This window comes from Corynebacterium sp. UBA2622 (assembly GCF_002339505.1).
Lineage (GTDB): Bacteria > Actinomycetota > Actinomycetes > Mycobacteriales > Mycobacteriaceae > Corynebacterium.
In genome coordinates, this window is sequence record NZ_DDJO01000014.1 from 1 (window position 1) to 57,186 (window position 57,186).

At 68.9% G+C, this 57,186-nt stretch carries 49 protein-coding genes, 2 tRNA genes and 2 pseudogenes; 36 read left to right on the plus strand and 17 right to left on the minus strand.

Annotated features, from left to right (window positions below):
* From B3611_RS06475 to B3611_RS06495, 5 genes are all read right to left on the minus strand, one after another.
* A partial coding sequence (locus B3611_RS06475; protein WP_291314270.1) for an electron transfer flavoprotein subunit alpha/FixB family protein occupies positions 1 to 825 on the minus strand: 825 nt, incomplete at its 3' end.
* Positions 822 to 1,610, minus strand: a complete 789-nt coding sequence (locus tag B3611_RS06480) for an electron transfer flavoprotein subunit beta/FixA family protein (RefSeq protein ID WP_291314271.1) — start codon at positions 1,608 to 1,610, stop codon at positions 822 to 824. The genes B3611_RS06475 and B3611_RS06480, both read right to left, overlap by 4 nt.
* A gap of 99 nt (positions 1,611 to 1,709) precedes the next feature.
* On the minus strand, positions 1,710 to 2,498 hold the full coding sequence (locus B3611_RS06485; protein WP_291314272.1) for an enoyl-CoA hydratase-related protein: 789 nt from the start codon (positions 2,496 to 2,498) through the stop codon (positions 1,710 to 1,712).
* 9 nt (positions 2,499 to 2,507) lie between these two features.
* Entirely contained in the window at positions 2,508 to 3,587 is a 1,080-nt protein-coding gene (locus B3611_RS06490; RefSeq protein WP_291314273.1) for an NAD(P)H-dependent flavin oxidoreductase, read from the minus strand.
* A gap of 403 nt (positions 3,588 to 3,990) precedes the next feature.
* Entirely contained in the window at positions 3,991 to 4,803 is an 813-nt protein-coding gene (locus B3611_RS06495; RefSeq protein ID WP_291314274.1) for a DUF1542 domain-containing protein, read from the minus strand.
* Between the two features lie 174 nt (positions 4,804 to 4,977).
* On the opposite strand from B3611_RS06495, the gene B3611_RS06500 reads away from it, so the two are divergent.
* The 7 genes from B3611_RS06500 to B3611_RS06530 all read left to right on the plus strand — a co-directional run bounded on the left by B3611_RS06500 (position 4,978) and on the right by B3611_RS06530 (position 10,848).
* Positions 4,978 to 5,052: transfer RNA gene (locus tag B3611_RS06500), tRNA-Gly, on the plus strand.
* A 155-nt stretch (positions 5,053 to 5,207) separates the two neighbouring features.
* Positions 5,208 to 5,281, plus strand: a tRNA-Pro gene (locus B3611_RS06505).
* 81 nt (positions 5,282 to 5,362) lie between these two features.
* On the plus strand, positions 5,363 to 6,730 hold the full coding sequence (gene tig / locus B3611_RS06510; RefSeq protein WP_291314275.1) for a trigger factor: 1,368 nt from the start codon (positions 5,363 to 5,365) through the stop codon (positions 6,728 to 6,730).
* Positions 6,731 to 6,910: 180 nt separating this feature from the next.
* The gene (locus B3611_RS06515) at positions 6,911 to 7,492 is read left to right on the plus strand and encodes an ATP-dependent Clp protease proteolytic subunit (protein ID WP_291314276.1); all 582 of its coding nucleotides are present in this window, start codon (positions 6,911 to 6,913) and stop codon (positions 7,490 to 7,492) included.
* 27 nt (positions 7,493 to 7,519) lie between these two features.
* The gene (locus tag B3611_RS06520; protein WP_291314317.1) at positions 7,520 to 8,146 is read left to right on the plus strand and encodes an ATP-dependent Clp protease proteolytic subunit; all 627 of its coding nucleotides are present in this window, start codon (positions 7,520 to 7,522) and stop codon (positions 8,144 to 8,146) included.
* Positions 8,147 to 8,489: 343 nt separating this feature from the next.
* A complete protein-coding gene (locus B3611_RS06525) occupies positions 8,490 to 9,533 on the plus strand; it encodes a YibE/F family protein (protein ID WP_291314277.1) in 1,044 nt (347 codons plus the stop codon).
* Positions 9,517 to 10,848 carry a hypothetical protein gene (locus tag B3611_RS06530; RefSeq protein WP_291314278.1) on the plus strand — a complete coding sequence of 444 codons (1,332 nt, stop codon included), beginning with the start codon at positions 9,517 to 9,519 and terminating at the stop codon, positions 10,846 to 10,848. The genes B3611_RS06525 and B3611_RS06530 overlap by 17 nt, the downstream gene beginning before the upstream one ends.
* On the opposite strand, the gene B3611_RS06535 is transcribed toward B3611_RS06530, so the two are convergent.
* Positions 10,845 to 11,627, minus strand: coding sequence for an alpha/beta fold hydrolase (locus B3611_RS06535; protein WP_291314279.1), 783 nt, complete (start codon positions 11,625 to 11,627; stop codon positions 10,845 to 10,847). The two genes, B3611_RS06530 and B3611_RS06535, sit on opposite strands and share 4 nt — an antisense overlap.
* A gap of 301 nt (positions 11,628 to 11,928) precedes the next feature.
* On the opposite strand from B3611_RS06535, the gene clpX reads away from it, so the two are divergent.
* The gene (gene clpX, locus B3611_RS06540; protein ID WP_291314280.1) at positions 11,929 to 13,206 is read left to right on the plus strand and encodes an ATP-dependent Clp protease ATP-binding subunit ClpX; all 1,278 of its coding nucleotides are present in this window, start codon (positions 11,929 to 11,931) and stop codon (positions 13,204 to 13,206) included.
* 30 nt (positions 13,207 to 13,236) lie between these two features.
* Here clpX and B3611_RS06545 read toward each other — a convergent pair whose 3' ends face one another.
* Positions 13,237 to 14,034 carry a TetR/AcrR family transcriptional regulator gene (locus B3611_RS06545; RefSeq protein ID WP_291314281.1) on the minus strand — a complete coding sequence of 266 codons (798 nt, stop codon included), beginning with the start codon at positions 14,032 to 14,034 and terminating at the stop codon, positions 13,237 to 13,239.
* Positions 14,035 to 14,404: 370 nt separating this feature from the next.
* Between B3611_RS06545 and B3611_RS06550 the strand changes: the two genes are divergently transcribed.
* From B3611_RS06550 to B3611_RS06575, 6 genes are all read left to right on the plus strand, one after another.
* On the plus strand, positions 14,405 to 15,403 hold the full coding sequence (locus B3611_RS06550) for a malate dehydrogenase (RefSeq protein WP_291314282.1): 999 nt from the start codon (positions 14,405 to 14,407) through the stop codon (positions 15,401 to 15,403).
* Positions 15,404 to 15,486: 83 nt separating this feature from the next.
* On the plus strand, positions 15,487 to 18,231 hold the full coding sequence (locus B3611_RS06555; RefSeq protein WP_414646309.1) for a valine--tRNA ligase: 2,745 nt from the start codon (positions 15,487 to 15,489) through the stop codon (positions 18,229 to 18,231).
* Positions 18,232 to 19,782, plus strand: coding sequence for a bifunctional tetrahydrofolate synthase/dihydrofolate synthase (folC, locus tag B3611_RS06560; protein ID WP_291314284.1), 1,551 nt, complete (start codon positions 18,232 to 18,234; stop codon positions 19,780 to 19,782). It begins immediately after the preceding gene.
* Positions 19,779 to 20,240 carry a DUF4233 domain-containing protein gene (locus tag B3611_RS06565; RefSeq protein ID WP_291314285.1) on the plus strand — a complete coding sequence of 154 codons (462 nt, stop codon included), beginning with the start codon at positions 19,779 to 19,781 and terminating at the stop codon, positions 20,238 to 20,240. Before folC ends, B3611_RS06565 begins: the two co-directional genes overlap by 4 nt.
* A 128-nt stretch (positions 20,241 to 20,368) precedes the next feature.
* The gene (locus B3611_RS06570; protein WP_291314286.1) at positions 20,369 to 21,520 is read left to right on the plus strand and encodes an acetyl-CoA C-acyltransferase; all 1,152 of its coding nucleotides are present in this window, start codon (positions 20,369 to 20,371) and stop codon (positions 21,518 to 21,520) included.
* A 7-nt stretch (positions 21,521 to 21,527) separates the two neighbouring features.
* Positions 21,528 to 23,708, plus strand: a complete 2,181-nt coding sequence (locus B3611_RS06575; protein WP_291314287.1) for a 3-hydroxyacyl-CoA dehydrogenase/enoyl-CoA hydratase family protein — start codon at positions 21,528 to 21,530, stop codon at positions 23,706 to 23,708.
* An 84-nt stretch (positions 23,709 to 23,792) separates the two neighbouring features.
* Here B3611_RS06575 and B3611_RS06580 read toward each other — a convergent pair whose 3' ends face one another.
* The 3 genes from B3611_RS06580 to B3611_RS06590 all read right to left on the minus strand — a co-directional run bounded on the left by B3611_RS06580 (position 23,793) and on the right by B3611_RS06590 (position 27,847).
* Positions 23,793 to 24,974, minus strand: coding sequence for an acyl-CoA dehydrogenase family protein (locus B3611_RS06580; RefSeq protein ID WP_291314288.1), 1,182 nt, complete (start codon positions 24,972 to 24,974; stop codon positions 23,793 to 23,795).
* Between the two features lie 58 nt (positions 24,975 to 25,032).
* Positions 25,033 to 26,238, minus strand: a complete 1,206-nt coding sequence (locus B3611_RS06585; RefSeq protein WP_291314289.1) for an acyl-CoA dehydrogenase family protein — start codon at positions 26,236 to 26,238, stop codon at positions 25,033 to 25,035.
* Between the two features lie 103 nt (positions 26,239 to 26,341).
* On the minus strand, positions 26,342 to 27,847 hold the full coding sequence (locus B3611_RS06590) for an AMP-binding protein (RefSeq protein ID WP_291314290.1): 1,506 nt from the start codon (positions 27,845 to 27,847) through the stop codon (positions 26,342 to 26,344).
* Positions 27,848 to 28,028: 181 nt separating this feature from the next.
* On the opposite strand from B3611_RS06590, the gene ndk reads away from it, so the two are divergent.
* The 7 genes and pseudogenes from ndk (at position 28,029) to obgE (ending at position 36,700) form a co-directional block, all read left to right on the plus strand.
* Positions 28,029 to 28,439: a nucleoside-diphosphate kinase gene (gene ndk, locus B3611_RS06595; protein WP_291314291.1), complete on the plus strand. Its 411-nt coding sequence runs from the start codon at positions 28,029 to 28,031 to the stop codon at positions 28,437 to 28,439.
* Between the two features lie 150 nt (positions 28,440 to 28,589).
* A complete protein-coding gene (locus B3611_RS06600; RefSeq protein WP_291314292.1) occupies positions 28,590 to 30,290 on the plus strand; it encodes an alkaline phosphatase D family protein in 1,701 nt (566 codons plus the stop codon).
* Positions 30,291 to 30,395: 105 nt separating this feature from the next.
* Positions 30,396 to 30,971 (plus strand): TetR/AcrR family transcriptional regulator, encoded by a 576-nt coding sequence (locus B3611_RS06605; RefSeq protein ID WP_291314293.1) that lies wholly within the window; start codon positions 30,396 to 30,398, stop codon positions 30,969 to 30,971.
* A 234-nt stretch (positions 30,972 to 31,205) separates the two neighbouring features.
* A pseudogene (locus B3611_RS06610) lies at positions 31,206 to 34,173 on the plus strand (translation initiation factor IF-2 N-terminal domain-containing protein).
* A 213-nt stretch (positions 34,174 to 34,386) separates the two neighbouring features.
* Positions 34,387 to 34,692, plus strand: a complete 306-nt coding sequence (gene rplU / locus B3611_RS06615; RefSeq protein ID WP_291314294.1) for a 50S ribosomal protein L21 — start codon at positions 34,387 to 34,389, stop codon at positions 34,690 to 34,692.
* A 20-nt stretch (positions 34,693 to 34,712) separates the two neighbouring features.
* The gene (gene rpmA, locus B3611_RS06620) at positions 34,713 to 35,051 is read left to right on the plus strand and encodes a 50S ribosomal protein L27 (RefSeq protein ID WP_291314295.1); all 339 of its coding nucleotides are present in this window, start codon (positions 34,713 to 34,715) and stop codon (positions 35,049 to 35,051) included.
* Positions 35,052 to 35,197: 146 nt separating this feature from the next.
* A complete protein-coding gene (obgE, locus tag B3611_RS06625; protein WP_291314296.1) occupies positions 35,198 to 36,700 on the plus strand; it encodes a GTPase ObgE in 1,503 nt (500 codons plus the stop codon).
* A gap of 123 nt (positions 36,701 to 36,823) precedes the next feature.
* Here obgE and B3611_RS06630 read toward each other — a convergent pair whose 3' ends face one another.
* A complete protein-coding gene (locus B3611_RS06630) occupies positions 36,824 to 37,897 on the minus strand; it encodes a hypothetical protein (RefSeq protein WP_291314297.1) in 1,074 nt (357 codons plus the stop codon).
* Positions 37,898 to 37,961: 64 nt separating this feature from the next.
* Between B3611_RS06630 and B3611_RS06635 the strand changes: the two genes are divergently transcribed.
* From B3611_RS06635 to B3611_RS06695, 13 genes are all read left to right on the plus strand, one after another.
* Complete coding sequence (locus B3611_RS06635) at positions 37,962 to 38,381, plus strand: MarR family winged helix-turn-helix transcriptional regulator (protein WP_291314298.1); 420 nt, start codon at positions 37,962 to 37,964, stop codon at positions 38,379 to 38,381.
* Between the two features lie 54 nt (positions 38,382 to 38,435).
* Positions 38,436 to 39,569 (plus strand): glutamate 5-kinase, encoded by a 1,134-nt coding sequence (gene proB / locus B3611_RS06640; protein ID WP_291314299.1) that lies wholly within the window; start codon positions 38,436 to 38,438, stop codon positions 39,567 to 39,569.
* 28 nt (positions 39,570 to 39,597) lie between these two features.
* A complete protein-coding gene (locus B3611_RS06645; RefSeq protein ID WP_291314300.1) occupies positions 39,598 to 40,515 on the plus strand; it encodes a D-isomer specific 2-hydroxyacid dehydrogenase family protein in 918 nt (305 codons plus the stop codon).
* A 21-nt stretch (positions 40,516 to 40,536) separates the two neighbouring features.
* Positions 40,537 to 41,835, plus strand: coding sequence for a glutamate-5-semialdehyde dehydrogenase (locus B3611_RS06650; protein WP_291314301.1), 1,299 nt, complete (start codon positions 40,537 to 40,539; stop codon positions 41,833 to 41,835).
* Between the two features lie 23 nt (positions 41,836 to 41,858).
* Positions 41,859 to 42,485: a nicotinate-nucleotide adenylyltransferase gene (gene nadD / locus B3611_RS06655; RefSeq protein ID WP_291314302.1), complete on the plus strand. Its 627-nt coding sequence runs from the start codon at positions 41,859 to 41,861 to the stop codon at positions 42,483 to 42,485.
* Between the two features lie 84 nt (positions 42,486 to 42,569).
* Entirely contained in the window at positions 42,570 to 43,052 is a 483-nt protein-coding gene (gene rsfS, locus B3611_RS06660; protein WP_291314303.1) for a ribosome silencing factor, read from the plus strand.
* A gap of 55 nt (positions 43,053 to 43,107) precedes the next feature.
* Positions 43,108 to 43,773, plus strand: a complete 666-nt coding sequence (locus B3611_RS06665) for a histidine phosphatase family protein (RefSeq protein ID WP_291314304.1) — start codon at positions 43,108 to 43,110, stop codon at positions 43,771 to 43,773.
* Complete coding sequence (locus B3611_RS06670; protein WP_291314305.1) at positions 43,773 to 44,585, plus strand: DegV family protein; 813 nt, start codon at positions 43,773 to 43,775, stop codon at positions 44,583 to 44,585. Before B3611_RS06665 ends, B3611_RS06670 begins: the two co-directional genes overlap by 1 nt.
* A 79-nt stretch (positions 44,586 to 44,664) precedes the next feature.
* Positions 44,665 to 45,318 (plus strand): ComEA family DNA-binding protein, encoded by a 654-nt coding sequence (locus tag B3611_RS06675; protein ID WP_291314306.1) that lies wholly within the window; start codon positions 44,665 to 44,667, stop codon positions 45,316 to 45,318.
* 2 nt (positions 45,319 to 45,320) lie between these two features.
* Positions 45,321 to 46,931: a ComEC/Rec2 family competence protein gene (locus B3611_RS06680; protein ID WP_291314307.1), complete on the plus strand. Its 1,611-nt coding sequence runs from the start codon at positions 45,321 to 45,323 to the stop codon at positions 46,929 to 46,931.
* 1 nt (position 46,932) lies between these two features.
* A complete protein-coding gene (holA, locus tag B3611_RS06685; RefSeq protein WP_291314308.1) occupies positions 46,933 to 47,871 on the plus strand; it encodes a DNA polymerase III subunit delta in 939 nt (312 codons plus the stop codon).
* Between the two features lie 101 nt (positions 47,872 to 47,972).
* On the plus strand, positions 47,973 to 48,356 hold the full coding sequence (locus B3611_RS06690; RefSeq protein WP_414646310.1) for an ankyrin repeat domain-containing protein: 384 nt from the start codon (positions 47,973 to 47,975) through the stop codon (positions 48,354 to 48,356).
* Positions 48,356 to 49,003, plus strand: a complete 648-nt coding sequence (locus B3611_RS06695; RefSeq protein ID WP_291314318.1) for a LysE family translocator — start codon at positions 48,356 to 48,358, stop codon at positions 49,001 to 49,003. The genes B3611_RS06690 and B3611_RS06695 overlap by 1 nt, the downstream gene beginning before the upstream one ends.
* A 71-nt stretch (positions 49,004 to 49,074) precedes the next feature.
* On the opposite strand, the gene rpsT is transcribed toward B3611_RS06695, so the two are convergent.
* Entirely contained in the window at positions 49,075 to 49,338 is a 264-nt protein-coding gene (rpsT, locus tag B3611_RS06700; protein WP_291314310.1) for a 30S ribosomal protein S20, read from the minus strand.
* Between the two features lie 200 nt (positions 49,339 to 49,538).
* Positions 49,539 to 50,036, minus strand: a complete 498-nt coding sequence (locus B3611_RS06705; RefSeq protein ID WP_291314311.1) for a type II toxin-antitoxin system PemK/MazF family toxin — start codon at positions 50,034 to 50,036, stop codon at positions 49,539 to 49,541.
* Between the two features lie 177 nt (positions 50,037 to 50,213).
* Between B3611_RS06705 and lepA the strand changes: the two genes are divergently transcribed.
* Positions 50,214 to 52,070, plus strand: coding sequence for a translation elongation factor 4 (gene lepA, locus B3611_RS06710; protein WP_291314312.1), 1,857 nt, complete (start codon positions 50,214 to 50,216; stop codon positions 52,068 to 52,070).
* Between the two features lie 12 nt (positions 52,071 to 52,082).
* Here lepA and B3611_RS06715 read toward each other — a convergent pair whose 3' ends face one another.
* The 4 genes from B3611_RS06715 to B3611_RS06730 all read right to left on the minus strand — a co-directional run bounded on the left by B3611_RS06715 (position 52,083) and on the right by B3611_RS06730 (position 56,377).
* Positions 52,083 to 52,676, minus strand: a complete 594-nt coding sequence (locus B3611_RS06715; protein WP_291314313.1) for an HNH endonuclease signature motif containing protein — start codon at positions 52,674 to 52,676, stop codon at positions 52,083 to 52,085.
* A gap of 63 nt (positions 52,677 to 52,739) precedes the next feature.
* The gene (locus tag B3611_RS06720) at positions 52,740 to 53,447 is read right to left on the minus strand and encodes a hypothetical protein (protein ID WP_291314314.1); all 708 of its coding nucleotides are present in this window, start codon (positions 53,445 to 53,447) and stop codon (positions 52,740 to 52,742) included.
* A 61-nt stretch (positions 53,448 to 53,508) separates the two neighbouring features.
* A complete protein-coding gene (locus B3611_RS06725) occupies positions 53,509 to 55,419 on the minus strand; it encodes a BCCT family transporter (RefSeq protein ID WP_414646311.1) in 1,911 nt (636 codons plus the stop codon).
* Between the two features lie 28 nt (positions 55,420 to 55,447).
* Entirely contained in the window at positions 55,448 to 56,377 is a 930-nt protein-coding gene (locus tag B3611_RS06730) for a CPBP family intramembrane glutamic endopeptidase (protein WP_291314315.1), read from the minus strand.
* 183 nt (positions 56,378 to 56,560) lie between these two features.
* Between B3611_RS06730 and B3611_RS06735 the strand changes: the two are divergent.
* Positions 56,561 to 57,186: pseudogene (locus tag B3611_RS06735) on the plus strand (histidine kinase dimerization/phosphoacceptor domain-containing protein); the annotation flags it as partial.

Here is a 57,186-nt window from a genome sequence, read left to right on the forward strand (position 1 = left end):
GTGCTGGATCGCGCCCGAGATGCCCACGCCGATGTAAAGCTTCGGGCTGACGACGACACCTGTCTGGCCAATCTGCGCCTCGTGGGGGACCTGCCCCTCGTCCACGGCGGAGCGGGTGGCGCCGACGGCGGCACCGAGGGCGTCGGCAAGCCCGCCCACGAGCTCCTCAAAGTTGTCGGCGTCACCGAGGGAGACGCCGCCGGCGACGACCGCCTCGGCGGTGGCGAGGTCGGGGCGTGGGGAGGTGTGCTCCATCGGGGTGGCGGACAAGACACGCGCGGCGCGGCGGGCGGTGGGCTCAACGACGATGGTCTCCACGCGGGGCTCGGCCGCCTCAGCGCGGGCGTCGATGGAACCCGGCCGCACGGTCACCACCGGCGCGGAGTGCGTGGCGGCGGCGACGGAGGAGAACGCGCCGCCGTAGTTGGAGTGGTCGGTGACCACGCCCTCCTCGTCGCGGCGCAACCCCACCACGTCGGTGAGCAATGCCTTGCGGTGGCGCACGGAGAAACGGGCGGCGGTGTCGCGCCCGCGGACGGTGTGGGAGAAAACCACCGCGGCGGGGTAGAGGTGGTCGAAGGCGGCCTCGGTGGCGTCGACAAGCGATGCCCCCGTGTTGTCAGCGACGAGCACCCGCGCCGCGCCCATGCGCCCGAGCTCGGCGGCGTTATCTGCGGAGGTGGTGAGCACGACGGGCTCACCGATGGCGCTGGCGGCACCGATCAGTTCTGCCGCGGCGAGGTCGATGCCCGCGCCGTCGTAGGGGGTGTCCGGAACGACGAGGACGGGGCTGGTGGGGCTGGTGGGGCTGGTGGGGGAGGTCATGCGCGGCTCCTTGTCAGAAGGCCCCTGCTCTCGAGGAAGTCGACGAGCTTTCCGGCCGCTTGCGAGTTGCCGTCGATGATCTCCCCGCGCTCCCGGGCGGGGCGGCGGTCGATGGAGACCATGATGGAGCGGGCGCGCGACCAGTCCTCGGCATCGACCCCGAGGTCGGCGAGGGTGAGCGTGTGCAGCTCCTTCTTCTTCGCGGCCATCAGGCCCTTGAAGTTGGGGAAGCGGGCGTTGGGGAACTCGTCCGAAACCGCGACAACTGCCGGAAGCTCCGCCTCGAGCGCGACGGTGGCACCGTCACCCGCCTGGGTGGCGCGCACGGTGGAGCCGTCGACCTCGAGCTCGGTGAGGTTGGACAGGGCGGGGTAATCGAGCAGTTCGCCGAGCAGCGGGGCCATGACGCCACCGCCGCCGTCGGAGGATGCGGTGCCGGCGACCACGAGGTCGTAGTCATGCGCCCGGATCGCCGCAGCCAGCGCCTCCGCGGTGAGGGTGACATCGGCGCCGACGAGGGCGTCGTCGGAAATGATGTACGCCTCGGTGGCACCCATCGCGATGCCCTTGCGGATGCTGCCGGCAGCTGACTCGGGCCCGACGGTAATGAGCTCCACCACCGAGCCCTCGTTCTTCTCCGCGATGCGCAGCGCCGCCTCAACGGCGCGTTCACCCACCTCGTCCGCGACGACATCGCCGGTGCGGTCGGTGAGCCCGGTCTCGAGGTTCATCTCGCGGTCGCTGTACGTGTCCGGGACTTCCTTCAGCAACACGGCTATGCGCATCGCGGCTCCTTTACTCGACGCTTGCTAGGCGTATTCGCCTTACGACGCCCAGATTCTACCGCCCGGGGACGCCACCGCGTCCGGCGGGTGACCCGCCGCTCAGCGGAAACGTGGCGGCCGGTGCTCGATGAACGCGGCGACGCCCTCGGCGTGCTCGGGGGTGCCCAGCAACCGGGTCTGCACGGCCGCCTCCGTCTCCAGGGCCTGCGGGAGCTGCGCCAGGCTGGCGCGGTTGACCGCCGCCTTGGTCCGGGCGAGTGCCTCGCGGGGCGAGGCGGCGAAACCTCGGGTGATCTCCACGGCCCGTTCACGGGCACCCGCTGCGACCTCCGCGACCAGCCCGTACTGCCGGGCCTGCTCGGCGGGGATGCGCGAGTGCAGGAGGGCCATCTGCATCGCCCGGTGGCGGCCCACGGAAGCGCTGAGCGTGGCCACCGCGCCGCCGTCCGGCATGAGGCCGATGGCGGTGAAGGGGATGGTGAAGAACGCGCTCTCGCCGGCGACGATGAGGTCGCAGAGGAAACACAGCGATGCGCCGATGCCGGCGCACGCCCCCTCGACGGCGGCTATGACGGGTACAGGCGCCCGGGTGATCGCGGTGGCCATGTACTCGATATCCACCATCGTTTCTACGACGCCGGGCTCACCGGGCACGTCCACCCCGGAGAAGGCGGCGAGGTCCATGCCGGAACTGAATGCGGCGCTGTCGCCGGTGATGACGACACCGCGAATGCCGGGGTCGTTGCCGGCGGAGCGCACGAGGTCACCGATTACCCGGTAGGACTCCGGCTCCAACGCGTTGCGTTTCGCGGGGTTGGCGATCGTGATGGCCGCGACCGGCCCGTCGACGGTGGCCGAGATGATGCCGCGGGCGAGGGAGGTGTCCACGTGGGCCGCCTACTGCGCCACGAAACCGGCGAGGCGGGACTGGATGATCTCCACGGCCTCGTCCACGATGCGCGGCAGCAGCTCGGCGCAGGTGGGGATGTCCTTGATCAGGCCCTGGCACTGGCCGACCGTCCAGATGCCCGCCTCGACATCTCCGGTCTCGTAGACTTGGCGCCCGCGCGCGCCCGCGACGAGGTCGCGGATCTCGGGGAACTGCGCACCCTGGTTGAGCTTTTCCACCACCTCGCGGGACACGCCGTTGGTGGCCACGCGGGAGGTGTTGTTCAGGGTGCGCAAAATGAGCTCCGTGTCGCGCTCGGTGCGGTTGACGATCTCCTCCTTGACCTTGCGGTGCACGGGGGCCTCCTCGGTGCAGAGGAAGCGGGTGCCCATGTTGACGCCCTCCGCCCCGAGGGCGAGCGCGGCGGCGAGCCCGCGGCCGTCCGCGATGCCACCGGACGCGACGAAGGGGACGTTCAGGTGGTCAGCGGCGGCCGGCATGAGGATCAGGCCCGGGACGTCGTCCTCGCCCGGGTGTCCCGCGCACTCGAAACCGTCGATGGAGAGGATGTCCACGCCCTTGCTCTGGGCGCTGATCGCGTGGCGCACGGAGGTGCACTTGTGGATCACCGTGACCCCCGCCTCCTTGAGCGTGGGCACGAAGTCCGCCGGGTTGGCCCCGGCCGTCTCGACGATCTTCACGCCCTTCTCCACCGCCACGCGCAGGTACTCGGCGTAGGGCGGCGGGGTGATCGTCGGCAGGATGGTCAGGTTGACTCCGAAGGGCTTGTCCGTCATCTCCCTGCAGCGGTCGATCTCCTTGCCCAGGTCCTCCGGCGTCGGTTGCGTCAGCGACGTGAGAATGCCCAGCCCGCCCGCGTTCGACACTGCGGAGGCGAGCTCCGCCTTGCCCACCCATTGCATGCCGCCCTGGATGATCGGGTGCTCGATGCCGAGCATGTCGGTGATTCGTGTGTTCAGGTGAGCCATGGCGGGGCCTTTCCGTGGGTCGGGTCGCGTTTTACTGCGCCGTGGATTGAGCGATACTTCAGGGTATCCAGGCGATGTGAGCCACGCAACTATTCGCATGTCCAAGCGCGCAGTGTTACATTTTCGCTTATCGACGCACAAAAAGACGCAGGCGGGGAGCCTGCGTCTTTGCGTGGAGTGGGGGCGGGCTCACCCGCGTCACCACGGACGCGACTCAGCCCCCGAGTGCCAGCTGAACCTCACGCGGCTGCCAAGCGGGTCGCCCCCCTCGGTCCCGTCCGGCGGGAGGGTGGCGGCCAACTCCGGGAACATGTTGTTGTAGAGCAGCTTGTCATCGAGGGGCCAGACCCCGTTTCCTCGGCGCGTTTCCTCGGCGCGCTCCCGGGACCGGGAGGAGTACCAGCCGGCCGGAGGGGCGGCCCCTAGAGCTAAATCGGAGCGACGAAAGCAATACCGTAGCAATACCGTCACGCTTACACGGAAAAAGCCTGCGGAGGTGGTGTTAGAAGTCGAATCCCCCGAAGTCGAAGCCCCCGTCGCCCCCGAAGTCGAACCCGCCGCCGTCGCCGAAGAAACCGTCGTCGCCGCCGCCCATGTCGCCGCCGAAGTCCCCGCCGTCCGCATCGCCGAAGTCTCCGCCGCCCATGTCACCGGCGTCGCCGCCGAAGTCACCCGCCGCGAACTCCTGGCCGCTGGGTACGCCCGCCATTCCCGCGAACATGGAGGAATAGAGCATCATCGAGCTGGCGGCCCACATGCCCGTCATCATGGCCGGGGCCCACCACGCGGCCGAGTACCAGCCGGCCGGGACCGGCCGTCCCGCCACGGCACCGCCGGGGTAGTAGTGCGGGGTGCGGTCGGTGGCGTAGGGGGATGCGGTGATGGTGCTGCCGTCGTCCTCGCGGATCGTGCGCTCCTCGGTCACCCGGCCCGCCTTGCGCTGGCCCTCCAGCTCGGGGAGCTGGGGGCCGGCCGGCATGCCCATGATCTCGCGGGCCGCGTTGACGTAGTGCAGGCCCTCCAGCGCTGCCTCGCGGGCGAGCTGGGCCTGGCGCACCGTGCGGGCCTCGCTCAGGGCCGCGGAGGCGGCGTTGAAGCGCTCGCTCGCGTCGGCCATCGCCTGGGAGGAGGCGGTGTCGTTGCCGGAGATGTTGAGGACCTGCGATCCGAGACGGTCGGTCCAGTGCCGGGCGTCCGCGAGGGCGTCATCAAGGCTCTGCTGGTCGAGCTGCTTGCGTGAGCCCGTGGCGCGGCGGTTGTTGATCATGTAGCTCGCGCCGAAGCCGAGTCCGATGAGGAGGAGAAGTGTGAGCACGGTGGGAAATACCTTCCTGGTTGGGGCGAATGTTCTGCCCGGGTTTCTCACAGGATCAACGGGGAAGGCGGGTGCTTTGTTCCGTGGGGGTCCGGTGGGGAGGCGAAAATTGTTTTGGCGGCGGGGAGGCGATGGGATAAAGTGGTGGAAGCGCTGACGCAGTCAGGGCGCTGTGGGAATGTCGTATAGTGGCTAATACCTCAGCCTTCCAAGCTGAAGACGCGGGTTCGATTCCCGTCATTCCCTCCAGATGTGGCCGGCCCCCCAGGGGCCGGTTTTTTCGTGGGCGGCCTGGGTGCGAGGGGTGGCGGGACAGCAGCATCCGGCCCCCATCCGAAGTCGTGTTCCACGCCCACGCTACAATCGGTTGCCGGTGAGCCAGCCACGGCTTGCTGCCCGGAAAACGGGGCGTGGCGCAGCTTGGTAGCGCACCTGCTTTGGGAGCAGGGGGTCGCAGGTTCAAATCCTGTCGCCCCGACAAAGGAAAGGCCCGCTAGCGATAGCGGGCCTTGCCGCCGACACAGACTTAACATCTACCCGATCATTACAGGAGTTACCCGTGAAGACTTCCGTCGATAAGCTCAGCGACACCCGCGTGAAGCTGACCGTCAACGTTCCGTTCGACGAGCTCGGCAAGGAAATCGACCAGGCCTACGCCGCGATCTCGCAGCAGGTGAACATCCCCGGATTCCGCCGTGGCAAGGCCCCGCGCCAGCTTATCGACGCCCGGATCGGCCGCGGCCCCATCCTCGAGCAGGTCGTCAACGACATGCTGCCGACCCGCTACGAGCAGGCCGTCGTCGAGAACGACCTGAACCCGCTGGGCCAGCCGGAGATCGAGATCACGAAGATCGAGGACAACGACGTCGTCGAGTTCACCGCCGAGGTCGACGTCCGCCCCGAGATTGAGGTGCCGGACTTCTCCGACATTTCCGTGACCGTCCCGGCCGTGTCCGTCGACGACGCCGCCGTGGACGAGGAGCTGGAGAACCTGCGGGGTCGCTTCGGCGAGCTGCAGGAGACCAAGCGCAAGCTCAAGACCGGTGACTACGCGGTGATTGATCTCGACGCCGAGGTTGACGGCGAGAAGGTCGAGGACGCCTCCACCGAGGGCCTGTCCTACGAGGTCGGCTCCGACGACCTGATCAAGGGCCTCGACAAGGCCCTGCGCGGCATGAAGGCCGGCGAGGAGAACGAGTTCACCGCCAAGCTCATGCACGGCGAGCACAAGGACAAGGAAGCCACCGTGAAGGTGCGCGTCCAGCAGACCAAGGAGCGCAAGCTCCCGGAGCTCGACGACGACTTCGCCCAGATGGCCTCCGAGTTCGACACCGTCGAGGAGCTGCGCGAGTCCACCCGCGGCCAGTTGGAGGAGTCGAAGAAGGCTCAGCAGGCCGCCGACATCCGCGACGAGGTGCTGAAGGCGGCCCTCGCCAAGTCCGAGTTCGCCCTGCCGGAGTCCATCGTCGAGGAGCAGGTCCACAACAGCCTCCACCAGATCCTGGGCCAGCTCGCCCACGACGAGAACGCGCTTGCGCAGCTGCTCGAGGCGCAGGGCACCACCCGCGAGGAGTTTGACAAGCAGTCCCGCGAGCAGGCTGAGGAGTCCGTGCGCACCCAGCTCTTCCTGGATGCCGTGGCCGACAAGGAGCAGCCGGAGGTCTCCCAGCAGGAGCTCACCGACCACATCCTGTTCACCGCGCAGTCCTACGGGATGGACCCGAACCAGTTCGTCGCGCAGCTGCAGCAGTCCGGCCAGATCGCGAACCTCTTCGCCGACGTTCGCCGCGGCAAGGCGCTGGCCGCCGCCATCTCCCGCACCTCCGTCAAGGACGAGAACGGCGCCGAGATCGACCCGAACGAGTTCTTCGGTGACATCGAGGACGAAGACACCACTTCCGGGGACACCACCGCCGAGGACAAGTAGCGCCTCGCCCGACCGGCCCGCCCAGGAAGAACCCGGGCGGGCCTTTTTGGCGTCGTCAAGCGCGCTGCGTGGCGCAACTTTTGCGCTCGTACGCCGGTAGCGAACACGGTCCATCCCGCAGCGGAGCCCGAGTAGTGTGGTGGCATTGTCCGAAGAACTGATTAGTAAAAGGAGCTCACAATGACCACTCCGCAACCCGGTCTCAACCTCGGCGACTCCGTCTACGAGCGCCTGCTGCGCGAGCGCATTATCTTCCTCGGCCAGCAGGTCGACGACGACATCGCCAACAAGCTCTGCGCCCAGATCCTGCTGCTCTCCGCGGAAGATCCGACGCGCGACATCTCGCTCTACATCAACTCGCCGGGCGGCTCCGTCACCGCCGGCATGGCGATTTACGACACGATGAAGTACTCGCCGTGCGACATCGCCACCTACGGCATGGGCCTGGCGGCATCGATGGGCCAGTTCCTGCTCTCCGGCGGCACCAAGGGCAAGCGCTACGCCCTGCCGCACGCGCGCATCATGATGCACCAGCCCTCCGCGGGCGTCGGCGGCACCGCGGCCGACATCGCCATCCAGGCCGAGCAGTTCGCCCAGACCAAGCGCGAGATGGCGGAGCTGATCGCGGAGCACACGGGCCAGACCTTCGAGCAGGTGACCAAGGACTCCGACCGCGACCGCTGGTTCACCGCCCGCGAGGCCCAGGAGTACGGCATCGTCGACCACGTGATCATGCACGCCCAGGGCGAGATCTCCAACTAACCAGAACTGAGCAGAAGAGGAGCACACCTGCACATGTCTTTCCAAATGCCTAACTCCCGTTACGTCCTGCCGCAGTTCCTGGAGGAGACCTCCTTCGGCACCAAGCAGATCGACCCCTACGGCAAGCTTTTCGAGGAGCGCATCGTCTTCCTCGGCACCCAGGTCGACGACACCTCGGCCAACGACGTCATGGCCCAGCTGCTGGTCCTCGAGTCCCAGGACCCGGACCGCGACATCACCATGTACATCAACTCCCCGGGCGGGTCCTTCACCGCGCTGATGGCGATCTACGACACCATGCAGTACGTCCGACCCGACGTGCAGACCGTCTGCCTGGGCCAGGCCGCCTCCGCCGCCGCGGTGATCCTCGCCGCCGGCGCCCCGGGCAAGCGCGCCGCGCTGCCGAACTCGCGCGTGCTGATCCACCAGCCGGCAACGCAGGGCACGCAGGGCCAGGTGTCCGACCTGGAGATCCAGGCCGCCGAGATCGAGCGCATGCGCCGCCTGATGGAGGACACCCTGTCCGAGCACACGGGCCGCACCGCGGAGCAGATCCGCATCGACACCGACCGCGACAAGATCCTTACGGCGCAGGAGGCTGTCGAGTACGGCATCATCGACCAGGTCTTCGACTACCGCAAGCTGAACCGCTAGCCACGGTCGCAACCGCACCCGCCTCCCCGCCACGGGGATGGCGGGTTTTTGCTGTGCGCTTATCGACGCCCCGCCGCCCGCTCCGGGGCGTATGCCGTTATTATTGACAACGATTGTCATTAGAAAGGCCCTGTAGCTGAGGGAGAGTGGTGAAATGGGTCGTCATGCCGCGACCGAAGGGGGTGGTAACCTCGCGTAGAGGATCCTCGCTGCCGCGCTGGCCGCGGCTTTCGCGCTCACCGTTGTGGGGCTCGCGGTCCTGTGGCCGCGCGGGGAGGCGCCCCGCCCGGCACCCGGTTTCGCTGCGTCGCAGGCGGTGGCGGTGGAGGCCGTGAGGGGCCAGGTGACGGACGCATTTCCTTCCGGGTGCTCCTCGCCCGTGGTGGGGCGGGTGTTCGACGCTGACTCCCTGCCGCACATCCCCCGGGACGGGGAGTGCTCCACCGCCCTCGTGCGGATCGGGGAGGGCCCGGACACCGGGCGCACCGCCGTGCTGCAGACATCCGGGCAGGCGGGTGAGCCCGCGCTTGTGCGCGGCGACCGCGTCCTCCTCGGCGGCGGCTCGTCCGCGGACGGGGTTGCAACGTACGGGTTTCTGGACATGGATCGCGCCGTGCCCCTGTGGGCGTGGCTCGCCGCGACGGCGGCGGTCATTGCGGGCGCGGCCGCCTGGCACGGGGTGCGCGCCCTCGTCGGGCTTGCCCTCTCCCTCGGCCTGGTCGGGGTGTTCCTCGTTCCCGCGCTCCTGCGGGGCGGGCCTCCCGTGCCGCTGGCCGTGGTCACGGGAGCCGCGATCCTCTTCCCGGTGATGTTCCTGGTTCACGGGGTGAACTGGAAGGCCGCGGCGGCGCTCGGGGGAACCCTGGTTTCCCTGGCGGCGTCGGCCGGCCTCGCGCGCGCCGCGATAGGCACGGCGCATCTTCGGGGACTGGGTGATGACTCCAACCTGCTCATTCAGCTCTACCTGCCCTCTGTGAGCGTGACCGGGCTCATGCTCGCGGGTTTCATCATCGGTACGCTTGGCGCGCTCAACGACGCCACCGTCGCGCAGGCCTCCACGGTCGCGGAGCTTGCCGGCGCCCACCCCCGCGCCCGCCCCACAACCCTCTTCGCCTCGGCTATGCGGGTGGGGCGCGACCACATCGCCTCCATGGTCTACACGCTCGTGCTGGCCTACATCGGCGCGGCCCTGCCGATGACGCTGCTGCTGGCGGCCGTGAACCGCCCGCTCACGCAGGTCCTCGCCTCCGACGTCGTCGCCACCGAACTGCTCCGCTCTGCGGTCGGGGCGCTCGGGCTGACTCTGGCGGTGCCCGTAACGACGGTCATCGCCGCCCTCACAGCTTCCCCGGGGCGGTTAGGATCGCCCCATGAGGCTCATCGCTAGCTCGCAGGCTGTTCTCGAGGCGGGCGTGCCCGCCGACCTCGCCGAAGAGATCTTCTCGGCCGCCGAGAAAGTGCTGGCGGTGTCCCCGAAATCGCCGCGCGGCGACCGGGTCCTTGTGGTGGTCGGAAATTCGCCATACGCTGCGGCGACACTCGCGGCGGCGGAATCCCTGGCCCGCGCGGGCCATCCCGTCGATGTCGTCGGCCCAGCCGGTGGAGAAACACGCCAGCTTGACGACGTCCCCTCCTGCGACGGGTACCGCCTGATCATCGAGTCGTTGGGACCCTCCGCCCTGACGGATGCCCAGGCCGCCCTGTTCGGGCAGGCCCAGTGGGGTGCCCACGTGGTGTCGGTGGGGACACCAGCCGGCATCGATCCCGACACGGCCGCCGACGCGGGGACGCGCGTGGTCAGGTCGGAGGACCCGAACACTCCCGATGAGGACTACTGGTTCGTCCGGGTCCCGGTCTACGCGCGCGCCGACGTGACGGTTGCCCCACGTGCGATGGTCAGCGCCCACGCCCTGCACTCCGCGAGCGGGCAGGTCATCATCGTCGCAGGCGCTGACGGGAAGCGCGCTGAACCGGATCTGTTGGGCCAGTACGAGCGCTACGCCCAGGGGAAGAACCCGCTGGACACTCGGCTGGGGGCTGCGGCATTTCTTCCTGACACAGTCGACCCGCGCGCCTCGGTGGCCATCGCGGACGGGGCACCCGTCGGCCGCCTGCGGGCGAAAGCCGCGCTTCGGGAGGGCGCCGGCGCGGTGCTCATCGACGCTGACATTCCGGGTAGCTGCGCTTACGGCCCCGCCCGGATCCACGTGCGCGGCGACGAGATTTCGGGTCAGTTTGGCCGGGTCCTCCTGGTCGACGGTCTCTCCCGCGACCAGGCCCTGCACAGGGGCTGGGAGGAAAAGGCCGTGATTGTCGTGCCGGGGGAGCGCACCCTCGTGGTCCAGCCGCTCCTGCACGCGGAGCGGGACACCGACAGCGGTGTTCCCGGCGTCCCACCCGGGATTTGGACCGTCCACGATGCGGGCGTGCAGTGGGTTGACACCCCGGGTGGCCGGGACGTGCTGATCGGAATGATGGCCTCATCGCTGGCCCGAATGGAGGTATCGTACGAAACGTTCCTGGCGGATCACCCGCGGGTCGCGGCCGAGGAGGAGAGGTGCGGGGCATCCCCGGACGACGCCGTTGCCCTCTACGCGGTCGCCGCGGCCCTCGCCGCCGACGGTGCCCCCACCACGGCAGGGGACATTATCCGGGCCATTCCGGACGCGTGGCGGGAGTGCAACCGCCGTCTACGGGCCTAGGCGTTGAGGAAACGGGTCAGCGCGGCGTTGAAATCGGCCGGGTTTTCCACCGCCACCTGGTGCGAGCCGGGAGAGACAATAACCGACTCCGCGGGGCCGGACACGCCTGCGGCGATCTTCTCCAGCTGCTCGGGCCCGGTGGACGGGTCGTCGCGGCCGGCGATGGTGAGCACCGGGCAGGTGATCTCGCCCAGGCGGTGCCCGAAATCCCAGCCCGCCAGCGCGTCGCCGTTCTGGGCGAATCCCTCGGCGTCGATGCCGAGGATCATGCTGCGCACGCGGTCGGCCTCGCCGGAGTGGGCGGTTCGGAAGGGCTCGGTGAACCAGTTCTCCACCATGCCGTCGGCAAGCGCTCCCATGCCCTTCTCCCGGGCGATCGCGGTGCGCTTCCGCCACCGCTCCTCGCCGCCGAGGAAAGTCGCCGTGGCGCAGATGGCGGCGCGCGTCACGCGCGGGGAGGTGGCGGCGAGGTACTGGGCGAGCGCCCCGCCCAGCGAAAGCCCCACGACGGCGAAGGAACCCACGCCCAGCCCGTCAAGGGTGGCGAGGACGTTCGCGGCAAGGTCGTCGACGGTGGTTTCACCCGGGGCGGCGTCCGATCGCGGTGAGGAACCGTGGCCGAGGTGGTCGAGGGCGATCACCCGGTGGGTGCCCTCGAGGGCCGGAATCTGCTTCTCCCAGATCTCGCGGGTGGTGGCAATGGATCCGAGGAGGACCACAACGTTGTCGTTGGACGGGTCTCCGAACTCCTCTGCGTTGAGGATGGTCGTGTGTGCCATGGGTGCTCCTTCTTATTCGTTGTCGCTGGCGGGCGGCCGTCGCGGGAAAAGGCTGTGCCATGAAGTATGGTGGGTCTCCACGTCCACGGGCCCGCCGGCCGCAGGGTTCCATTGTCCCCCTAACGGTGCCGCCGTGCCGCGGGGAGTGTGCGGGGTGCACCGGGGGAGGGAATACCCGGTCTGTGCGGGGCGTTGCGCGGACTACCGCCGGTGCGCGCCCCACGCCGGGCCCGTGGCCACTAGAATCCGGGAAAGACCCGTTCAGGTGCCGAGATCGTAGAAGCTGGAGTACATCACTTACATGGCAGTCACTCAAGACAGTTCCGACCTGCTCAAGTGCTCGTTCTGCGGGAAGAGCCAGAAGCAGGTGCGCAAGCTCATCGCCGGCGGCGGTGTCTACATCTGCGACGAGTGCATCGAACTGTGCAACGAAATCATCGAGGAGGAGCTCTCCGGTTCCGAGGGCTCGCAGTCCCCCGAGGAGGACCGGTTGCCCCGCCCGTCCGAGATCACCTCGTTCCTCGACCAGTACGTGATCGGCCAGGACGCCGCGAAGCGCACTCTTGCCGTGGCGGTCTACAACCACTACAAGCGCATCCGGGCCGAGTCTCTGGCCGGTGCGGGACGCAAGCGTGACGACGACGTGGAGATCGCCAAATCCAACATCCTCCTGCTCGGGCCCACGGGCTCCGGCAAGACCTACCTCGCCCAGACGCTGGCCCGCATGCTCAACGTGCCCTTCGCCATTGCGGACGCCACGAGCCTGACCGAGGCCGGCTACGTGGGCGAGGACGTGGAGAACATCCTTCTCAAGCTGCTGCAGGCCGCGGACTTCGACGTCAACCGCGCCCAGAACGGCATCATCTACGTCGACGAGGTGGACAAGATTTCGCGGAAGTCGGAGAACCCGTCCATCACCCGTGACGTCTCCGGCGAGGGAGTGCAGCAGGCTCTGCTGAAGATACTCGAGGGCACCGTCGCCTCCGTCCCGCCGCAGGGCGGGCGCAAGCACCCGAACCAGGAGTTCATCCAGCTGGACACGACGAACATCCTTTTCATCGTGGCCGGCGCCTTCGCGGGCCTGGACAAGGTCATCGCGGAGCGGGTGGGCAAGAAGGGCATCGGCTTCGGCGCCGAAATCGACTCGAAGAGCAAGCGCGACGAGGCGAACCTTCTCGCGCAGGTGCAGCCCGGTGACCTGGTGAAGTTCGGGCTCATCCCCGAGTTCATCGGCCGCCTGCCGATCCTCGCCAACGTGGAGGACCTCGACCGCGCCTCCCTCGTGCGCGTGCTGAAGGAACCGAAGAATTCACTGGTCAAGCAGTACGAGCGGCTCTTCGCCATGGACGGGGCCCGGCTCACGCTCACCGACGAGGCCCTCGGCCTGATCGCGGACAAGGCCGCAGAGCGCAAGACGGGCGCGCGCGGCCTGCGCGCGATCATGGAGGAGCTGCTCGTACCCATCATGTACGACCTGCCGGACCGAGACGATGTCGAGGAAGTCGTGGTCACCGGCGCTGTCGTGCGCGGCGAGGCCGACCCGGAGTACGTCGCCAAGAAGGAGCAGAAGTCCGCCTAGGCGCGCACTAGGGTGTCGCCAAGCGGCGCCCTAGTACACGTTGTTGATGTCGTAGACGTCGTCGGCGGAGACCACCGCCTGGACCGGTGCCGGGTCCGGCTCGGCGTAACTCTCGTAGCCGGAGGCGGGGATGTTGGACGTGAGAAACGCGAGCACCGCGTCGATGGTCATGCGGCGCAGGCCCTCGATGTTGCGCTGCGTACGCATGTCGACGCGGGTGATGCGCCAGGCGATCTCGCTGTTGCTCTCCCGGAACATGCACAGGGAGCAGACCATCACGAGGATGTCCTCCGCCGAGATGTCCGGGCGGAAGGCTCCCGAGTCCTGACCGAGCAGAAGGAGGCGCTCGATGTGCAGGACAACCTCCGAGACCTCGTCGATGTCGAGCGTGGATCCCTTGTCGAGCACCGGGTCGAGGTTTTCCCTGATGACCAGACGGGCGGCGTCCGGGTTCTGCAGGAAGCGGTGGAAGATCGCGTCCACGAAGCGGCGCACCCCCTCCACCGGCACCGTGTAGGAACGGTTGAGAACTTCCGGCGGGGGGATGAGAAGGTTCACGGCGCGCGACATGGCGGCTCGGTAGAGCCCCTGTTTGTCGCCGAAGTGGTAGTGGAGCATGCGCTTGGACACACCCGACTCCTCCGAGAGGGTCCCCAGCTTGGTGGGGGCGTAGCCGTCCCGTGCGAAGGCGGTGAGGGCCGCTTCGACGGCGGCTTCCGCGTCGTCGCGTGAACCTCGGGCATCGGGGGTGCCGGCGGAAACCGGGGTGCTCCCCGAGGGTGGAGGGGAACCCGCGCCGCGAACCGGGCTCCGGGGTGAATCGGTCAAGTTGGCTCCTTGGTGCTTGTGAGAAGGGGGCGGCGAGCCCGGTGGGGGCCGGCGACGGCAGGCATCGGGCATCCGCCGATGGCAGGGCTGTACGGTGCGCCCGCTTTTCTCCAATGGTGCACCAATCGGGCGCGGAATGTGGGCGGGGGAACCGATTTTCTCCCTCGATAGGGGGTCTCGGCGCCCCCCGGCGGGTCGTTCCCGCCGGAAAGGGGACCCGGCCCTCCGGAAACCGGGGGTGTTTCCGGGCGGCCAAGGCGACCGGGGGTGTGGTTCCGGGGCCCCGGGCATCCGGTTTTCCCCGGACCGGGCCCGGAGGAAACGTCTATAATTCGATAGAAAAAGCACCCGTCACCCGGAGGTATCAGTCATGGACAACCTACAGACCACTTCAACTGCGCCGGTAAAGGTGACCGTCACCGGTGCCGCCGGCAACATCGCCTACTCCCTGCTCTGGCGCATCGCCTCCGGCGACGTCTTCGGCAAGGACCGCAAGGTCGACCTCACCCTGCTCGAGGTTCCCACGCACGTGGGTGCTACAGAGGGTGTCGCCATGGAGCTCGCGGACTCCGCCTTCCCGCTGGTCAACAATGTCACCGTCACCGACGACCAGAAGAAGGGCTTCGACGGCGTCAACGCGGCCTTCCTCGTCGGCGCGAAGCCCCGCGGCAAGGGCGAGTCCCGGGACGACCTCCTCTCCGCCAACGGCAAGATCTTCATCGGCCAGGGCCGCGCCATCAACGAGGGTGCCGCGGATGATGTCCGCGTGCTCGTGGTGGGCAATCCCGCCAACACCAACGCCTACATCGCCTCGAAGGCTGCCCCGGACGTCCCCGCGGACCGCTTCAACGCCCTGATGCGGCTGGACCACAACCGCAGCGTCTCCATGCTCTCGGACAGGCTGGGCGTGCCCGCGGCGCAGATCAACGGGATGATCGTGTGGGGCAACCACTCCGACACCCAGTTCCCCGACATCGAGTTCCTCACCGTGGGCGGCAGGTCCGTCGTCGGCGACATCGACCGCGGCTGGTACGAGAACGAGTTCATCCCGCGCGTGTCCAAGCGCGGTGCCGAGATCATCGAGGTCCGCGGTCACTCCTCCGCGGCCTCCGCCGCCTCCGCGGCCGTCGACCACATGCGCGACTGGGTGCACGGCTCCAACGGCCGCTGGGTCACGGTCGCCCAGCCGTCGACAGGCGAGTACGGCGTTGACCCGGGGCTGGTCTTCGGCTTCCCGACGGTGGGGAACAACGGCCGCAGCACCATCGTCCCGGGCCTCGACCTCAACGAGTTCCAGCGCTCGCGCATCGACGCCAACATCGAGGCGCTGCGTGCCGAGGCCGCCGTGGCCGACCGCCTCTTCGATTAGACCGCTGCCCCTTGGCCGGGTGGTCGCGAGGGCGGCCCGGAACCCGCTCTCACGCGAGGGCGGGGCGCGTCCGGGCCGACGCTATGATTGTGCGAGTGACCGACCAGACCGAGGGGAAAATTGTGACAGGTAAGAACCGGGCAGACGCGCTGCCGAAGTCCTGGGACCCACAGTCGGTGGAGGCCGACCTATACCAGGGCTGGGTCGACGCGGGCTACTTCACCGCGGACCCGGAAAGCGGCAGGCCGGCGTACTCCATCGTTCTGCCGCCACCGAACGTGACCGGTCAGCTGCACATGGGCCACGCCCTCGACCACACCCTCATGGACGCCCTGGTCCGCCGCAAGCGGATGCAGGGTTACGAGGTGCTGTGGCTGCCCGGCATGGACCACGCGGGCATCGCCACCCAGACCAAGGTCGAGGCCAAGCTCAAGGAAGAGGAGGGCAAGGACCGGTACGACTACGGGCGTGAGGAGTTCGTCGAGCGCGTCTGGGGGTGGAAGAAGCAGTACGGCGGAACCATCACCGGCCAGATGCGCGCCATCGGCGACTCGGTCGACTGGTCCCGCGAACGATTCACCCTCGACGAGGGCCTTTCGCGCGCCGTACAGACGATCTTCAAGCAGCTTTACGACGCCGGGATGATCTACCGGGACTACCGTCTGGTGAACTGGTCGCCGGTGCTCGAGACCGCCGTCTCCGACATCGAGGTCGTGTACAAGGATGTGGACGGCGAATTCGTCTCCCTGCGCTACGGTTCGCTGAACGACGACGAACCGCACCTGGTCGTGGCCACCACCCGGGTCGAAACCATGCTCGGCGACGTCGCCATCGCCGTCCACCCCGACGACGAGCGCTACGCGCACCTGGTCGGCGAGGAGTTCGAGCACCCGCTGCGGCCCGAGCTGACCGTCCGCGTCATCGCCGACGACTACGTGGACATGGAGCTGGGCACCGGCGCGGTGAAGATCACCCCGGCGCACGACCCGAACGACTACGAGATGGGCCTGCGCCACAACCTGGACATGCCCATCATCATGGATGGAAAGGGCCGCATCGCGGACACGGGCACCCGCTTCGACGGCATGAGCCGCGAGGAGGCCCGCGTCGCCGTGCGCGAGGCCCTCGCCGAGCAGGGGCGCATTGTCAAGGAAATCCGCCCGTACGTCCACTCCGTGGGCCACTCCGAGCGTTCCGGGGAGCCGATCGAGCCGCGCCTGTCCCTCCAGTGGTTCGTCAAGGTGGACGAGCTCGCCCGCATGTCCGCCGAGGCGGTTCGCAGCGGCGACACCACGATCCACCCGCAGTCGATGGAGAAACGCTACTTCGACTGGGTGGACAACATGCACGACTGGACCATCTCGCGGCAGCTGTGGTGGGGCCACCGCATCCCGATCTGGTACGGCCCCGACGGCGAGGTCGTGTGTGTCGGGCCCGACGAGGAGCCGCCGGCCGGTTACACCCAGGACCCGGATGTCCTGGACACCTGGTTCTCCTCCGCCCTGTGGCCGTTTTCCACGATGGGCTGGCCCGAAAGCAGCCCGGAGCTGGAGAAGTTCTACCCCACGTCGGTTCTGGTCACCGCCTACGACATCCTGTTCTTCTGGGTCGCGCGCATGATGATGTTCGGCACCTTCGCCGCCTCGCAGACTCCCGAAATCCTGGGGGAGGGGCGCAACGGGCGCCCGCAGGTGCCCTTCACGGACCTCTACCTCCACGGCCTGGTGCGCGACGAGAAGGGGCGCAAGATGTCGAAGTCCCTGGGCAACGGCATCGACCCGATGGACTGGGTGGAGCGCTTCGGTGCCGATGCCCTGCGCTTCGCCCTGGCCCGCGGGGCGAACCCGGGTGTGGACCTGCCCATTGGTGAGGACCACGCGCAGTCCGCCCGCAACTTCGCCACCAAGCTCTTCAACGCCACCAAGTTCGCCCTGATGAACGGCGCGGCCGTCGGCGAGCTGCCGGCGCGCGGGGAGCTCACGGATGCCGACCGCTGGATCCTCGACCGGCTCGAGGAGGTGCGGGCTGGCGTGGACGCGTACCTGGACGACTACCAGTTCGCAAAGGCCAACGAGGACCTCTACCACTTCGCGTGGGACGAGCTGTGCGACTGGTACCTGGAGATCGCCAAAACCCAGATCCCGCGGGATGTGGAATCGGCCTCCGCCGAGGAAAACCGCCGTGGAGAGGCGACCCAACTGGTGCTCGGACGCGTGCTCGACGTGGTCCTGCGGCTGCTGCACCCGACCATGCCCTTTGTCACCGAGGTCCTCTGGACCGCCCTGACGGGGGAGGAGACCGTCACCCGCGCCGCCTGGCCCACCGCCGCGGACACGAACGGCGGGGTCGCGGCGGACCCCGACGCGCGGCGCCGCATCGAGGATGCCGTCAAGCTCATCACCGAGCTGCGGCGCTTCCGCTCCGACCAGGGGGTCAAGCCGAGCCAGAAGGTTCCCGCGACGCTCGATTTCGCCGCCGCGGACCTCGCGGACCAGGAGAACCTGGTGCGCAGCATCGCGCGGGTCGAGGAGCCGGGGGAGGGCTTCGGGGCGTCGGCAAGCGTTGAGGTGCGCCTGAGCCGCGCCACCGTCGACGTGGCGCTGGACACCTCGGGCACGGTGGATGTCGCGGCGGAGCGCAAACGTTTGGAAAAGGAGCTCGCGGCCGCCCGGAAGGAACTTGAGACCACCGGCAAGAAGCTGGGCAACGAGGCGTTCCTGTCCAAGGCCCCCGATGCCGTGGTGGACAAGATCCGTGCCCGGCAGCACGTCGCGCAGGAGGAGCTGGACCGCGTCACCGCCCGGCTCGCGGCCCTGCCGGAGGCCTAGATGGCTGAGGACACGAACGGCCCCGGCGACTTCGACGACATCGAGTTCGAGGAGCTCGACCTCGGCGAGCTTGCCGGCGAGGCCGAGAACTACGACATCACCCTGGAGGAGTCGGGGCTGCGTCTCAACCTTGGCGCGGCGCCCGAGGGGGAGAACGGCCGCGGGGACGGGGCTCCGGTCGAGCGGCCCGTCACCCGCACCGACCTCGAGGAGCTCGCGCGCGTCGAGGCCGAGCTGGCCCTGCGCTGGCCCGAGACGAAGATCGACCCGACGCTCGAACGCGTCGAGATGGTGATGGACGTCCTCGGTGAGCCCCAGATGACCTACAAGGTCATCCACGTCGCGGGCACCAACGGCAAGACCTCCACCGTGCGGATGGTCGATTCGCTCCTGCGCGCCCTGGGACACAGGGTCGGCCGCACCACCAGCCCCCATCTGCAGCAGGTCACCGAGCGCATCGGCATCGATGGCACACCGATTCACCCCGCCGACTTTGTGCGCATCTACCGGGAGATTCTTCCCGCGGTGGAGATGGTCGACGGGCGAACGGGCCAGAAGCTGAGCTACTTCGAGTTCCTCACCTGCATGGCCTTCGCGGCCTTCGCCGACGCCCCCGTCGATGTCGCCGTCATCGAGGTCGGCATGGGCGGGCGATGGGACGCGACGAACGTTGTCGACGCGGACGTGGACGTGATCACCCCCGTCGGCATCGACCACACCGAATACCTGGGTGAGACCATCGCGGAAATCGCGGGGGAGAAGGCCGGTATCGTGCGCAGCCCGGAGGCGGTCACCGTCATCTCCGACCAGGACCCGCAGGCGATGCGGGTGCTCCTGGAGCGCTGCGTGGAGGTCGGCTCCCCGGTCGCCCGTCTCGGCTCCGAGTTCGGCGTGGAGGAGGCCGGGGTGGCCGTCGGCGGGCAGACCCTCACCCTCCAGGGCCTCTCCGGCACGTACGACGGGATTTTCCTCCCCCTGTCAGGGCCGCACCAGGCCCGGAACTCCGCCGTGGCTCTGGCAGCCGTCGAGGCATTCTCCGGTGCCGGGCGCGAGCGACCCCTCGACGCGGACTCCGTGCGCCGGGGCTTCGCGGCCGTGACCTCGCCGGGCCGGCTCGAGCGCGTCCGCGCCACGCCCACGACCTTCATCGATGCAACGCACAACCCGCACGGCGCCCACGCGCTTGCCGACGCCCTCTCCAACGACTTCGACTTCACCCGGCTCATCGGGGTCCTCGGGGTCCTGGGTGACAAGGACGCTGCCGGCATCTTCGCGGCGCTTGAACCGGTGCTGACCGAGGTGGTCATCACCCAGAACTCCTCACCCCGGGCGCGGGACGCCTTCGAGCTCGCGGAGGAGGCGCGCGAGATCTTCGGCGACGAGCGCGTGCATGTCGTCGAGAACCTGCCCGGCGCCTACGAGCTGGCCGTCGAGCTTGCGGAGGACGCCCTCGCCGAGGTGGGAGTGCAGTCCGGCTCGGGAATCATCATCACCGGATCCGTCGTCACCGCCGGTGAGGCGCGAGCACTGTTTGGAAAGGACCCCGCATGAGCCCCAAGAGCGAACCCCCCGTCAGCCCCCTCGGCCTGGGCCACGCCCCCGCGAAGGACCCGATCAAGGGCCTGAGCGGAGTGCTGGCCGGCACGTTGATCATGGAGGCCATCACCATCCTCCTCATCCTGCTGGTGGTGCTGAAGATCGACAACGGTGAGCACTGGACAACCTTCAACTGGGCCTACATCACCGTCATCGGGTTGGCTCACCTGGTGCTCGCCTTCGTGCAGAAGCGTCCCTGGGCCCTGTGGGCCGACCTCGCCCTGCAGGTGCCGCTGATCTTCGGGTTCTTCATCCACTGGTCTGTCTCGGTGGTGGGGATCATGTTCGGCATCGTGTGGTACTTCATCGTGAAGCTGCGCTCGGAGATGGTGCAGCGCATGCGCCGGGGTTACCTGGTCACTCAGCACCTCGGCGTGGCGGGTGAGGGGGAGGCCGAGACCCGCGGGCAGTAGCCCTTTAGTTAGCCCCGGTGAACTGTTTCCGCAGTACACCGGGTTTTTCTATTCGGGGACCCTGTGGTGTGATGGGCGTTATACTCGGGAGAAATTGTTACCCGCACTCCATTAGTTGAGGACTGAACATGACTGAACAGATTTACATCACCCAGGCGAAGAGGACGCCGATCGGCACCTTCGGCGGCTCGTTGTCCAAGATGTCGACGATCGACCTCGGTGCGTACATCGCCAAGGCCGTCATCGCGGACTCCGGTGTCGCGGCGGACGAGTTCGACTCCTCCGTGTGGGCCAACGTGGTCACCACCGGACCGCGCGACCTCTACACCTCCCGCGCGGTGGCCCTCGAGGCGGGCCTGCCCCAGGGGTCCCACGCCCTCGGCGTGAACCGTCTCTGCGGCTCCGGCGTCCAGGCGGCCGTGAGCGCCTCCCAGCAGCTCATGACGGGTGATTCCAAGCTCGCGCTCGTGGGCGGCGTCGAGGTGATGAGCCAGGCCCCCTACTCCGTGGAGGGCATGCGCCAGGGCCGCAAGATGGGCGACGGCAAGCTGGTCGACTGGCTCACCGGCGCGCTCACCGACCCGATGGGCAACGGCATCATGGGCATCACCGCGGAGAACGTCGCCGCCAAGTACGGCATCGACCGCGCCCGCCAGGACGAGTTCGCACTGCAGTCGCAGCAGCGAGCCGCCGCCGCCATCGCGGACGGCAGCTTCGAGTCCCAGATCGTGCCCGTGGGCGACTTCACCACCGACGAGCACCCCCGCGCCACCACGGCCGAGAAGCTCGCGGGCCTGCGGCCGTCGTTCAACAAGGAAGGTTCCGTGACCGCGGGCAACTCCTCGGGAATCAACGACGCCTCCGCGGCGCTGGTGATGACGACCGACTCCGGCCTGAAGGAGTATGGCCAGGAGCCGCTCGCCAAGGTCGTGTCCTGGGGCCTGGCCGGCTGCGACCCGAAGTACATGGGCCTCGGCCCCACCGTTGCGGTGCCGAAGGCGCTGGACAAGGCTGGCCTGAGCCTGGGCGACATCAAGCTCATCGAATCCAACGAAGCCTTCGCGGCGCAGGCCATCGCCGTGTCCGACCAGCTCGGCTTCGACAACGACAAGACGAACATCCACGGTGGCGCCATCGCGCTCGGCCACCCCATCGGCGCGACCGGCGTCATCCTCATCACCAAGCTCATCCACGCCCTGAAGGCGGCGGGTGGCGGGCTCGGCCTCGTCACCGCCTGCATCGGCGGCGGCCAGGGTATCGCTCTCGTTCTGGAGGTTTAAGGAACACATGTCCAAGGAAATCACCACTGCAGCAGTTCTCGGTGCCGGCTCCATGGGCGCGGGCATCGCGGCCCTCATGGCCAACGCCGGGCTGAAGGTCCATCTTCTCGACCTCCCCGGTGACGGCGAGGACCGCGACGAGCGGGCCCGCAAGGGCATCGAGACCCAGGTCAAGCGCCACGGGTTCGCGCGCAAGGAGTACGCGGAGCGCGTCACCCCGGGCAACACCGAGGACCACCTCGACCGACTCGCGGAGGCCGACTGGATCGTCGAGGCCGTCTTCGAGGACATCAACGTCAAGCGCGACACCTTCGCCAAGGTTGACGCCCACCGCCGCCCCGGCACCCCCGTCACCTCGAACACCTCCACCATCCCGCTGGAGACGCTGCTCGCCGAGGCGAGCGAGGACTTCAAGCGCGACTTCGCCATCACCCACTTCTTCAACCCGCCGCGAGTGATGCGCCTCGTCGAGCTCGTCGCCGGCCCCGACACCGACCCGGAGATTACCGAGCGGCTCCGAGGCACCCTCGAGCGCGGCCTGGGCAAGGTCGTGGTCGACTGCCGTGACACCCCGGGCTTCATCGCCAACCGCATCGGCTCCTTCTGGATGGGTGTCGGCGCGCAGGTCGCCTTCGACCAGGGCATCGCGCCCGAGCAGGCGGACGTCGCCTTCGGCCGCCCGTTCGGCGTCCCGCGCACCGGCGTGTTCGGCCTCTTCGATTACGTCGGCCTGCAGGTTGCCCCCCACATCTGGGGTTCGCTTCTCGGTGCCCTGCCCGCCGACGACGCGATGCAGAACTACGGTGTCACGGACTCCGCGCCCTTCAAGGAGCTGCTGGAGAAGGGCTTCACCGGCCGCACCGCCGAGTCCGGCTTCTACCGCGGCCGCGACGAGGTCTACGACTTCGAGGCGCACGACTACCGCCCGAAGCAGAGCTACGAGGTGCCCAAGTCCGCGGTTGAGCTGATGGACTCCGGCACCCCCGAGGGCAAATACGCCCGCGAGGTCTTCCGCATCTTCTTCCAGTACTGCTGCGACACTGCCTTCGAGATCGCGGACACGGTGGACAAGATCGATGTCGCGATGGAGCTGGGCTACGGCTGGAAGAAGGGCCCCTTCGCCCTCGCCGACTCGCTCGGCCTCGACTACGTCGCCTCGCTTTTCGACGCCACCCCGGCCCTCCTGGACTCGGCGCGCCAGGCCGGCGGCTTCTACGTCGACGGCAGGGTGCTCGGCACCGACGGCCAGCTGGTGGACCTTCCGCGCCGCGAGGGCGTGGTGCGCGTCGCCGACCTGGTCGACGGCGCCGAGGTTGTGGCCCAGAACGCGGGTGCGACCGTCTACAAGCTCAGTGACGGCACGGGCGTGTTTGTCTACACCACCCCGATGAACTCCTCGACCGACGACGTCACGGAGCTTTTCACCCACGCCGGCGAGTGGGACCTGGCCTCTCTCGTCATCGCCAACGACGAGGAGCGCGCCTTCTCCGCAGGCGCCAACCTCCCGCGCCTGGCCGAGATCTCCGGCCCGAACGGCGACGAGGAGGCCCGCAAGGCCACCATCCGTCAGGGCGTCGAGGGCCTGCACGCGCTGCGTCGCGCCCCCTACCCCGTGGTCGGCGCCGTTCGCGGTGTCGCCCTGGGTGGTGGCATGGAGCTGCTGCTGCACACCGACGCCTCCGTCATTCACGGCGAGACCCGCGTGGGCTTCCCCGAGCGCTCGGTGGGCCTGTTCCCGGCGTGGTCCGGGCCGGTGCGCCTGCTGCAGCGCCTGCTCGAGCTGGGCGTCCCCAACGCCCACAAGACGGCCTACGACGCGCTGCTCAACGTCAAGCCGGTGCCCGCCGTGAACGTGGACTTCTGGCGCGACGGGGACCGCGTGATCATGAGCCCCGACCACGTCGTGGAGCAGGCCCTCGAGCTCGCCCGCGAGCTTGCGCAGGGTTACACCGCCCCCGAGGACGCCGAGCTGCCGCTGACCACGGAAACCCTGGAGTACACCGAGGGATCCGAGACCGACAAGGCCATCGGCGCGGCCCTGGCCTCCGTCTACGCGGGCGAGGGCACCGCCACCGAGGCGGAGCTGGGCGACCGGCAGGTCGACGCCGCCTCCGATGTGCTGGCCCGCCAGGAGAACTTCGAGCGTGCGGAGCACATGGCGAAGACCCGCAAGCCGCTGAACAACTAGCGGGTTCGCGCCAGCGGTCCGGGCCGCTGGCGGGAACGCGAAAAGGGGGGCCGGTGCGCGACCGGCCCCCCTTTCCCGTCCGACTCAGCGGTAGGCGCTGACTCCGGTGACGGTCTTGCCCACGATGAGGGACTGGATGGTGTCCGTTCCCTCGTAGGTGTGCAGGGACTCGATGTCCGCCATGTGGCGGATCACGTCGTTTTCCAGCAGGATGCCCACGCCGCCGAACATGTCTCGGGCATTGGCGGCCACGCGCCGCGCGGCGCGGGTGTTGTGCACCTTGGCCAGCGCCGCCTGCTTCTCGCTCAGCGTCCCTGCCTCCTCGAGCTCGAGCAGGCGCCTGCAGTACAGCGCCATGGCGGTCACGTCCATGAGCATGTCGGCGAGGCGCTGCTGGATGATTTGGTTCTTCACCAGCGGGCGGCCGAACTGGACGCGCTCCTTGGCGTAGCCGAGGGCCTTTTCGTAGCAGTCGATGGCGATGCCCAGGGCGCTCCACGCGACGCCGAGGCGGGTGCCACCCAGGACCCGGGCGGTGTCGCGGAAGGAGTTGGCGTTGGCGAGGCGGCGGGACTCGGGCACGCGGATGTCGCGAAGCCTGATGTGGGCCTGCGGGATTCCGCGCAGAGAGGCCTTGCCGGCGATGGTCTCGGCCTCGTAGCCGTCCTGGTCCTGGTCGACGATGAAGCCGCCGACCTCGCCGTTGTCCATGCGCGCCCAGACAATGGCGATGTGGCCCACGGAGCCGTGGCCGATCCACTTCTTTTCGCCGTTGATGACCCACTCGTCACCGTCGCGGGTGGCGGTGGTTTCCAGGCCGATGGAATCGGAGCCGTGATCGGGCTCGGTGAGCGCGAAGGCCCCGCGGATCTCCATGCGCGACATGGGGCCGAGGAACTCCTTCTTCTGTTCCTCCGAGCCGCACAGGTTGATCGACTGCATGGCCAGACCCGCCTGGACAATGACGGCGGTGGCGGTGGAGGCGTCGCAGCGCGCCAGCTCCATCTCGATGAGGCGGTTGGCGCGGATGCTCATGGGGCGCTCACCCTCGATGTCGATGGCGTCGCGCACCAGGCCGCGCTGGGCGGCATCTTCGACGGCGGGGATGTTGTACTCCGCCTTCTCCCACGCATCGTTGATGAAGGGGCGGATGCTCTCGCAGTACTCGCGCGTCTCGGACCACCACTTCAGGTCCTCGCCGTCCACGTCCGCGAAGACCTGGTAGTAGTCGGTTTCGGGGACGAGGAGCTTACTGGTCTCGGACATGGGGGCCTTTCGGTCGGTTCGGTCGGTTCGGGCGGGGAAGGGGTGCTAACCGGCGCAGCTAGCTGGTGAAGGCGCCGACGCCGGTGATGGACTTGCCGACGATGAGCGACTGCATCGTGTCGGTGCCCTCGTAGGTGTGGAGGGTTTCCGCGTCGGCCATGTGGCGGATGACGTCGTTCTCCAGCAGGATACCCACGCCACCGAACATGTCGCGCGCGTTCGCCGCGACGCGGCGGGCCGCCCGGGTGGAGAACACCTTCGCCAGCGCGGCCTGCTGCTCGGTCATGGTGCCGGCCTCTTCGAGCTCGAGGAGGCGCTTGCAGTAAAGGCCCTGGGCGGTGACATCCATGAGCATGTCGGCGAGGCGCTGCTGGATGATCTGGTTCTTGATCAGAGGGCGGCCGAACTGGACGCGCTCGGAGGCGTACTTCAGGGCCTTCTCGTAGCAGTCGACGGAGAGGCCGAAGGCGCTCCACGCGACGCCGATGCGGGTGGACATGAGGACCTTTGCGGTGTCGCGGAAGGACGTGCAGCCGGGCAGGCGGCGGTCGTCGCCGACGCGGACGTTGTCGAGCTTGATCTGCGCCTGCGGGATGCCGCGCAGGGCGGCCTTGCCGGTGATGGTGTCGGCGGAGTAGCCCTCCTGGTCCTGGTCGACGATGAAGCCGCCGACGTTGCCGTCCTCCATGCGGGCGTAGACGACCGCGATGTGGCCGACGGAGCCGTGGCCGATCCACTTCTTCTCCCCGTTGATGACCCACTCGTCGCCGTCCTTGACGGCCGTGGTCTCCAGGGCGATGGAGTCGGAGCCGTGCTCGGGCTCGGTGAGAGCGAAGGCGCCGCGGATCTTCAGCTCGGACATCGGCTTGAGGTACTTCGCCTTCTGCTCCTCGGAGCCGAGCATGGCGATGGACTGCATCGCCAGGCCGGCCTGGACCCCCAGGGCGGTGGCGGTGGAGGCGTCGAGACGCGAGAGCTCGAAGCCGATGAGTCGCTTGGCGCGTACCGACATCTCGGGAAGCCCCTCGATCTCGATTCCGTCACGGACGAGACCGCGGCGGGCCATCTCCTCGACGGCGGGGATGCTGTACTCGGCCTTCTCCCACGCGTCGTTGATGCCGGGGCGGGCCCACTCGGCGAAGTCGCGGGCCTTCTGCCACCACTCGAGGTCGGCGCCGTCCACGTCGGCGAAGAGGCCGTAGTAGTCGGTGCGGGGATCGAGCGGGATGCCCTGGAACTCTTTGAAGTCGACGGTGTCGGCCATGTTTACCCTCCGTGAGTGTTAGGTGAATCGTTCGTTCCGCTTATTGTGACGCAGACCGCACGTAAACGCAACAGATTTGTAGCGCAAGTTGGCGCATGCCGGGTTAGGGCATCCCCCGCAGCTCCCGACGCAGGATCTTGCCGGTCGCGTTCTTCGGGATCTCGTCGATGAACACGACCTCGTGCACCTTCTTGTAGGGGGTCACGCGCGAGGCCACCCACTCCATCAGCTCCCCGGCGCGGGGGTTGGAGCCCTCGCGCTTGACGACGAACGCCCGCGGAATCTCCAGGCCGTCCCTTTCCGCGCCTACCACCCCCACGTCCACCACGTCTGGGTGGGTGAGCAACAGCGCCTCCAGCTCCGCCGGGGCGACTTGGTAACCCTTGTACTTGATCACCTCCTTGGCGCGGTCGACGATGCGCAGCGCGCCGTCCCCGTCAATCCGGGCGATGTCGCCCGTGCGCAGCCACCCGTCCTGCACAAGGGTCTCTGCCGTGGCGGCGGGGTCGTTCAGGTAGCCCTTCATCACCTGGGGGCCGCGCACCAGGACCTCGCCCTCCTCGCCCTGCGCGATGTCCTCGAGAGTCTCGACGTCCACCAGGCGGACCTCGGTGTTGGGGGCGGGCTTGCCCACGCTGGCGTGGTCCGCCTCCCCGTGGACGTTCACCGCCACGAGCGGGGATGCCTCGGTCATGCCCCAGCCCTGGATTACGTGGGTGTCCAGGCGTTCCTCCACCGCGCGCATCGTGACGGCGTCGAGGGGCGCGGCGCTGCTGATCATCAGGCGGGAGGAGGCGAACCAGGCCGGGTCCACGTCGGGGTGCTTCGCCATCGCGATGGCCATCGGCGGGGCGATGAAAGTCAGCTCAATGCCCTGCTGCGCGTGGGCGCCGAGGAAGAGCTTCATGTCGAACTTGGGCATGGTGAACACGTGGTGGCGCATGAAGAGGGGGCCGAGCAGGAGGACCGTCATCCCGTAGATGTGGGAGAAGGGCAGGACGGACAGGGTTGCGGTGCCCTGCGTCATCCCGTTGCGCTCAAGCATGTCGTTGACCTGCAGGATATTTGCCACCAGGTTGCGGTGCGTCAACTGGACGCCCTTCGGCATACCGGTGGTGCCGGAGGAGAAGGGAACCGCGGCGATCGAATCGGCGGCGATGGACATCCCGGGCGCCGGCAGGCCCTTGCCCGCCACGGACTGGAGTTCCATGGAGAAGATCTGCGGGGTCTGCTCAAGGTCGGTGGGACCGATGAACAGCGCCGAGGACGCGGTGCCGACGATGTGGGCCACATCCGCCTGGTTCATCAGCATGCCGATCGGGTTGACCGCGGCCCCCGCGCGCAGGATGCCCAGCAGGCCGGCGGCGAAGTTGATGGAGTTGGGCACCTGCAGGGTGACCACGTCGCCGGGGCCGATGCCGCGGGCTGCGAGCTCTCCGGCGATGGACTCCGCCATCTCCTTCAGTTCGCCGTACGTCACCGAGGCGCCCGTCGAAAGCTCCGTGATCGCGGGGAGGGCGGCCTCCTCCTCGCGCAGTTCCGGGAAGAGCAGGCTGAAAACATCGGTTTCGGGGATGTCGATGGCGGGGTAGGGGCTGGGGTGGATCACTGTGTCTCCCTCGTTGGTCTCCGGTGTGCTGTGATGTGCGTCGCAAAGCTGACTCTGGTTTATCACACGTCACAGCGGAGGGGTGCCGCGCCACCGGGTCCCCGCCCGTGCCAAAACCGCGGCGACACCGATACGCGTGGCGGTGGGCGGGTGAGGGGGGCGTTTAGTAAGGTGAGAAAACATGACTGAACGTACTCTCATCCTCATCAAGCCGGACGGTGTCGCCAACGGCCACGTCGGCGACATCATCGCGCGCATCGAGCGCAAGGGTCTGAAGCTCGTCGAGCTGGACCTGCGCACCGCCGACCGCGAGACCGCGGAGAAGCACTACGAGGAGCACAAGGACAAGCCCTTCTTCGGGGAGCTCGTCGACTTCATCACGTCCGCGCCGCTCGTGGCCGGCATCGTCGAGGGCGAGTCCGCCATCGCGGCATGGCGCCAGCTCGCCGGCGGCACCCACCCGGTGGAGAAGGCCACCCCCGGCACCATCCGCGGCGACTTCGCCCTCACCGTCGGTGAGAACGTCGTCCACGGCTCCGACTCCCCGGAGTCCGCCGAGCGCGAGATCGCGATCTGGTTCCCGGGCAAGTAATCCCCGCCGAGCCAACGCCGCCCCCGATCGAGGAGGGCGGCGTTTTTCGGTTCAGCCGCCGCTGAACGGCCGGTGAACCGCCGGTGAAACCTCCGGTAACCCGTGTCGCACCGGTTGCGGGCGGCGGGAGGAGGGGAGAAATTGTTCCCTATGCCACGGTCCCAGTCTCTTCCCTCCCTGCCCCGCCGCACCTTCCTCGTCGGATCCGGGGTCGCCGCAGCCTCTGCGGCCATCGCCCCGCGCACAGCTGCGCAACCCGCGGGTTCCTCCGTGCCCGTCACGGGCGCCCGGGTTCTCCCCGGAGCCCCCGAGTCCGGGTACTCCCTCTTCATGCACGGGGTGGCCTCGGGGGACCCGACCCCGGAGTCCGTCATCCTGTGGACGCGCGTGACCCTCAGCCCCGACGCCGTCCCCGGCTCGGGTGTCGGTGATGACGCGGCCGTGACGTGGGAGGTGGCCACGGACCCGGAGTGCACGCGGGTGGTGCGCTCGGGCACGGCCACGGCCTCCGCCTCCTCCGACCACACCGTCCACGTCGATCCCCACGGGCTGCAGGCGGACACGGTGTACTACTACCGCTTCACCTGCAACGGCGTGACCTCCCCGGTGGGGCGGACGAAGACCGCCCCAGCCTACGACGCCGACGTCGCCCAGATCTCCTTCGCCGTCGCCTCGTGCGCGAACTGGGAGGCCGGTTACTTCGCCGCCTACCGCGACATGGCTGAGCGCGCGGAGCGCGGCGACGTCGACGCGGTCGTCTTCCTCGGCGATTACATCTACGAATACGCCACAGGCAAGTTCAGCGGCAAGAGCGGGGTTTCCCGCCCCCATACGCCGCTCAACGAAACGATCACCCTGGCGGATTACCGGGCCCGCCACGGCCGCCACAAGCAGGACCTGAACCTCCAGCGGGCCCATGCCGCCGCTCCCTGGGTCGTCGTCTGGGACGACCACGAGACCGCCAACGACGCCTGGGCCGGGGGAGCGGAAAACCACACCGAGGGGGCAGAGGGCCCGTACGCCGCGCGCCGGGACGCGGGGCAGCAGGCGTACTTCGAGTGGCTCCCCGTCCGCGCCACCCGCCCCTCGGAGGGCGGGCACATCTACCGCAACCTGCAGTTCGGCAACCTGGTCAACCTGACCATGATGGATCTGCGCACCTACCGCGACCAGCAGGTCGCCCGGCAGTTCGCCTACGACGACGGCCGCACGATGCTCGGCGGGGAGCAGTTCGAGTGGCTCACCGCCGCCGTGCGCACCTCCACCGCCCGGTGGAACGTGATGGGAAACTCCGTGATGGTCGCCCCGATGGTGCTCGGCCGCCTGCCCGAGACGAGCTCGGACGCGGTGATCGCCAACCAGATGCTGGGCCGCTTCTCGGGCCTCGTCAGCGGCATCCCGCTCAACCCCGACCAGTGGGACGGTTACGCTTCGGCCAGGGCGCAGCTTTTCGACGTCCTCGCCGCCGACGACTCCAACATCCTCTTCCTCACCGGCGACATCCACAGCGAGTGGGCCAACGCCGTGGTGCACAACGGCCGCGAAATCGGGTGCGAGCTGGTCACGGCGTCGATTAGCGCGCCCAACGTCGACGACTGGATCACCGAGGCCGTTCGGGTGTACACCCCGGAGGACAACCCGATCTCGCACCTGGCGGAGGGGTTGGTGCGACAGCTCAACCCGTGGGTGAAGCACGTGGACATGGACTCCCACGGTTACGCGGTGGCCCGCGTGCGCCGCGACGAGGTGGGCATGGAGTACTACCGGGTGGCGGATGTGGAACAGCCCGACGCGCCGGTGTCCCTAGCCGTGTCGAAGCTGTGGAGAGTGGGTGCCGGCTTCGTGGCTTAGCGCCTCCTGAACGGGGCTTTCGCGGGGACACCCGTCCTGATTCGTCTTCTTCCAACTTTAGATATAAGTTGTGGTGCATACGAAGAAGGATCGGAGAGTAACACTGTGGTTCGAAGCACCGAGCAGGCGCGTGCCGTGAGCAAGCGCAAGGCGATCCTTGACGCGGCCAGCAGGCTGATGGTCGCCGAGGGGCTGCGGAGGGTGACCCACCGCCAGGTGGCGGCCGAGGCGGGGGTTCCCGTCGGCTCCATCGGGTACTACTACTCCAGCCGGGAAAAGCTGATCGCCGCATGCTTCGACGACGCGCACCGCCGCCGCCTCGATGTGGCCACCCGGCGCACGGAGGAGGCTTCGCCGGACAGCGGCACCGAGGAGGTGGCGGAAGCCATCCTCGACATCGTCACCGCCGGCCGCCCCTACGCGCTCGGCGGTCTCATCTTCGCGGTCGTCGACGCCAGCCGTGAGCAGCGCGAGGCGGGCGCGTCCCAGGTCAAGGACCAGGCCACGGAGACGATGGAGCTTGTCGATATCTACCTCGCCCGCTCCGGGCGTGAGCCGCACAACGCCCGCGAGGTCGGTGAGGTGATCTTCGGCGCGGCCATCGTCGGCACCCAGGTGGGGGAGGACCCCCACGCGGCCGCGCGCACCGCCCTGATCCGCGTGCTCGGCAGCAACGACTGACGCATCTTTCCCCACCTACCGGCCCGGCCCACGGAACGGCCGGGCCTTTCCTGTGCCACAATGGGGGTCAAGCTTCGCCCCGCCGCGCCCGCCCGTCCAGCGCGGGCGCGGCGCAGCGACGCTGACAAGCTTTCATTCACACATCCCCGCCCACACGGGGTGCCGCGCGGCGGCGGCGAGGAACGTCCTCGCCAGCGCCCGGTGCCCCGCTCTGGCGGGCCATATAACAGGAGAATGTTCGTGGCCACAAGCGACGATTCCACCACATCGAAAGAAAAGAAGCGTACGACGAGGAAGACGGGGGGCAGGCGCACTACGCGGACGAACCCGGAAACTTCCCCGGTGCAGAACTTCGACCGCTCCACCCTGGGCGACAAGGTGCGCGTTTTCCAGCTGTCCAAGCAGCTCGGTATCCCGTCCAAGGACCTCGTGGTCACCCTCCACGAGCTGGGCCTGGTCAAGGTCGCCCAGTCCTCTCTGACCCGGTCCGAGGCGGAGCAGCTCCTCGACGCCCTCTCCGCCGGCGGCGCCCCCGATGCCCCGGCGGCCACGGGTGACGATGCCGACGGCACCGACGGCACCGAGAAGATCCGTCAGCGCGTGCGCAAGGACGTGGAGAACGAGATCCACCAGATAGAGGAGAAGGTGGACACCGAGCTCGCCGGTGGCGCCGACGCCGAGGAGAACGACGGGGGCGATGACGGGGACCTCCTCGCCGATGTCGAACCCGAGGTCACCCCCGCGCCTGAGACTCCGGGCGCCCTCGCTTACACCCCGCTGTTCAAACCGCCGTCACGCGCCGAGCGTCGTCGGGCCAGCCGCGCCGCCGACGCGGCCGCCCGGGGCGTCGGGAAGCGTGCGGCCTCCGTGCCCGACGACGAGCCCGCCGCCGACCCCGGGGCCGGGGCGGGGTTCGATGAGGCGGACGAGTCCGAGGTGATCGAGGTTATCGAGGAGCCGAAGGCGATCAAGGGCTCCTCCCGCCTCGAGGCGCAGCGCCGCCGACGCACGGAGCTGCGGGAGGAGGGCCGCAAGCGCAGCCGCGTCGTCTCGCAGGCCGAGTTCCTCGCGCGGCGCGAGTCGGTGGAGCGCACGATGGTGGTGCGCGAGCGCGACCGCCACGACGGGCCGGGCCGCATCACCCAGGTGGGAGTGCTCGAGGACGGGCTGCTCGTGGAGCACTTCGTCACCTCGGACCAGAACGCCTCGATGATCGGCAACATCTACCTCGGTCGCGTGCAGAACGTGCTGCCGAGCATGGAGGCCGCCTTCATCGACATCGGCCAGGGCCGCAACGGCGTGCTCTACGCCGGCGAGGTGGACTGGAAGGCCGCCGGCCTCGGCGGGCGTTCGCGACGCATCGAGCAGGCGCTGAAGTCGGGTGACCAGGTCGTCGTGCAGGTGACCAAGGACCCGGTGGGCCACAAGGGTGCGCGCCTGAGCACCCAGATCTCGCTGGCGGGGCGCTACCTCGTCTACGTCCCCGGCGGGCGCAGTGCGGGCATCTCGCGGAAGCTTCCCGCGCCCGAGCGCAAGCGCCTGAAAGAGATCCTGGCCAAGGTCGTGCCGGGCAAGGGCGGCGCGATCATCCGCACCGCCGCCGAGGGCGTCCCCGAGGACGCCATCGCCGCCGACGTCAACCGCCTGCACACGCAGTGGGAGGCCATCCAGGCGAGCGCCGAGAAGGAGAAGAAGTCGAAGGGCGCCAAGCCGGTGACCCTCTACGAGGAGCCGAACCTTCTGGTCAAGGTCGTGCGTGACCTGTTCAATGAGGACTTCTCCTCCCTTGTCGTGGACGGGAAGCGCCCGTGGAACGTGGTGCACGCCTACGTCACCTCCGTCGCGCCGGACCTCGCCGACAGGCTCGAGCGCTACGACCGCTCCTCCCACGACGGGCGCGATGCCTTCGAGGCCTACCGCATCGACGAGCAGATCCAGAAGGCCCTCTCGCGCACCGTGTGGCTGCCCTCCGGGGGCACGCTCATCATTGAGCGCACCGAGGCGATGACCGTCATCGACGTCAACACCGGCAAGTTCACCGGCTCCGGCGGCTCCCTGGAGGAGACCGTCACGCGCAACAACCTCGAGGCCGCCGAGGAGATCGTGCGCCAGATGCGATTGCGCGACCTCGGCGGGATGATCGTCGTCGACTTCATCGACATGATCCTGCCCGAGAACCAGGAGCTGGTCCTGCGCCGGCTCAAGGAGGCGCTGGGTCGCGACCGCACCCGCCACCAGGTCNNAGGTCACCTCGCTGGGCCTGGTGCAGATGACGCGCAAGCGTCTCGGCACCGGCCTGCTCGAGACCTTCTCCACCGAGTGTGAGTGCTGCGGCGGCCGCGGCATCATCCTCACCGAGGACCCCGTCGACGCGGAGCCGCTTGTCGACGACCCGACCGAGCGCCGCGGGCACCGCCGCCCCGCCCAGGCCCCCGGGCGCACCCGTGATGACGCGCGGGTGCCGGAGAAGGAGGAGGACTCCTCTGCCGACATCGCCCTCGACGACGCCGCCCTGGAGGAGCTGGCCGACTCGGTCATCGGCTCCAAGGCACAGACGGAATCCGATCCCGGCGACTCCCCCGAGGGTCACGGCCGTGGCCGCCGCCGCGGGCGCCGGGGAGGTGGGCGCGGGCGGGGCCGGGAGGCGGCTGCGACGCAGCAGGAACCCCCGGCCACCGAGGACCCCGCCGATGATTCCCCGCGCCCGGAGGATTCCCCGCGCCGCCGCCGGGGCGGTAGCGGGCAGAAGCAGGTGAAGTCCGGGAAGCCCGCCGAGAAGCCGGCCGAGCGCGATGGCGCCGCGTCCTACGAGCAGGCGGTGGAGGAGTTCGAGGCCTCGCCGCGCCGCAAGCGCCGCACGCGCGGGAACTCCCGTTCCGACCACGCGCCGCGCCCGGAGGACTTCGGTGCTGACGCCGCTGCGGACAAGCGCGACAAGCCCGAGGCCGCCGAGAAGAAGGCACCCGCCGAGAAGAAGGCACCCGCCGAGCGGGGGGAGGGCGCGCCCGAGCGCGCCCCGAAGAGCGGTGGGCGAGGCCGCCGCCGGGCGGTGCGCCGTTCCACCGCGAGCGAGGCGGCACCGGAGCGGAAGACCGGCAAGGCGGACACTCCCCGGGAGAAGGCTCCCGAACCGGCCGGCCGCAGTGAATCGGCGGGCCGGGGCAGGGGCCGGAGGAGGGCAACGCGCCGCAGGTCGTCGTAAAGTGGAGGCGCTTTTCCGCGCCCGCGGTTATTTGCTGTTTGTCAAGGTCGCGTAGTAGTCTTTGACAGTCGCTGTTTTGGGGCGTGCGCGCCTCGTTGCCCATGCATGCAGGCACGGCGCGCCTGAGCTAGGCCCCGAAACGCTAAACCACTGTTCCACACCGTTTCCGTCGCATGCCGGAGACGTACGAGATGAGATAAGGGGTAACCCTCTATGTACGCGATCGTCAAGACCGGCGGCAAGCAGTACAAGGTTGCCGAAGGCGACCTGGTCAAGGTCGAGAAGATCGAGGGTGAAGCTGGCGCGAAGGTTGCGCTCACCCCGGTCCTTCTCGTCGATGGCGCAGATGTCACCGCCGGCACCGAAGCGCTGTCCAAGGTTAACGTTGAGGCCGAGATCGTCGAGCACGGCAAGGGCAAGAAGATCGACATCCTCAAGTACAAGAACAAGACCGGTTACAAGGTTCGCCAGGGCCACCGCCAGCCGCAGACCACCATCAAGATCACCGGAATCAAGTAAGACTCTAAGGAGATATCGACATGGCACACAAGAAAGGTGCATCCAGCTCCGCGAACGGTCGCGACTCTGAGTCCAAGCGCCTCGGTGTGAAGCGCTTCGGTGGACAGCAGGTCAAGGCCGGTGAGATCCTCGTCCGCCAGCGCGGCACCAAGTTCCACCCGGGCGACAACGTCGGCCGCGGCGGCGACGACACCCTCTTCGCGCTTGCCGCCGGCTCCGTCCAGTTCGGCATCAAGAAGAACCGCCGCATCGTCAACATCGTTCCCGCCGATGGCGAGGGCGTTGCCGTGGAGGTCCTCGAGGCCGCCGAGGCAGCCGGCGTCGTTGACGAGGGCACCGTCGAAGAGGCTACCGCCTAACCAGCGCGTGAGCAGGGCGCCGCGGACCGCACAGGTCTCCGGCGCCCTTTCTCTTTACCCGAACCCCCGCGCACGCGGGCCGGTAGGGTAGAAAACCGCGCACTTTAGCGCACCCAGTTCCACACCACACGAGAAAGGCGGGCACCATGGCCCAGTTCGTCGACCGCGCCGTCCTCCACCTTCAGGCAGGCGACGGCGGGCACGGCTGCGTGTCCGTCCACCGCGAGAAGTTCAAGCCGCTCGGCGGCCCCGACGGCGGCAACGGGGGTCACGGCGGGGACATCGTCCTGGTGGTTTCGCCCCAGGTGCACACCCTGCTCGACTTCCAGTTCCGCCCGCACCTGAAGGCCAAGCGTGGCGACAACGGCGCCGGCGACCACCGCAACGGTGCCCGGGGGGAGGACCTCGTGCTCGAGGTTCCCGTGGGCACGGTCGTGCGCTCCAAGGACGGCGAGATCCTCGCGGACCTGACCGTTCCGGGCACCCGCTTCGTCGCCGCCGAGGGCGGCTTCGGCGGCCTGGGTAACGCGGCGCTGGCCACGGCCAAGCGCAAGGCTCCGGGTTTCGCGCTCAAGGGTGAGCCCGGTGAGGCCCACGACCTCGTCCTGGAGCTCAAATCCATGGCGGATGTCGGTCTCGTGGGCTTTCCCTCGGCGGGCAAGTCCTCCCTCATCTCGGTGCTCTCGGCGGCGAAGCCAAAGATCGCGGACTACCCGTTCACCACGCTGCAACCCAACCTGGGCGTGGTCAACGTGGACAACGACACCTTCACCATTGCCGACGTGCCCGGCCTCATCCCGGGTGCGAGCCAGGGCAAGGGGCTCGGCTTGGACTTTCTGCGCCACATCGAGCGCACCGCAGTGCTCGCCCACATCGTGGACGTGGCCACGATGGACCCCGGCCGCGATCCCCTCTCCGACATCGACGCGATGGAGACCGAGCTCGGGGAGTACGCTTCAGAGCTCGACATGGACTCCGGGCTCGGCGACCTGCGGGAACGCCCCCGCATTGTCGTGCTGAACAAGATGGACGTGCCCGAGGCGCGCGAGCTTGCGGACTTCCTCGAGGCGGACCTGAAGGAGAAGTACGGCTGGCCCGTGTTCAAGATCTCCACCGTCACCCACGAGGGACTCAACGAGCTGAAGTGGGCCCTGTGGGAGATCGTGCGCAGGGCGCGCCGATCCCGCCCGCGCGAGGAGGCGGCGGCCCCGGTGGTCATTCGCCCCCGCGCCGTGGACGAGCCGCGCGGCGGGGGAGTCGAGGTTGTGCCCGACCCCGACTACCCGGGCGGTTGGCTGGTCACCGGCGAGAAGGCGAAGCGCTGGATCCGCCAGACCGACTTCGAGAACGAGGAGGCCGTGGGCTACCTTTCCGACCGCCTGAACAAGGCGGGTGTGGAGGACCAGCTGCGCAAGCTCGGCGCCAACGAGGGCGACACCGTCACCATCGGCGAGATCTCCTTCGACTGGGAGCCGTCCATCGGCGGCGACCCGACAATGGCCGGGCGCGGCCGCGACGCCCGCCTGGGCGGTACGGACCGCGCGTCCGCGGCCGAACGCAAGCGCGCCTCCCAGGCACGCCGCGGGCTCATCGACGAGTTCGATTACGGCGAGGGCCAGGAGGCCGACCGCGAGCGCTGGCAGGGGTAGGTACCCTGCAGGCATGGGCACCTACGTGTTGGGAGTTGTCGGACTCGTCTTCATCATCGGTAACGGCCTGCGCTGGGCCGGCCGCAAGCTGAAGGCGGATCCCGACGCGGATAACACCCGCCGTTAGGCGGCTGCCACGTTTTCCTCCAGCTCCTCCTCGATCTCCTCTGAGAGGCCGTAGCTCTCACCGCGGGGAAGGGCGTGGGAGGGATCGTTGCGGCGGCGCTCTACGCCGGCGCCCAGCGCCAGGCACGCCACGCCGACAAGCAGCCACGCCGCCAGCAGGGTGATGGGGTGGCCGAGCGGAAGCTCGGGGAAGTAGGCGATGTTCTTTGTGGCGTCGATGAATCCGGCGCCGATCCAGAACTCGTGCACGGCGCGGAAGAACCCGTTCTGCAGTTCCGGGTTGAACACCCCTCCCGAGGAGGTGAAGTTCAGACCCACGAACATACTCGCGTAGGTCAGGGTGCAGAACCTGCCGAGCAGCGGATGGAGGCCGACGCCGACGAAGATGATGGCCATGGAGTAGAGAACGGACAGTCCCCAGGTGGAGAGGACGTGGCCGTCGAAAAGCCCGAAGAGCGTGGTTGCCGCGAGGAGGAAGACGGAGGCGATGGTGATCGCGGCTGCGGCGGCGATGGCGATGCGCACCCGGAAGCGCTGGTGGATGCCCGAGGCCGCGATGGCGATGGATGTCGCGTACGAACCCACCGAAAGGGCGACCATGTAAAAGAAGCTGTTCTGCCCGACGGGGTCGTTCTTCGCCAGCGGCACGACCTCGTCCACCGCAAGGGGCTTTCCCGCCGTCTGGGCGACCCGCTGGAAAACGTTGGTGACGACGTCCGCCGTTGTGGCGGAGGCGGCGGGGGCGGTGAGCACGGTCTCCCCGTCGGGGCCCGGGATGTACGCGCCGGAGATCTCCTGGCGCTGGAGAAGCTGCTCCGCCTCGTCGCGGCTGGCCAGGGTGCGGAAGTGGACCCCGTCGCCCAGGGCGGACGTGACGCCTTCCTCGATGGGGGCCGCGGCTGCGGGATCGCCGGAGACCACGGCCAGCTCGAGGTCGTGCGGGGCCGGGTTGTGGAAACCTCCGAGGTAGAGCAGCAGCATGATGAACGCCATCAGGGAGGACAACCCGGCGGCCTCCAGGACCGGCCGAATCGGGGGGTTTGACGTGGTAGGGGTGGAGATGGATGACATGGAAACCTCGGATGTAGTTGTATAATGCAACTGTCATGCTAGAGCATCGCCCCGGGAGCAGGCAATGAAGGATCAGGATCTGACGTACCGCACGATGAGCGAGGTGCGGACCCTCACAAAGAAAATTCGCGGCGCGCGCATCTCGCACAACATGGGGATCACGTACAACGAGTCGCTGATCATGGCCACGATCCGGGAGAACCCGGGGGTGACGTCGAAGGAGTTGGCCGCGCAGCTGCAGTCGGACAAGTCCACCATCAGCCGTCAGGTCGCCGAGCTTGAAAAGCGGGGGTACCTGGAGCGGCGGATGAAGAGCGGCAACCGCCGGATCCACGAGCTCTTCCTCACCAGCCGGGGGGAGGAGACCCTCGCCGAGGCGGACTCCACCTGGGCCCGGATCATCGCTGCCAAGCAGGCGGGGTGGACTGAGCGGGAGAAAGAGGACTTCCTCAGGCTGCTGGGCAAGTACAACGAATCTGAGTGAGGCGTGTTGGTGGGGCGGGCGGTGGAGGGTGAGCTCCCCGCTACACTTTCCCCCATGGACCAGGAGATGACGCAGGAGCAGCTACGCCGCCATTTCGCCACCGCCCGCAGGGTCGTGGTCAAGGTGGGCACCTCGTCCCTGGTCAACCCGGACTCCTCTGTCAGCCGCGAAAAGATCGACCGGATTGTCGACGCCCTCGAGGCGCGCATGGCCGCCGGCAGCGATGTCATCGTCGTCTCCTCGGGCGCCATCGCGGCCGGTATGGCCCCCCTGGGGCTGAAATCCCGGCCGCGGGACCTGGCCACCAGCCAGGCGGCCGCAGCGGTGGGGCAGGTGCACCTCGCGCAGACGTGGGGCGAGTCCTTCGCCCGCTACGGGCGCACCATCGGCCAGGTGCTGCTCACCCAGGCGGACGCCGGCCGGCGCGACCGTGCGCGCAACGCCCAGCGCACGATTGACCGGCTGCGCCAGCTGGGCACGGTGCCGATCGTCAACGAGAACGACACCGTCGCCACCTCGGAGATGCGCTTCGGCGACAACGACAGGCTGTCGGCGATTGTCGCCACGCTCGTGTCGGCCGATGCCCTCGTGCTCCTCTCCGATGTCGACGGCCTCTACGACCGCCCGCCGTCGGACCCCCGGGCGCGCTTCGTGGGCGAGGTGCGCAGCGGTAGCGACCTGGAGGACGTCGCGGCGGGCGACGGCGGGCGGCTCGGCACCGGGGGCATGGCGGCGAAGGTCTCCGCGGCGCGCCTGGCGGCACGCGGCGGCGTGCCCGTCCTGCTCACCACCGCCGAGCGCATCTCCGACGCGCTCACCGCCGCGGACGTCGGCACCGTCTTCCACACCCGCCCGTCCTCCCGGCTGTCGGCGTGGAAGTTTTGGGCGCTCTACGCGGCGGATGCCGAGGGGGTGCTGCGCCTCGACGCGGGTGCCGTGCGGGCGGTGACGGGCGGGGGAACCTCCCTGCTCGCGGTGGGGATCACCGAGATCGAGGGCGACTTCCACCGCGGGGACATCGTTGAGATCCTCGGCCCCGACGGCGAGGCCATCGGGCGGGGTGAGGTGGCCTACGACGCCTCCGAGCTGCAGCTCATGCTGGGCAGGCAGACCGGGGAGCTCGACCTCAGCCAGCGCCGCCCCGTCATCCACGCCGATTACCTGTCCAACTACGCCTCGCGCGTGTAGGCACCGCCTCCCACCTACATTGGTGGACATGAAATTCGCATTCCTTCCCCGCCCGTGGGACGAGGCCGTGGCCGACCTCGAGCGCGCCGGCCACACCCTCGTCGGGCTCGACAGCAACCCCGACATGCTCCTCTTCCGCGGCGGCCCGGACGATTTCCCCGCCGAGTTGCCCGCGAGCGTCAAGGTGGTGCAGGTCTGCTACGCGGGCATCGAGGCGCTCGTCGACGCGGGGCTCCTGGAGAAGCACCGCGTACGCTGGGCCAACGCCGCCGGGCTTTACGACGACACCGTGGCCGAATCGGCCCTCGCTCTGCTTCTCGCCGTCCTGCACCGGCACAAGGCGGTGCGCCCCGGATGGAACCAGCGCGACATTGCCCACGCCACCGACTACCTCTTCGACCGGAAGAAGCTCGCGATCATCGGGGCGGGCGGAATAGGCGGCAGGCTCATCCGCTTCCTCGAACCCTTCGGCGTCGAGGTCACGGCGGTCAACCGCTCCGGCACGCCGGTCGAGGGTGCGGCGCGCACCGTGGCGATGTCGGACCCGTCCTCCCGCGACGTGTGGGGCGCCAACGATTACTTCGTGCTCCTCGCCCCGCTGACCGCCGAAACCCGCCACATAGTCGACGCCCCGACGCTTGCGCTGATGAAGCCGAACGCCGTGGTGGTCAACGTCGGCCGCGGGCCCCTCGTCGACCACGACGCCCTCGCCGCCGCACTGCGCAGCGGAACCATCGCGGGCGCGGGCCTCGACGTCACCGAGCCGGAACCCCTGCCCGCCGACCACGAGCTGTGGGGCATGGACAACTGCGTGATCACCCCGCACACCGCCAACATCACCCGCTACATGCGCCGCCGCATCGGCGGGCTCGCGCACGAGAACTGGACGCTCTATGAGGCGGGGGAGGCGATGCGCACCGAGGTCGATGTGGACCGGGGTTACTGACGCGTTGACTATGCTGTGCCCATGACCGCACCGACCCACCCCATGGACCCGACGCGCCGAGCCGAGCGCGAGGAGGTGCTGGCCAAGGCCCGCGCCGCGAAGAGCGCCGCCCCGCGCCTGGCCGCGCTGCCCACCCCGGAGAAGAACGCCCTCCTCCGCGCCACCGCCGACGCCCTTGTCGCGCGCTCCGGGGAGATCCTCGCCGCCAACGGGGAGGACATTGCCGCGGGCCGCGCCGCGGGAATGGGTGAGGCCCTGGTGGACAGGCTTGCGCTCGACCAGTCGCGCATCGAATCGATGGCGCACGGTCTGCGCCAGGTGGCGGGCCTCGAGGACCCGGTGGGGGAGGTGCTGCGCGGGCGCACGATGGACAACGGCATCAGGATGCGCCAGGTGCGCGTCCCGCTGGGTGTGATGGGCATGGTCTACGAGGCACGCCCGAACGTCACCGTGGACGCCTTCGGCCTGGCGCTGAAGTCGGGCAATGCGGCGCTGCTGCGCGGCTCGAAGTCGGCCCGCCGCTCGAACGAGGCTCTCGTCGCGGTGCTGCAGGACGTGGCGCGGGCGCACAACCTGCCCCCGGAGATCGTGCAGCTCCTGCCGTGCGAGACGCACGACTCGGTGCATGACCTGATCACCGCCCGCGGGCTCGTCGACGTGGTCATCCCGCGCGGCGGTGCCCGACTCATCGACGCCGTTGTCACCGGTGCCACGGTGCCGGCCATCGAGACGGGCACCGGCAACTGCCACTTCTACATTGACAAAGCCGCAGATCTCGACGCAGCCATCGCCATGCTCCTCAACGGCAAGACGCGGCGCTGCTCGGTGTGCAACGCCACCGAAACCGCGCTTCTCGACGCCTCCCTGCCCGCCCCCGACAAGTTGCGCGTGGTCCGCGCGCTGCAGGAGGCGGGTGTGACGGTGCACGGGGACGTCGACAAGCTTGCGGCGTTCGGGGCTGCCGACATCGTGCCGGCCGACGAGGCGGACTGGGGCGAGGAGTACCTCTCGCTCGACATCGCGCTGGCCGAGGTGGACGGTGTGGAGGGGGCGATCGGGCACATCGCGCGGTGGTCGACGGGGCACACGGAGGCCATCGCGTCGCGCGACGCGGCGACCCTGGCGCGATTCGCCGAGGGCGTCGACTCCGCCGCGGTGATGCTCAACGCCTCCACGGCCTTCACCGACGGGGAGCAGTTCGGCTTCGGCGCGGAGATCGGCATCTCCACCCAGAAGCTACACGCCCGGGGGCCGATGGCGCTGCCCGAGCTGACGAGCACCAAGTGGATCCTCGAGGGATCCGGGCAAACCCGGCCGTAGGCCGGCCGATAAAGTTGGGCCCCATGGATTCGACTGACAACGCCGCCGGCGGCACCCGCAGGCGCATCGGGGTGATGGGTGGGACCTTCGACCCCATCCACAACGGCCACCTCGTCGCCGCGAGCGAGGTTGCGGACCGCTTCGACCTCGAGGAGGTCATCTTCGTGCCCACCGGCCAGCCCTGGCAGAAGGAGGGCAAGGACGTCAGCGATTCGGAGGACCGGTACCTGATGACGGTCATCGCGACGGCGTCCAACCCGCGCTTCCAGGTCTCGCGGGTGGATATCGACCGCGCGGGGCGGACCTACACCATCGACACGCTGACGGACCTGCGCGCCCGGGACCCGGACGCCGAGCTGTTCTTCATCACGGGCGCGGACGCGCTCGAATCCATCATGTCCTGGCACCACTGGGACAGGATGTTCGACCTCGCGCAGTTCGTCGGCGTGACCCGTCCCGGTTACGAGCTGCGCGAGGACATGCTGCCCGTGGAGCACCAGGGCAGGGTGCACCTCATTGAGATCCCGGCCATGGCCATCTCCTCCACCGATTGCCGGGCGCGGGCCCGGGAGGGCCGGCCCGTCTGGTACCTCGTGCCGGACGGGGTGGTGCAGTACATAGCGAAAAACAACCTCTACAGCTGCGCGTGAGTGGCTAAGGGGGGCGTCGACGTGCGAGAATGGGCGCGTATAGGCTCTTCCCACCGGAAACACAGATAAAAGGAACCAGTACATTTGACTGCTTTGCAATCCTCCCGCGACCAGGCCGCGATCGCGGCACGCGCCGCCGACGAGAAGCTGGGCCGCAACATCGGGGTCATTGACGTCTCCGACGTGCTCGGCATCACCGACATCTTCGTCGTCGTCTCCGCCGACAACGAGCGCCAGGTCACCGCGATCACCGAGGAGATCGAGGACGAGATGACCGCGGCCGGCCTCGAACCGAAGCGCCGCGAGGGCAACCGCGAGATGCGCTGGGTCCTGCTCGATTACGGCTCCATCGTCGTGCATGTGCAGCGCGACGCGGAGCGGGACTTCTACGGGCTCGACCGCCTCTACGCCGACTGCCCCGCGATCGTGATCGAGGGGCTGGAACCCTACGAGCGCCCGGGCACGTTCCCCGACGGTTCCGGGGTCCGCGAGGTCAGCGACATCGAGGAGCTCCCGCTCGCCGGTGAGGGACCCGCCGAGATCGACGACGAGGACTACGCGTACTAGGGCCGGGGGTGTGGCGCGCACGACCGGGGGAACCAGCGGAGGAGGTGTTTCAACCATGAGCAGACGGCTGATCATGCTGCGGCACGGGCAGACGGAGTACAACGCCACGCGGCGCATGCAGGGCCAGCTCGACACGGAGCTGTCCGCGGTGGGCATCGAGCAGGCGCGGGCCGCCGCGGCGGAGCTGCGGGGCCTGGGCGTGGCCCGGATCGTCTCCTCCGACCTGTCGCGCGCCCTGCGCACCGCCGAAATCGTCGCAGACACCCTCGGTCTCGACGTCTCCTCCGACGAGCGGCTGCGCGAGACGCACCTCGGCGACTGGCAGGGGATGACCCACGCCGAGGTGGACACCTGGCGCGACGGCATCCGCGCCCACTGGCGCAACAACGCCTCCTGGGCCCCGCCGGAGGGGGAGAGCCGCATCGACGTGGCCCGGCGCGCCCGCCCCGTTGTCGACGAGCTGCTCGCGGAGTTTCCGGGGTGGGAGGGCTGCGCTGTCCTCCTCGTCGCGCACGGCGGGACCATCTCCGCGTTGACCTCCAACCTGCTCGGTTTCGCGGAGAGCCAGTACCCGCTGCTCAAGGGGCTGAAGAACACCAACACCTCGCGCCTCACGGCGCTGCCGAGGTACACGGGCGGAGCCCGCGACACATACGACCCGGCCGATCCCGCGCAGGTGCAGTGGTACCTCGACGCGTGGAACCAGGGGACGGGCGAGTAATGGCGGTGCGCATCGTCGTCGACTCCGCCGCCGGAATCCCCGAGCGCATCGCGGAGCAGCTGGACATCACTGTGGCCCCGCTGCACGTGATGGAGGACAAGGGGGACGGGTCGTCGACAAGCGGGCTGTCCTCGCTGGAGCTCGCCGCGATCTACGCGCGCCAGCTCGAACGCGGGGGCGACGACGGCGTGGTCGCCCTGCACCTGTCAAAGAACCTGTCCTCGACCTGGTCCGCGGCCGTGTCCGCCTCTGCGGTCTTCCCGGACACCGTGCGCGTCATCGACACCGACACCGCCGGCATGGCGATCGGGGCGGCAGCCATGGCGGCCGGGTCGCTCGCCCGGGACGGGGCGAGCCTGGACGAGTGCGAGGAGATGGCGAAGGCAACCATCGAGCGCTCGGAGACGTGGCTCTACCTCAACCAGCTCGACGGGCTGCGCCGGAGCGGGCGCCTTTCCACGGGAACGGCGGTGCTCTCCGCCGCGCTGCTCGCCACCAAGCCCATCCTGCGCCTCAACGGTGGGAAGCTCGAGCTGGCGGGCAAGACCCGCACGCAGACGAAGGCGTTTTCCAAGCTCACCGAGCTCGTGCTCGAGCGCGCCGAGGGCCAGCCCGTCTTCGCGGCCATTCAGCACGCCGGCGCGGAGGCCGCGGCCGGCTCCCTGGCGGAGACGCTGCGCAGCGTGCTGCCCGAGGGGTCGAACGTCATGGTCGAGCCGCTTGTCGACGCCCTCGCGATCCACACCGGCGCCGGGGCTGTGGGCCTGTCCGTCGTTTTTTCCTCCGAGGGTGTGGAGAACGCGGCGGAGTAGGTGACGCGTCTACACGGTTGTCCACAGACCGGCTCGCCCTGCCTTTTGTGGCCCGCTGCGCCTGCGTAGCGTCTGCGCCATGAGCGCGACGAGGACCGCCGAGCGGCTGAAGGAACTGACCCGCCCCACGGGGGAAGAGGACGTGATGCACGTCGAGTTTCCCGAGCCCCGCCTGAGGGTGGAGCCGAAGCAGGCGCTGGCGGCGGTGGCCGCCGTCTTCGTCGCGCTCGGGGCGTGGGTGGTGCTGCGCCCCGCCCCCGAGGATCCGGGTGAGGCGCACTGGACCGCCGCGGCGGCGACCAGTTCCACCTCCCCCGCCCAGGTGGTGGTGTCGGTGGTGGGGGAGGTGGACAAACCCGGCCTGGTCACCCTCGGCCAGGGGGCGCGTGTCGCCGACGCGCTGGCCGCGGCCGCACCGCGCCCCGAGGCGGACCTGCTTGCCCTGAACCAGGCGCAACTGCTTGTCGACGGCCAGCAGATCCTCGTCCAGGCCGCCGGTGCCGCCCCTCCGCCGGCCCCAGCGGGCTCCTCCGGTGCCACCGGGCTGGTCTCGCTGAACTCCGCCACCGCCGAGGAGCTCACCACCCTGCCCGGCGTGGGGGCGGCCACCGCGGCGGCGATTATCGCGCACAGGGAAGCCAACGGGCCTTTCACCAGTGTGGAGAAGCTGAAGGACGTGAAGGGCATCGGGCCGGCCAAGTTCAGTGCCCTCAAGGACCTCGTCTCGGTGTAGCGGTGCAGGAGCTTCGACTCGCCCCCGCCGCGGCGACGGTGTGGGCAGCCGCCCTGGCGGTGCTGCTGGTTGCCCCGTGGGCCGGGGTCGCCGTCGTGGCGGCGGCGGTGGCCGCCGTGCTGGCCGCGCGGCAGGTGGGCCAGGCGCTGCTCACGGGCGGAATGGGTGCGGCGGCAGTGGTGACGGCGTGGATGCGTGTGCACGCTGCCGCGGCGTGGGATGCCGGCGGGCAGTTCCGGGGTACGGTGTCGGGGGCGCCCAGAGAACTCGACGGTGGCGGTCACCTCGTGCGGGTACTCACCCCGGGGCATCCGGGGCCGATCGCGGTATTCACCCGCGACCTGCCGCCCGGCGTGGTTCCGGGGTGCGTGGTGGAGGTCGCGGGAAGGGCAGGGGAGTCGGCCCAGCCGGGAACCGCGCGGGTGACCGTGAGCGGCGCGCTCGAGGTTCTGGAGGGGCCGCGGGGCCTGGCGGCTCTGGCGCAGCACGTGCGCCGGACTTTCTCGGAGGCGGTCTCGGCGCACGTGGGCGGGGGCGCGCGGGGGCTCATCCCGGGCATGGTCCTGGGCGACACGTCCCTGCAGACGGGACGGGAGGAACAGGCCTACGTGGATACGGGCCTGAGCCACCTCAGCGCCGTTTCCGGAAGCAACGTCGCCATCGTCACCACCGCGGCGGTGCTCGCGGCGGGGGCCCTGGGCCTCGGGTTGCGGGGGCGCATCGCGGTGGCCGGCACCGCGCTGCTCACGTTCGCTGCGCTGGTTGGGCCCGAACCGAGCGTCCTGCGCGCCTCCGTCACCGGGTTGGTGGCGCTCGCCGCCGTGCTTTCCTCCTCCGTGGCGGAACCGCTGCACACCCTCTGCCTCGCGGTGGCCGGGCTGATCCTCGTGGACACCAACCTCGCCGTCAGCTACGGCTTCGCGCTGTCGGTGGCCGCGACCGCAGGCATCGTTGTGCTCAGCCCGTTCATCCACCGGGCCCTCGCTCCTCTGCGGTGGCCGGACATCCTGACCCGCGCGGTGGCGGTGGCGGTGGCCGCGGACATGGTGACCATGCCGCTGGTGGCCCTGATGACGGGCCGTGTCTCACTGGTTGCGGTGGCCGCGAACGTACTCGCCGCCCCCGTCGCGGCCCCGATCACCGTCCTCGGCCTCGTGGCGGTCCTGCTCTCCCTCGCGCCCGGTGGCCTGGAGGTGCCGGTGCTGTGGGTGGTGGAACCCCTCGCCTGGTGGGTCCACGCTGTGGCGGAGCACGGTGCCCGGTGGCCGGGGGCCACGGTGGAGACGGGCCCCGCCACGGTGCTGGTCGCCTACGGGTGGGTGCTGGCCGGGTTCCTGGCGGGGCGCCCGCGGATGACACTGGCGGTGGCGCTGGCGGTGGTCGCCGGCGGCGGGGCCGGGGACCCGACTTCAATCCGGCCCGCGGACCCCGCCGGCATGAACGCCCACGTCGTGGGCAGCGAGGCTACCGTCGAACCCGTGCCATCCGGGACCGAGGTGGTGGTCGTGCTGGAGACGGGCAGGCCGCACAGGCGGCCGGTGGTGACCCGGGAGGGGATTCCCGTGGTTTACCCCAACCGCGACGGGCCGGTGCGCACGGGGGCCGCCCGATAGGATGGAGCGCATGCTGAACCCCGTGCACCTCGTGCTCGGCGAGGACGAGTTCCTCGCCGAGCGGGCCACGAACGCGATCATCGACCGCGCCAACCCCGCCGCCGAGCTGACCAAACTCCGTGCCGGTGACGTCACGGAGGGCGAGCTTGCCCAGGCCACCAGCCCCTCGCTCTTCGCGGAGGACCGGATCGTGGTGGTGGAGCACGCCGAGCAGGCGGGCAAGGAGCCCACGGAGTTGCTGCTCCAGGCCGCGTTGGACCCCGCGCCGGGGCTGACCCTCATCATCGGCCACACCGGGGGAGGGCGGCAGAAGGCAATGGTGCCGAAGTTCTCCAAGATTGCCGAGGTGCACCAGGTGGACCCCCTGCGGGAGAACGAGCGCCACACCTGGGTGATGAACGAGTTCCGCCGCCACGGCGTGCGCCCAACCCCGGATGTTGTCGCGGCGCTGTTGGAATCCGTGGGCTCCGACCTCCGGGAGCTCGCCTCCGCCGTGGATCAGCTCGTCGCGGACACGGAAGGGGAGCTGACGGTGGCGGGCGTGCGGGCCTACTATTCGGGGGTTGCGGAGGTATCCGGCTTCGACATCGCCGAGCAGGCGGTGACCGGGCGCGTCGACAAGGCTCTGGCCTCCACCCGCCGCGCCCTGCAGCTGGGAATGAGCCCGGTCGCCATTGCCGCGGCGCTCGCGGTGAAGGTGGGGGACATCGCCCGGCTCTACAACACGCGCGGCAACCCGAACCAGCTCGCCCGCACGCTGGGCATGCACCCCTTCGCGGCGAAGAAGGCCATGCAGATCGCGCACAACTGGTCCGGCCAGGCGGTCTCGGAGGCGGTGATCATCATCGCCGACCTCGACGCCGAGGTGAAGGGTCAGGGCGGTGACGAGGAGTTCGCCCTCGAGGACGCCGTGCGCCGCATCGCGGAACTGGCGCGCTAAACGGCCCGGGCCGGGCGTGCCCGCGTGATAAGTTGTCTGGCGTGAACGAGCAGCACGAAAACCCGACCACCCCCGACGAGGCCCGGGATCAGCCGGGCGCAATCCCCGACGAGCTGCAGGACTTCGCTGCGAAGCTGTTCACGCTGGCGCGCGAGGGGGATCTCACGCTGTTGCAGTACGTCGACCACGGAGTCGACGCCGACCTGGCCAACCAGGACGGGAACAGCCTGCTCATGCTCGCCGCCTACTCGGGGCACGAGGAGCTCGTCCGCGGCCTGGTGGAGCGTGGGGCGGACGTCGACAAGCCCAATGCGCGTGGCCAGTCCCCGCTGGCCGGGGTGATCTTCAAGAAGGAGGACGCGATCGTCGACCTGCTGCTCGAGGCGGGTGCGGACCCGCGGGCGGGCCAGCCGGATGCGATCGCGACGGCGAGGATGTTCGGCCGGGATGACCTGGCCGAGAAGATGGCGGGCGACGGCAGGTGATCGCCCCCGGTGACCTCGCGGTCATTGTGGGCCTCAACGTCCTCGGGGCCGCAGTCCCGGGCCCGGATGTCATCCTCATCACGCGCACGGCGACGCGATCGCGCCGCCACGCGTGGGCGGCGACGGCCGGCATCCAGGTCGGGGTGCTCATGTGGTGCACGCTCACGGTGCTGGGGGCCGCGGCGGTGCTCACGGCCTTCCCGTGGGCGATCGCCCTCGTCCAGCTGGTGGGCGGGGCGTTCCTCGTGTGGATGGGGCAGACGAACGTCCGCCTCGGGTGGCGGGAGCGCAAAGCCCCACCCGCGGGCCTCGAGGAGGCCGCCGAGCGCCTGGGCTCGGTGAGATCGAGTTTCCTGCGCGGGCTGAGCACGAACCTCTCCAACCCGAAGATCGTCGTCGCGCTCTCCGCGATGATCGCCCCGCTGCTGCCGCCGCACCCCTCCGCGGCCACCGCGGTCGTGGTGATCCTCGCGATGTGGCTGAGCCCCTTCGTGCTTTTCGGGGTGTTCTCCCAGGTCATCTCCACCGAGAGGGTGCGGCGCAGGCTGCTCGCCGCCGGCCCGGCCATCGACATCCTCTCCGGCGCGTTCTTCCTCGCGGTGGGCGCGGCCCTGCTCGTGCGCGGGGCCCTGGGGGTCGCGGGGTAGGGGCGGCGGCAAACGGGGCGTCGCAAAGCAAAAGCCCGCCCCCCGGAGGAAGCGGGCCGCGACGGCGCAGGTTAGGCCATCTTGTTGAGGGCGCGCGCCATATTGGACTTCTTGTTCGCCGCGGAGTTGCGGTGGAAGACGCCCTTGGTCACGGCCTTGTCCAGCTTGCGGGACGCGACGCGCAGCTGGGCCTCGGCAGCGGCCTTGTCACCGGACTCGACGGCTTCGCGGAACTTGCGCATCTCGGTGCGGGTCGCGGAGCGGATGGACTTGTTGCGCAGGCGGCGCTTCTCGTTGGTGAGAACGCGCTTCTTCTGCTGCTTGATGTTTGCCATTTTTCTACACCTCTTGAATAGGTCGAATCTGATTGTGCAGTCGACCCGGGAGGGCGTTCACGCGCCAAGCGTTTGACAACGCGGGCCCAAGGTCCTGCTCGCGTAGCTCGGCGCACCCTGAAAATCCCGGATGCGGACAACCCAGGAAGAATAACAGGAGTTGCCGGCGCGCACCAAACCCCGCTTGTCGACGCCCCAGCTCACACCCAGTCGAAGTGCTTGCGCAGCCGGTTGGCGATGCGCTCGAAGCGCCGGGCGGGCACGAAGGTGCCCCGGCGGTGGACCTCGGTCTCGGGAACCATGAGTGTCTTGTCCAGGCGTACCCAACAGGGCTCGCCGGTGTCCTCCCACTCGCCGGAGCCGATGCCGAGCCAGTGCTCGTCGCGGGCGTGCTTCTCCTCGGGGGAGATGAGCAGGCCGAGGACGTCGTGGTGCTCGCGCCCGATGACCAAGAGGGAGCGTTCCTGGGGCGGGTTCGAGGGCACTGTCACCCAGACGACTTCGCCGGGCTCGGCCTGGCCGTCCATGTCGGGGGCGTAGTAGATGCCGCGCGCCACCTTGGACGTGGGTTTGACCAGGAGTCGGGAGGCGATCTTGCGGGAACGGTCGCGCGGTGAGCTGCCGAGGCGCTCGTTGAGCAGCGCCAGGCCCTGGTCGAGCGCGCTGGAGTCGGGGCGCTTCGACCGGTGAAAGAACATGCTGCGTCCTTGGGGCTGAGGGGACTGTCGGTGAGGTTGTGGTTGGCTTCACATTACGAGCGTCGCGGGCCGCGCACAAGCGGTTCGGCGCACTTGTGGTGAGGGGTCAGCAAACTGGCGGTGAACCCCCAGTGCGTGTTTTGTCCGCCCACGTGAGGCGGTAAAGTGGGCCAGACTATGGCTGCGCAGACGACGACTTTCGCGGAGCAGACGTTCACGGATCCGGAGCGCATCCGAAACTTCTGCATCATCGCCCACATCGACCACGGCAAATCCACCCTGGCGGACCGCATTCTCCAGCTGTCCAACGTGGTGAGCGCCCGGGACATGCGCGACCAGTACCTGGACAACATGGACATCGAGCGCGAGCGCGGCATCACCATCAAGGCGCAGAACGTGCGCCTTCCGTGGACGCCCTCCTCCGGTGAATTCGCGGGTCAGGAGACGATCCTCCAGATGATCGACACCCCGGGCCACGTCGATTTCTCCTACGAGGTCTCGCGCGCGCTCGAGGCCTGCGAGGGGGCGATCCTGCTCGTCGATGCCGCGCAGGGCATCGAGGCGCAGACGCTGGCGAACCTCTACATGGCGATGGACAAGGACCTGGAGATCATCCCGGTCCTGAACAAGATCGACCTGCCCGCCGCCGACCCGGACAAGTACGCCCTCGAGATCGCCAACATCATCGGCGTGGAGCCGGAGGAGGTCCTGCGCGTCTCCGGCAAGACCGGCCAGGGCGTTCCCGAGCTGCTGGACAAGCTCGTCGAGCTCGTGCCGCCGCCCTCCTCGGACTTCGGGCCCGATGCACCGGCTCGCGCGCTCATCTTCGACTCCGTCTACGACACCTACCGCGGCGTGGTCACCTACATCCGCATGTTCGACGGCACCCTGAAGCCGCACCAGCAGGTCCAGCTGATGAACACCGGCGTGCGCCATGAAATCCTCGAGATCGGCATCGTCTCGCCCACGATGAAGAAGACGAAGGGGCTCGGCCCCGGCGAGGTGGGTTACCTCATCACCGGCGTGAAGGATGTGCGCGAGACGCGAGTCGGCGACACCGTGACCTGGGCCGCCAAGGGTGCCGAGGAGCCCCTCGCCGGGTTCGCGGAGGTCAAGCCGATGGTCTACTCGGGTCTCTTCCCCGTCAGCCAGGAGGACTTCCCGGTGCTGCGCGAATCCCTCGAGAAGCTGCAGCTTAACGACGCCTCACTGACGTGGGAGCCCGAAACCTCCGTCGCCCTGGGCTTCGGCTTCCGCTGCGGCTTCCTGGGCCTGCTCCACATGGAGATCACCCGCGACCGGCTCGAGCGCGAGTTCGACCTCGACCTTATCTCCACCGCGCCCAGTGTGACCTACCGCGTGGTGCGCGAGGACGGCGCCGAGCAGGTCGTGCACAACCCCTCCGACTGGCCCGGCGGGAAGCTGCAGGCCGTCTACGAGCCCATCGTGAACATGACGATCATCGTGCCGCAGGAGTTCGTGGGCACGACCATGGAGCTGTGCCAGTCGAAGCGCGGCACCATGAAGAACATGGAGTACCTCTCCGAGGACCGCGTCGAGCTGCGCTACATCATGCCGCTGGGCGAGATCATCTTCGACTTCTTCGACATGCTGAAGTCCCGCACCAAGGGCTACGCCTCCCTCAACTACGAGGAGGCCGGCGAGCAGGAGGGCGACCTGGTCAAGGTGGACATCCTCCTGCAGGGCGAGCCGGTGGACGCGTTCTCCGCGATCGTTCACAAGGACTCCGCGCAGTGGTACGGCAACAAGATGACCAAGAAGCTCAAGGAGCTCATCCCGCGCCAGCAGTTCGAGGTGCCCGTCCAGGCGGCCATCGGCTCGAAGATCATCGCCCGCGAGAACATCCGCGCGCTGCGCAAGGACGTGCTGTCCAAGTGCTACGGCGGCGACATCTCGCGCAAGCGCAAGCTGCTGGAGAAGCAGAAGGCCGGCAAGAAGCGCATGAAGTCCATCGGCTCGGTCACCGTGCCGCAGGAGGCCTTCGTCGCGGCGCTGTCCACCGACGAGGAGTAGACCCGCCCCGCCCTAGGCGGCCATGAGGTCCGGGGAGCGGGGCGCATCCTCGGCATCGGGGGCGAACTCAAAGGTGAGCCCGTACTGGCGCTCCAGGTCGCGGATGCCTGCGGTGCAGGCCTCGAGGTCGCCGTCGCGGTCGTAGATGTCGCAGAGCCTGTGGCAGGCGGCGTTGAACCGGGCGACGCGGTCGCGGGTGCGGCGGGTATCGCCCACGGTTGCCGCCCACCGAGGCTTGTCGGGCACGGTGTACTCCTTGAACATCCCGTTGCTCTCCGCGGCAGCCCAGGTGCCGTTGGCGAACAGCCAGACCACCTCGCCGGTGGAGGGGTCCGGAACGTAGAACGCCCGCTTGTCGGTCTTGACGTTGTGGTGGTGCTGGCACAGCGAGTACAAGTTGTCGGGCGTGGTCGGGCCTCCCCGGTTGTAGGGGATGCGGTGGTCGAGCTGGCATCTTTGTGCCGGTTGGTGGCAACCGGGGTAGATGCACGTGCCGTCGCGGGCGTGGACGTAGGCGGCCATCTTCGGCGTGGGCCGGTAGCCGTTCACCCGCGAGGTGCGCACCGCCTCCAGGTCGACGGTGCGCGGCGGGTTGGCGTCGAACATGCGCTGGAGGGTGTCGAGGTCGTCGGCGTTGGCGTGGCCGAAACCGGGGATAACGACATCGCGTTACGCCTCCGCCGGGCGGTGGAGGTAGAGAACGGCCCGGACGCTGGTGGTGATGTCACCCGCCAGGAGCTTGATGATCGTCTCGCCGAGGGTGAGGTGGTTCTCGCGGGCGATCGCTTTCACGTGCGCGCGGATGCAGGCCATGGTGGCGCTGTTGGTGGTCAGGGTGAGTTCGGCATGCCGTTCGCCGTTGACGTCCACGGGGTGGATGGAGGCGGTGGGGGCGCTCGGCGCGGTGCGTTTCGCCCGCTTGACGGGGTCGAAGTTGACCGACGCGTCGATTGTGGAGATAAGGCGGCGCAGGCTCCGCGTGATCGACCAGATGCTCGGCATCGCCTGGCCGGGCCGCGTCGGAGTGAACATGTCCACGAGCGAGTCGTCGAACAGGGCCCAGGTCTCCGGGGGACACCCCGCCGGGACTGCGCCGAGGGTGCGGTCGATGGCCGCGAGTCGGGGCACGTCCAGCAGCTTCGTCTCCGTGTGCAGCGCCCGCAGGCGGGGTAGATCGCGCAGGCGGGCGTAGCCGAAGATCCCGTTCTCCACAAAAGTCTTGCCGCGGCGGGTGAGCACCATCGTTTCGGTGATCACCTCGTCGACATCGTGGTCCAGGATGTCGTCCTCCGGGTCGGCGAACCGGCCGAAGATGAGGTACTCCCCCTCAATGATCATGTGCGCCCCGGCGGCGCGTGGGTCGGTCCGTGTATCCATAAGTTCCCCCCTTGTGGTTACGCATACCAGTCTATAGAACTGGAGTTCGATAATCAACCCCCTACGCATCACCCCGGTCGTCGTCACGCGGCGGGCACTTCCCCTCCCAGCCGTCCGCCCACTCGCCGGTGGCGTAGTCGTAGCCGACGGGTTCGCCCTCCTCGTTGGTGCGGCGGTACCACCCGGTGAGCTCCTCGCTGGTGGAGTCGACGTCGGTGGCGGCCCCGACGCCCCTTCCGGCGTCGGTGGGCTCAACCGCGATCTCGAAGTCGTCGCCGTACTCCTCGAGGCCGCGCACCACGGCATCCCGCACGGCGGTGGCGGCGTAGGTGCGGCGGATCGCCATCGGGTCGGTGCGCAGGTCCTTGATGAACGACACCATGAGCGCCATGATCACCAGCGAAAACGGCATGGCCGTGAGGATGGTCAGGGACTGCAGCCCGGAGAGCGCATCCTCGCCGCCGGTGAGCAGCATGACCACCGAGATGCCCATCATGAGCAACCCCCAGAACACCACGAGCAGCTTGTTCGGCTCGGGATCGCCCTTCGAGGCCATGGTGCCCATGACCACGGAGGCGGAGTCGGCGGAGGTGATGAAGAAGATGGAGAGGATGACAATCACCAGTAGAGAGGTCGCGCCGGTGAAGGGGAGATGGTCGATCATGCTGAAGAGGACCTGCTGCGGGGAGGCCGAGCCGTCAAAGCCGGGGACGTTCTCGCGGGCGAATGTGATGGCGGTGCCGCCGAAGACGGTGAAGGCCAGGACGAGCACGGCGGTGGGAACGACGATGGTGACCAGGGTGAACTCGCGGATGGTGCGCCCGCGGGAGATGCGGGCGATGAACATGCCCACGAAGGGGGCCCAGGCGATCCACCACGCCCAGTAGAAGGCGGTCCACTGCGCCTGGAAGTCCAGGGTGTCCGTGCCCCAGGACAGGGAGCGCGACGCCATGTCGAGGAACTTGTCAAGGTAGGCCAGCGTCCCCGAGGGCAGCAGGTTGGTCAGCAGGAGCGTGGGGCCGGTGAGGAAGACGAAGACGATAGCCAGAAGAGTCAGCGTGATGTTCGCGTTGGAGAGCAGGCGGATGCCCTTGGACACCCCGGACACCGCGGAGGCGATGAACGCGGCCGTGAGTACCACGACGATCCCGAGCAGGACAGGCATGGTGGGGGAGAAGCCGCCGACGGTGGAGATGCCCTCGCCGATCTGCAGTGTTGCGATGCCGAGCGAGGCGGCCGTGCCGAAGAGGGTGGCCACGATGGCGAGGGTGTCGATGACCTTGCCCGTCGGCCCGTCGGTCTTCTTCAGCAGCGGCGCGAAGAGCGAGGAGATGAGGGAGGTGCGCCCCCGCCGGTACGAGGAGTACGCCAGGGCGCCCCCAACGAGCGCGTAGAGCGCCCACGGGGAGAAACCCCAGTGGTAGTTCGCTTGCGCGAGTGCCTGGTGGAGGGCCTGTTCGCTGTGCGGCTCGACGGTCAGCGGGGGCGGGGAGTGGTAGAACGCCAGCGGTTCGGAGGGGCCGAAGAAAAAGATGCCCACGCCGATGCCGGCGGCGAACATCATCGCGACCCAGGAAAACAGCGAGTACTCCGGCTCCTCGTCGTCCTTGCCCAGCTTGATGGAGCCGTAGCGCGAGAACGCGATGGAGACCATCACCACGATGCACACGATGAGCAGGACGTTGAACAGCCAGCCGAAGTTGCGCAGCCCCCACTGCAGCGCCGCGGAGGAGAACGCGGAGACGGTGTCCGGGCTGGCCACGCCCCAAACGACGAAGGCGATGATGAGCACGGACGTCACCCCGAAGACGAGCCTGTCCACCCCGAAGCTGTAGCGCTGCTCCTCGATGCTGATCCCGGGAACGAGCCCGGGGTGCATGTTGTCGGGGTAGAGGCCGATAGTCCTGCGGGTCCGCATCGCGCGGGCCCGGTCCATCGCCCCGGCCGCCGCCTTCTTCTCCGCCACGTGCATGCTCCTTCGCATGGGGTCCGTTTTCGGGTCACCCCCAGTTAACTCCTCCCGCGCGCTCATTTTGGCGCTTTTCGACGCCTCCACCCACGCCCCACCCCTTGACCACGAGGGCCCAGAGAATCGCGCCCGTGAGGACAACCGTCATGGCGATGCTGAACGCGGCTGCGGCGGGGGAGATGTCGTAGCGGGTCGGGTCCGAGATCCCCAGCCCGAGACCGGTGAAGGCGAAGAAGTTGCCCACGGCGTGCAGCACCGTCGACGCCTCGATGCCCCTTGTGGCCCAGGTGAGCACCGCGGAGCAGACCGCGAAGACGAGGATGTCGGTCAGGCCGATCCAGTTGTATTCGTGGCCGGCGACAAACAGGGGGACGGCCGCACCGTAGGCGATGAGGGGCGAGCGCACCCACGTACCCACGATCTGGGGGATCGCGGCGCGGAAGATCAACTCCTCGGTCGCCGCCTGGAGCGGGACGATGAACAGGCACAGCGCGATGAACGCCAGGCCCCGGCCGGTGACGGAGGGCGAATCGTACCGGCCCGCCGCGGCATCGATCAGGGTGGAGAAGCTGTAGCCCGCCGCGGCGATGAGCGCCGGGGCGAGGGCGTAGCGCCAGCGGAAGCGGCCCGCGACGCTGAGTAGATCACCGGGGCGGCGCCCCGATACGCGTGCGGCGAGAAGTGGAGCCGCGCACGTCATGGCGAGCGAAATCAGCAGGAGCACGCTGGCGTCGAGGTCGGTTCCCCCGAGGTCCATGAGCGTCTCGGGCAGCCCGAGCGCCATGCCGGAAAAGCCGAGCAGAAGAAGCGTGCCGAAGGTGAACGCCACGTAGAGGACCGCCAGGGCCGCCAGCTCGACCGCGGCGCGCCACCAGGGGCGTTCCACGCGGTGGAAGGGTGCGGGGCCGCCGGTGGCCTCCCGATCCGGGTGGGCAGGTGCGGGGGATGCGGTCAGCGTCATGGGTGGGTGCCTTCACGTGTCGTCGTGTCCCCGGCCCGCGTTGCGGGGCCAGAGGGGTGCGGGGTGCACCCGGCATCCAGTGTGGTTGACGGCGGTGTGCCCGCACATCACCCCCCGGGACGATTCCGGGCATCCTCCCCGGGGAGGATGTGCCGCCCGTTAAGCGCCCATACACTCGGCGGCATGAGCATGAAGAGGTGGCGGGTCGCCGGCATCGTGGCGCTGTGCGTCGCGGCCGGGGTGGTGACGGGGATCCTCTTCTCGGAGTTCGACAGGCAGGAGTTCCCCGGGGCCACGGAGGACGACATCGGGATCCGCGCGACGCAGATGGTGGCGGTGGCGCTCGTCGGGTGGCTGCTCCTGCCCAAGGCGCTGTCGCACGACCCGCGCGAGGCCGCACCCGGTTTCCCGGGCACCCGCGGCACCCTCGCGGCCTCCCTCGCGGTGGTGCTCTCCTCCGCCTCCTACTTCGCCGTTCCGGCGGGGGTCGTAGTGCTCATCTCGGTCTTTTCGCGCAGGTCGTGGCCGTGGAGCCTCGCGGCCGTGGCGTGCCTGGGCATCAGCGGGCTTTCCGACGTCCTCTTCCACCCGCTCCCGGGGATGGGCGCGCCCGGCCCCGCCATGTGGGCGGCCGGGGTATCCGTCACGGTGGCGCTGACGGCGCTGATCGCCATGTTCCGCACCCACGCCCGCGACGAGCAGGCCCGCGTGCTGGCCGAGGCGCGCGAGGATGCCCGCGCCGCGCGCCAGGCGGAGCGCGACCGCATCGCCCGCGACGTGCACGACTCCCTTTCGCACCGACTCAGCCT

What these genes read in the sequence shown, in the direction of transcription:
- B3611_RS06480 (WP_291314271.1), bottom strand. Translation starts at nt 1,610, where the DNA reads ATGCGCATAGCCGTGTTGCTGAAGGAAGTCCCGGACACGTACAGCGAC.
- B3611_RS06490 (WP_291314273.1), bottom strand. Translation starts at nt 3,587, where the DNA reads ATGCGAATAGTTGCGTGGCTCACATCGCCTGGATACCCTGAAGTATCG.
- B3611_RS06515 (WP_291314276.1), top strand. Translation starts at nt 6,911, where the DNA reads ATGACCACTCCGCAACCCGGTCTCAACCTCGGCGACTCCGTCTACGAG.
- B3611_RS06530 (WP_291314278.1), top strand. Translation starts at nt 9,517, where the DNA reads ATGAGGCTCATCGCTAGCTCGCAGGCTGTTCTCGAGGCGGGCGTGCCC.
- B3611_RS06535 (WP_291314279.1), bottom strand. Translation starts at nt 11,627, where the DNA reads ATGGCACACACGACCATCCTCAACGCAGAGGAGTTCGGAGACCCGTCC.
- clpX (WP_291314280.1), top strand. Translation starts at nt 11,929, where the DNA reads ATGGCAGTCACTCAAGACAGTTCCGACCTGCTCAAGTGCTCGTTCTGC.
- B3611_RS06550 (WP_291314282.1), top strand. Translation starts at nt 14,405, where the DNA reads ATGGACAACCTACAGACCACTTCAACTGCGCCGGTAAAGGTGACCGTC.
- B3611_RS06555 (WP_414646309.1), top strand. Translation starts at nt 15,487, where the DNA reads ATGATTGTGCGAGTGACCGACCAGACCGAGGGGAAAATTGTGACAGGT.
- folC (WP_291314284.1), top strand. Translation starts at nt 18,232, where the DNA reads ATGGCTGAGGACACGAACGGCCCCGGCGACTTCGACGACATCGAGTTC.
- B3611_RS06565 (WP_291314285.1), top strand. Translation starts at nt 19,779, where the DNA reads ATGAGCCCCAAGAGCGAACCCCCCGTCAGCCCCCTCGGCCTGGGCCAC.
- B3611_RS06570 (WP_291314286.1), top strand. Translation starts at nt 20,369, where the DNA reads ATGACTGAACAGATTTACATCACCCAGGCGAAGAGGACGCCGATCGGC.
- B3611_RS06575 (WP_291314287.1), top strand. Translation starts at nt 21,528, where the DNA reads ATGTCCAAGGAAATCACCACTGCAGCAGTTCTCGGTGCCGGCTCCATG.
- B3611_RS06580 (WP_291314288.1), bottom strand. Translation starts at nt 24,974, where the DNA reads ATGTCCGAGACCAGTAAGCTCCTCGTCCCCGAAACCGACTACTACCAG.
- B3611_RS06585 (WP_291314289.1), bottom strand. Translation starts at nt 26,238, where the DNA reads ATGGCCGACACCGTCGACTTCAAAGAGTTCCAGGGCATCCCGCTCGAT.
- ndk (WP_291314291.1), top strand. Translation starts at nt 28,029, where the DNA reads ATGACTGAACGTACTCTCATCCTCATCAAGCCGGACGGTGTCGCCAAC.
- B3611_RS06600 (WP_291314292.1), top strand. Translation starts at nt 28,590, where the DNA reads ATGCCACGGTCCCAGTCTCTTCCCTCCCTGCCCCGCCGCACCTTCCTC.
- rplU (WP_291314294.1), top strand. Translation starts at nt 34,387, where the DNA reads ATGTACGCGATCGTCAAGACCGGCGGCAAGCAGTACAAGGTTGCCGAA.
- rpmA (WP_291314295.1), top strand. Translation starts at nt 34,713, where the DNA reads ATGGCACACAAGAAAGGTGCATCCAGCTCCGCGAACGGTCGCGACTCT.
- obgE (WP_291314296.1), top strand. Translation starts at nt 35,198, where the DNA reads ATGGCCCAGTTCGTCGACCGCGCCGTCCTCCACCTTCAGGCAGGCGAC.
- B3611_RS06630 (WP_291314297.1), bottom strand. Translation starts at nt 37,897, where the DNA reads ATGTCATCCATCTCCACCCCTACCACGTCAAACCCCCCGATTCGGCCG.
- B3611_RS06635 (WP_291314298.1), top strand. Translation starts at nt 37,962, where the DNA reads ATGAAGGATCAGGATCTGACGTACCGCACGATGAGCGAGGTGCGGACC.
- proB (WP_291314299.1), top strand. Translation starts at nt 38,436, where the DNA reads ATGGACCAGGAGATGACGCAGGAGCAGCTACGCCGCCATTTCGCCACC.
- B3611_RS06645 (WP_291314300.1), top strand. Translation starts at nt 39,598, where the DNA reads ATGAAATTCGCATTCCTTCCCCGCCCGTGGGACGAGGCCGTGGCCGAC.
- B3611_RS06650 (WP_291314301.1), top strand. Translation starts at nt 40,537, where the DNA reads ATGACCGCACCGACCCACCCCATGGACCCGACGCGCCGAGCCGAGCGC.
- nadD (WP_291314302.1), top strand. Translation starts at nt 41,859, where the DNA reads ATGGATTCGACTGACAACGCCGCCGGCGGCACCCGCAGGCGCATCGGG.
- B3611_RS06665 (WP_291314304.1), top strand. Translation starts at nt 43,108, where the DNA reads ATGAGCAGACGGCTGATCATGCTGCGGCACGGGCAGACGGAGTACAAC.
- B3611_RS06670 (WP_291314305.1), top strand. Translation starts at nt 43,773, where the DNA reads ATGGCGGTGCGCATCGTCGTCGACTCCGCCGCCGGAATCCCCGAGCGC.
- B3611_RS06675 (WP_291314306.1), top strand. Translation starts at nt 44,665, where the DNA reads ATGAGCGCGACGAGGACCGCCGAGCGGCTGAAGGAACTGACCCGCCCC.
- holA (WP_291314308.1), top strand. Translation starts at nt 46,933, where the DNA reads ATGGAGCGCATGCTGAACCCCGTGCACCTCGTGCTCGGCGAGGACGAG.
- rpsT (WP_291314310.1), bottom strand. Translation starts at nt 49,338, where the DNA reads ATGGCAAACATCAAGCAGCAGAAGAAGCGCGTTCTCACCAACGAGAAG.
- B3611_RS06705 (WP_291314311.1), bottom strand. Translation starts at nt 50,036, where the DNA reads ATGTTCTTTCACCGGTCGAAGCGCCCCGACTCCAGCGCGCTCGACCAG.
- lepA (WP_291314312.1), top strand. Translation starts at nt 50,214, where the DNA reads ATGGCTGCGCAGACGACGACTTTCGCGGAGCAGACGTTCACGGATCCG.
- B3611_RS06715 (WP_291314313.1), bottom strand. Translation starts at nt 52,676, where the DNA reads ATGTTCGACGCCAACCCGCCGCGCACCGTCGACCTGGAGGCGGTGCGC.
- B3611_RS06720 (WP_291314314.1), bottom strand. Translation starts at nt 53,447, where the DNA reads ATGGATACACGGACCGACCCACGCGCCGCCGGGGCGCACATGATCATT.
- B3611_RS06725 (WP_414646311.1), bottom strand. Translation starts at nt 55,419, where the DNA reads ATGCACGTGGCGGAGAAGAAGGCGGCGGCCGGGGCGATGGACCGGGCC.
- B3611_RS06730 (WP_291314315.1), bottom strand. Translation starts at nt 56,377, where the DNA reads ATGACGCTGACCGCATCCCCCGCACCTGCCCACCCGGATCGGGAGGCC.